Genomic DNA, 57,671 nt, shown 5'->3' on the forward strand with positions numbered 1-57,671 from the left:
AAATGAAGTGAACCCGAATAGTGGTACATGAAAAAAACACCTCCTGAATTCGCATACTAAGTATGCAAATTCATTGGAGGTGTTTTTCGTTTGAAGACAAGAGTTCATTACCCAGAAGAAGTAAAGTGGAAAGTGATTGAAATGAAAAAGGATGGATATTCCAATCGGACAATTATGGAGAAGCTTGGAATTAAAAATGTTTCCCAAATTAAGACGTGGATGAAGTGGTATCGTACCGATCAAACGTACCGTTTTCAACAACCTGTAGGAAAACAATATTCTTATGGAAAAGGACCAAAAGAGCTCAGTGAATTAGAACAGCTACGTTTAGAAAATAAACATCTAAAAACAAAATTACTTGTATGGGGAAAGTATCTGGAAATCGAAAGGGGCTGAAACCAGAAACTGTAGTTACTTTATGGAGAAATGTACAAACAAAAATAACGGTAAAAGACTTGTGTAACGTATTAGAATTACCCCGTTCTACATTTTATCGTTGGTTACAACGAACGGAAGATCTGAAAGATGATATAGAAGAAAAAGTAAAGGACGTCTGTCTTAGGCATAAATTCCGGTATGGATATCGAAGAGTGACCGCTACTCTTCGAAAAATGGGACTGTGTGTCAATCATAAAAAAGTATTACGAATCATGAGACAAAATCATATTCTTTCCAAAGTGCGTCGAAAGAAAAAGAAATATATCAATGGTGCGGAACCAATGGTAGCCCCTCATCGATTGGAGCGCCAATTCGATGCATCCAAACCAAATGAAAAGTGGTTTACGGATGTGACGTATCTCTTATTTGGAGAGCGTACCTTGTATGTATCAACGATCATGGATGCCTTTAATCGTGAAATTATTAGTTGTGTCATCAGCGAATCACAAACACTGACATTAGCGATGAAAACATTGAAACAAGCAATGAGAGGGCGAAAAGTAAAAGATGTCCTTCTTCACTCGGATCAAGGAAGTATTTATACAGCAAAAGAATTTCAAGCGTATGCCAAAGAAAACGGCATGATCACCAGCATGTCCCGGAGAGGAAATTGCCATGATAATGCCGTCATGGAAAGCTTCTTTGGTCATTTAAAAAGTGAAGCTTTCTATTCACAAAAGATAACAAAAGTATCCAACACAACTGTGCGAAAGATTGTGCTAGAATACATTCATTACTACAATTGTGTGCGAATTCAAGAAAAATTAAACCACCTATCCCCTAAAGAATTTAGGGAACAAGTGGTTTAGGTGTTTTGATTGGTGTCCCGTTTTCGGGGTTCACTTCAACGAATTCAAGAAAAATTAAACCACCTATCCCCTAAAGAATTTAGGGAACAAGTGGTTTAGGTGTTTTGATTGGTGTCCCGTTTTCGGGGTTCACTTCACTGAAATCGCGGTTTTTTAGTTAATTAGAGTTTCTTTCTATATTAATTGTGATGCTAGTCCTACGGGGCTTTGGTGTTTGTTCAGGCGTCACTTCTGTTTCGGCTAATTTTTTACATTCCATATAAAGTTTAGAAGAAGAATCGTACACGTAGAATAATTTTTCATTCGAGTCCAGTTCTTTATAGAAGACTAATCTATTTTCGTCCATTTGATAATCATATTTTAAATTAGCTACTGACTTAAATGTTTCTTCAGAAATAGGCTGAATATCATATTCGTATTTTGTATTTCTAGCGGTAGTGATTTTATGGAGTATAAAGAAATATAGTAGGCTAAATACAAAAGCCAAAAGTGGTATATCCAAAAAGAAAGCTAAATACTGTTTGTTTATAATATATTCACATGAAATTGAGAAGATTAATAATATGCTAGTTAATATATGAAAAATGAATACTTTTAAATGCCAGTTTGTTTTAATTATACTTTTAAATGGTTTTATAGGTATTAAGGTAATAATGAAATATATAAATAATAAGAACCATATAATAGCATTCAAAATGAATAAGATAGAGTGCCGATATTCGTGTAAAGCCGGATAGAGGAGAAAGCTATAAATAATATATACAAGAGTTCCTATAAGTATGCCTATTGTATAAGACCAAAACTTCAGTTTTAATTGATTAGATTTATCTTTAAAGCGTCCGTCAAGTGCGTTCGTTGTTGCTACATTAATAAATTGATTAATGATGTATATGAAAGCAGCTGTAGTGGCACCTAAAAGTGCTACAATGACGGGGGAAAACTTACTTATGGTTTCAATAGATAATTCGTTAAACATTTCACTTGTTCAGTCCTTTTTTATAATATTTATATAAAATATTATATCAATTTTATTGATTAACAAAAAGAAATTTTTGGTATTTATCAATATTTTTGATTCTAATTTTTAAATTTTAAATGTTATTACATAAACAATGCATGCAAAAAGACTAGGTTATTACGCCTTGTCTTTTTTGTGTTTCAGTGCCGTCATTCCATATGAAAAATAATTTTTATCGATATAGTGTCACGTTTTGTGCGTATAGAGAGGAATAGAAAGAGAGAGAGGTAGTTTCTTTCCTGTCTTAGACATTTATAAATACAACATTTTTTGTAGTTTTGTCAAAACAAACTTAAAAATATTTTTGAAAATTATGGGGGCAGCAACATGAGATTATACAAAAAAGAAAAGAAAACGCATATTCAAATACATCAGGAAGATAAGTTGGAACGAATAAAGCGAATTTATGATGATAAAAAAGTAAAGCAGGTGCTTGCGGTAGAAAAGGCGTGGGATAAGTATGCAATGCTTCGATTGGAAAAAGGAGAAGATGCTTTCTATATCATATTTAATGATTATTTAATAAGGTTTTTGATGCGATCTACTCTTAATAAATTTGAAAATGCATGGAAAAACAAACGGATTTTTCGAGATGATTTCGAAAGCATATTTTGGGAGAAGTTATGGCATGTTTGCCAAGAACATTCATGGAATGATGAGTATTATTTGTATGAAAAAATCAGAAAGTCATTAGAATGTACAGGTTGCAACCTAGTAAAATCGAAATTAACGACGGATAAGAGAAAGGCTAATCATCAAAATGTTGACCTTATGGCGGATTTAGAAAAGATTGATTCGTCGTTTCGTATTGAGGGCGATGTAGAAATTAAACTCCTGATTAAACAGTATTGTAGTGATATTGAAGTGGATTTAATAACAACATATTTAGAAAGTCCACATTTATCATATCGAGATTTAGGGTGTTTATATGGTGTGAATCATCCTGAGAAAGTGAGGCGAACCATTGAGTCTGCAAAGCGGAGGTTAAGAGAAGGGATTGACTGGTGAAATTAGGTATTTGTTTAATGAAGATAAATCGATGATTTTTTGATTGCATGTTATATTAAGATTAGGAGAAATTTTACAGAGAGGGAGTATAGATAATCGTGTCAGTGAGTAAACACCAATTTTTTGAAATGTATGGAACAGGACGAGAAGATGACCGGTGGGATTTTAAAGAAGATTTACATGTGAAATCAAAAGAGAATTTTTATTCGTTTGTAAAAGATGTACTAGCCTTTTCTAATAGTGGTGGTGGATATTTACTTTTAGGGGTAAAGGATAGAACACTTGAATTGGTAGGTATAGAAGAAGAAATAGATGAGGCGAATCTAGGAGAAAAAATTGAATCGACGCTAGGATATTCGATAAGATTTAGTCTATTCTACTTTGAGTATGAACAAAAAGACAAAGCACTAACTCTTGGAATTATGTATATACATGAAAGTGATAAAATAAATGTATCACCGAAAACTTTGAATGGACCGAAAAAGGCAATTGTTCAAGAGAATACAATTTATGTAAGAAGAAATACGAGAAGTGTAAATGCCAATAGAGAAGATTTCGAAAAGATTGGGCATCGAATAAACAATGCTGGCGAGTATGAGTTTAAAGAATCGGATTTAATGATATTAGAACGTAATAAGGAACGTTCGGATTCACTAGCAATAAAACTTGAAAAATATATTAAAGGAGAGTTTGTTTTTACATCAAACGAATTTGGTTATAAGTTGAATGAACTTTATAGACATCAAGTTAAGTATAATAAGTTAGAATTTGCAAGACTTTTAGGATTTGAAAATCATCGTATAGATGATTATTTTGAGGGGAAGCTATTTCCTACTTTAGAACATATTTTAAGGGCGACAACAATATTTAATTTACCATCAGATTACTTCTTTACACCTACATTACATATGGAATATCCAATATGGCAAGAACCGCTTGTTAGCTATTGTATTATTGAAAAAATGAAGTATAAGGATGATTTGTTTCATTGTGAAAAAAATAAGTTCTTTAGTGATGTCTTATGGCAATTAGCAGGGGGGATGAGGACATTTAGTGAATGGCTACATTCGGAAAGAATTCCTATACAGAGTATTACTAATAACAAACCGAAATATAAATATATAGATGATCGTTATCTGTATTCTTGCGTAAATTATATGAATGATATAGAGTTATATAACTTTAAAGTGCATTTAGAAAATCAATATTATAAAGTACTTGAGTACTGTCCTAATAGTGATAGGATGAATGGTGATTTAACCGTTGAGGAACAAATATTGAATACTTTAATTCAAGTGAATACACAGCTTGTTTGTCGAATTATTACTGAAAGTATTAAAGAAATACATATAAATAACGGTGAAATTGAGGTTAAATTACATTTTTTTGAAGATATCATAAATGGAAAAGTTGTAGGACGTAATTATTTACCAAATACTTTTACTTTGGAGTTTATATAAATAGTAAAGTGTAAGTGTAATCATATAGATTTTTAAGTGTAATGCTTTTAAAAATAATATCTTCCTTATTATATAAGTTCTAGATATTATATATGGGAGATGAAAGATTTGAGTAACAGAAAGAAATCAAAGAATAAACGAACGATTTGGGCCTTTATGCCAAGAAATCAACTAGGTCAAGTAATGATATCTGTTATGGCACTGTTAGTTTCTATTAGTGCGGTAGTAATAACAAGTACTACAAATAAACTTATGGAACAACAGATGGAAATTACAAAAGTTGAAAAAAGACCTCTTATTAATTTTAAAGGGAATTACGAAACCGATGAAAATGGCTTTGCAATTAGAGAGAGTTTAGCTATTCATAATGAAGGTGGGCTAATGGAAGAGTTTGATTCAAAGATGCTTACTTTCTTTGATATTGGTGTATGGGATTATAGTAAAGATGACGTAGAAAAGCATATCGTAGTTCCGATAAAAAATTATTACTTTGGATTTACAACAGGGGCTTTGCAAAAGGAAATAGTTACGTATGATAATAAATTCTTCAAAGAGGGAAACAACAAGAAGATAATCGAGGTAACAAGAGAATTTTCGAAACTGAAGGAACCCCTTGAACAAAAACAAGCAAAAAAAAGCAATTACCACTTCGAGATAGGTGGAGGTGAATTTAAAACGTATTGCAAAGTGGAATATAAGGATATTTATGGTGAAAAGCAAGAATTATATTATGATGTTAGTACTTCCGGTGCTAAAAAGATAAGTACAAAACAGGGTAAGAGTATTTTTGAGAAAATTGAATCTAGTACAGGGTTTGATATTGAAGAAGTCAGTGCAAGTAAACTATTAGATTATGTGGAAAAGGAAATGAAGGATTAACTACACAAAAAATAACATTTGTTAGGAAGGCTGATTCTTGGTTTAGTATTGAAGGTATTTTGGATAGATGATACAATTAAATTTAGATAAGCAATAAATTCTACACTTCTAACCAATAAATAGAAGTTTTTAATAATTGTTATGAAATATACAATGCCTTGATATAGTGATGGTTATACAGTATCCATGTCAAAAGCAAAACCTACGAATTCTGAGTTTATCGCAATGGTTGCGGATAAGCTGAGACTTGAACATAAAGCTAGCTGAGAGTAGAAGTAGAAAAGGGTTTTTGTTTTAGTAAAACCGATGCATGCTGGAACTCTATACTCGACAGTAATTTTAAAACTAATAAACTTTTTAATGAAAGACCAATGAATGTTATAATTCGTTGGTTTTTTTATTTTGTTTAGAAAAAGAGATTATTTGATATTATGGAAAATAAAACCTATTTTTAGTAATATTACATGTAAGTGAGTTTTTTTATAAGACAATTAAATAGATATAGATAGGGGGAAGGGGAATGAAAAATAAAATTTCAACTTGGCTAGGAATAGTAGCAGCTATGGGAGTTCTTGCTATTGCAGTTACATTTGGGATGTTAGAACTTGCCGATAATCCAGTAGATAAAGAAGTGAGCGCTCAAATAGATAAAAAAGAAGACCAAACAATAGTAGGTAGAGAGGTAGATGGGGTCTTTGTTGATGTGTATGTTACTGAAAATTCTACTGAAAGAGAAGTCATTACAGCGATGCATCGCATGACTCATCAAAAAGTGGTGGCAGAACGAAAATCGGGCTCTATCCCAATGATTCAAAATAATGCTAAAAAATTAAAAGAAATCATAAATAAGAGTAGCTTTTCGAAGAAAAATGAGCTATTAGCAATTGCTAATAGATGGGCACAAAAAGATTTTAGTAAAATTGTAGAAGATCACAATTATTTCTCGGATGTTCAAGAAGATAACGTTTGTAAAGCAACTAGAGCGATGGATGCGGTAGAAGAGCAACATTATATTTTAACTACATTCGGGGAGGAAAAAGCGAAAGAACTATACGAATCAGGGGATGCTCCGCACGTTCAATAAAAAATAATATAAAGGGCTTCTAGTTTTTTATGATCGTGTTTAAGGACGCAATGGGGGCTTATAAATAAATAGTCTGCTTTCTTTATGATTTGTAACAAAAATAATAAAGGAACGGCTAAATCGCATCGTAGCACATCTGTTAAAGGATTTTAGCAGGGAAGTCATCCGTGATATAATAGAAAATAATAAAAAGCCCTGCAAAACAGGACTGTATTATTCTTCGTCTTTATTTTGTTTTTCTAATTCAACTAGCTTTTGAATTAAAATGTGTTGCGGCATATGCATGAGTTGTTCAAGTGGAACACCTAGTGCTTTTGATAAGCGGACTGCAGTATCTGGAGAAATTTGCAATGGTCTCATAGAAGTACCTCCTTTTTCGTATAGTATAGCATAAGATTGGGGGAGTGAGGATGACTCTTATATTTGCGCATCGTGGTGCGGCTGGAACGTACCCAGAAAATACAATGCTTTCATTTGAAGCGGCTGAGTCTTTTAGAGCGGATGGAATTGAACTTGATGTTCAATTAACGAAAGATGGAAAAGTTGTCGTCATTCATGATGAAACGGTGGACCGGACTACAAATGGAAAAGGTGCGGTTCGGAATTATGTATATGAGGACTTATGTAAGTTAGATGCAAGTTATAAATTTGGTGATAAAGTAGGTTTTTGTAAAATACCACTTTTAGAAGAGGTATTAGAGTGGCTTGAACAAACGAGTTTGCTACTTAATATTGAACTTAAAAATAATAAAATTCCATACAGAGGTTTAGAGGAAGAAGTTATAACGCTTGTACGGAAATTTAGTTTAGAGGATCGCGTTGTATTTTCTTCGTTTAATCACTACAGTATGAAACGGTGCCATATGATGGCTCCTGATATTCAAACTGCAATTTTATATCGCGAAGGTTTGCATAGTCCGTGGGCATACGCGAAAAAAATGGGGGCTACAGCAGTACATCCGAATTATCGTTACCTTCAAGATGCTATTGCTGAACTAACGATGGAAAGTGGTGTAGAGGTTCGCCCTTATACAATTAATGAAGAAACGCTTATGCGTAAATATTTTGATATGAATATATCGGCGATTATTACTGATTACCCTGAAACGGCAAGAACGTTATTGCCGATAAAAAAATGAGACCGCGTGTAACGGTCTCATTTTTTTATTTATAAATAGTGGGGCATTCCTATCTTCTGAAGCGAGCTTGTACTTTATTTCGTTTACGATCTCGGTGTACGACGAAGCCACCAAAAATATAAAACCCGAGCCCGAAGCAGAGAGCGCCGATTAAAAATTGTAACCACAGTATAGAGATTGGTGGAAATAGAATCCCGAATACAGTATCTCTCATTAACTTTATACCAAACACAGCTAATGAAATAGGGATGAGTGCTAATGATAGAGCAAGGTAACGCTGCATATAAACGCTCCTTTTCAGATTATTTTGTTTATTTTAATGATGTTATATGAAAAGGGGGTTTGTCAAGAGGGGGTTGAACGAGTAAGATAAGGGTGTGAAAAAATTTGCAGAGTTACTTCGAGAGGAAGTGTAATATATGAAACAAAAAGTATTAATTGTTGGTGCAGGTGAAGGCGGGAGCGCACTGCTGAATCTGTTATATAGTTCGAATATATTTCAAATTATAGGGATTATTGATATAAATCCGTTGGCAAAAGGATTACAAATTGCTAAGGAATATGGAATTGCAATTGGAGAAAGTGTAACTCCATTTCTTTCTATGCATATCGATGTAATATTTGATATGACAGGTGAAGATGATGTACATAAAGTTTTATTGGAAAAAAAGAAAAAAGACACTCTTCTTATACCAGGTGATATTGCAAAAATTGTTACAGGATTAGCGCATGAGAAGGAAGGGTTAATTGGGCGGTTAGAGGAACAAACGCAACAAGGAGAATTAATTTTAAATTCTACGCATGACGGCATGATCGTAATTGATCAAGAGGGACAAGTTCGTCTTTTTAATAAAAGTGCAGAGCGTATTATCGGATATAAAAAAGAAGAGGCGATAGGAAAATATATTTTAGAAGTTATTCCGACTAGTAAATTACTTCGCATTATACGTACGAAACAAATAGAAGTAAATTATGAACTAACATTAGAGAATGGAAAGAAAATTATTACAACGCGTATACCGATATTAAAAGAGGGCGGAGAGGTACAAGGGGCATTTGCAATTTTTAAAGATATAACAGAAGTTGTAGATTTAGCGGAAGAAGTTACAGACTTAAAAGAAATTCAAACACTATTAGAGGCGATTATTAACTCATCTGAAGAAGCGATTTCGGTTGTGGATGAAAAAGGAAGAGGTTTAGTCATTAACCCGGCATATACGAAATTAACGGGTTTAACAGAAGAAGATATTATTGGGAAGCCTGCTACAACTGATATTGTAGAAGGCGAAAGTATGCATATGAAAGTACTTCGAACGCGTCGTGCGGTGCGCGGAATACATATGAAGATTGGGCAAAAAAAGCGCGATGTAATTGTAAACGTAGCGCCAGTTATTGTGGATGGAATATTGAAAGGAAGCGTCGGCGTTATCCGTGACGTGTCGGAAATTCAAAAGTTAACAAATGAATTGAATAGAGCGAGGCAAATCATTCGCACATTAGAAGCGAAATATTCTTTTGATGATATTGTCGGAAATTCAGATGAAACAACTGCAGCTATCGAACAGGCGAAGCTAGGAGCGAATACACCGGCAACGGTACTGTTACGCGGTGAATCTGGGACTGGTAAAGAATTGTTTGCCCATGCAATCCATAATGGAAGTAATCGAAAATACAATAAGTTCGTCCGTGTAAACTGTGCGGCCATTTCGGAGACGTTGTTAGAAAGTGAATTATTTGGTTATGAGGAAGGGGCGTTTTCTGGAGCGAAAAGAGGCGGGAAACGTGGGTTCTTTGAGGAAGCGAATAACGGTAGTATTTTTTTAGATGAAATAGGGGAGTTATCTGCAAATACACAAGCGAAACTCCTTCGTGTATTGCAGGAAAAAGAAATTGTAAAAGTTGGTGGAACGAAAGCGATACCTATTAATGTTCGAGTAATTGCAGCGACACATGTGAATTTAGAAAAGGCTATTCTAGAAGGGAAGTTTAGGGAGGATTTATATTATCGATTAAATAAAATTCCAATTCAAATTCCATCTCTTCGTCAACGTAAAGGAGATATACCGAAAATTGCGGACAGGTTGATTCAAAAAATTAATCAAGATTATGGTCGTAATGTAGAAGGGCTCACTGATTCAGCTATTTTATATTTACAATCATACGAATGGCCAGGGAATGTGAGAGAACTTGAAAATATTTTAGGACGAGCGATTATTTTTATGAATTATAACGAGATATATATTGATGTACAACATTTACCACCATTACATAACGAAGAGCAGGTGGAGTCAAAGCAATCTCATTTATTACCTGAATTAGAAGAAAAGCCACTTGAACATTTAGTGACAGAGTTTGAAGGGAATATTATTCATGAATATTTGGAGAGATTTGATGGGAATAAAACACAAACTGCAAAAGCGTTAGGAATTTCCGTACGAAATTTATATTATAAGCTAGAAAAGTATGACCATGCAAAAAATAGCATGCAATAAATTGCGTACTGTGCAATTTATTGCATGGTATACAAAAAGCGACAAAATAAGACAGAATCTTTTGTTATTTTCCAAAGTATTGATTTTACTGCATTTTGAATGCGTTTTCATTATTGGTAAGACCACTTTTAAAAGTTGGCACGGTATTTGCTTTATAAATAGATGAGGGACGACGGAAAGGGTTGATTACAAAATATGAAGTTAGAATACTTAATTGATCAAGCAGCGGGACAGCCTAAAAAAACTGTAGCTGTAGCAGTAGCTGAAGATCATGAAGTAATTGAAGCTGTAGCGAAAGCAATTAAATTACAGCTAGCTCAATTTCGTCTATATGGAAATCAAGAGAAAATAATGGGGATGCTACAAGAACATGGTTTACAAACTTCAGAACATGTTGAAGTGATTGCAGCAATGTCTAATGCAGAGGCTGCAGAACTTTCTGTTAAAGCTGTGAGAAATGGTGAGGCAGACGTGCTTATGAAGGGGAACATCCCAACAGCGAATATTTTGAAGGCTGTGTTAAACAAAGAGTGGGGCCTACGTAAAGGTAGCGTACTTTCACATGTAGCAGCATTTGAAGTTCCAAATTATGATCGTCTTATTTTCGTTACAGATGCAGCGATGAACATCGCACCTGATGTAACACAAAAAGCTGCTATTATACAAAATACTGTAGAAGTTGCCCAGGCAATAGGAATCGACTTGCCAAAAGTGGCACCAATTGCAGCAGTAGAAGTTGTGAATCCAGCGATGCAGGCGACAATTGATGCAGCGATGTTAACACAAATGAATCGCCGCGGACAAATTAAAGATTGTATCGTTGATGGACCACTTGCTTTAGATAATGCAGTATCACAAATTGCAGCAGAGCATAAAGGCATAGTAAGTGATGTAGCAGGTAAGGCAGATATTTTACTCGTCCCAACGATTGAAGCTGGAAATGTGCTATATAAATCACTCGTATACTTTGCGGATGCAAAAGTAGGAGCAATGATTGCTGGCGCAAAAGCACCGATTGTTTTAACATCTCGTGCTGATTCAGCAGAAACAAAAGTATATTCATTAGCATTGGCAGTTGCGACTGCTTCAAAATAAACCAAAAAGGGTAAAACATTAGGGGGAAACGACAATGACATTAGAAATCTTCGAATACTTAGAAAAATATGATTATGAGCAAGTGGTATTTTGTCAAGATAAAGAATCTGGTTTAAAAGCAATTATTGCAATTCATGATACAACACTTGGACCGGCTCTTGGTGGAACAAGAATGTGGACATATGATTCTGAAGAAGCGGCGATTGAAGATGCATTGCGTCTTGCAAAAGGGATGACATACAAAAACGCAGCAGCTGGTTTAAACTTAGGTGGTGCGAAAACAGTAATTATCGGTGATCCTCGTAAAGATAAGAGTGAAGCAATGTTCCGTGCACTAGGACGTTATATCCAAGGACTAAACGGACGATACATTACAGCTGAAGATGTTGGTACAACAGTAGATGATATGGATATTATCCACGAAGAAACTGACTTTGTAACAGGTATCTCACCATCATTCGGTTCTTCTGGTAACCCATCTCCAGTAACTGCATACGGTGTTTATCGTGGTATGAAAGCAGCTGCAAAAGAAGCTTTCGGTACTGACAATTTAGAAGGAAAAGTAATTGCTGTTCAAGGCGTTGGTAACGTAGCATATCATCTATGCAAACATTTACACGCTGAAGGAGCAAAATTAATCGTTACAGATATTAATAAAGAAGCTGTACAACGTGCTGTAGAAGAATTCGGTGCATCAGCAGTTGAACCAAATGAAATTTACGGTGTTGAATGCGATATTTACGCACCATGTGCATTAGGCGCAACAGTTAATGATGAAACTATTCCACAACTTAAAGCAAAAGTAATCGCAGGTTCTGCAAATAACCAATTAAAAGAAGATCGTCACGGTGACATCATTCATGAAATGGGTATTGTATACGCACCAGATTATGTAATTAATGCAGGTGGCGTAATTAACGTAGCAGACGAATTATATGGATACAATAGAGAACGTGCACTAAAACGTGTTGAGTCTATTTATGACACGATTGCAAAAGTAATCGAAATTTCAAAACGCGATGGCATAGCAACTTATGTAGCGGCAGATCGTCTAGCTGAAGAGCGCATTGCAAGCTTGAAAAATTCTCGTAGCACTTACTTACGCAACGGTCACGATATTATTAGCCGTCGCTAATCATTCATATATAACTTTTACAAAAGGTGTGGTTACCTCTTATGAGGTTTCCGCTTCCTTTTGAATTTATTAGTGGAGGTAGCAACATTGTCTGTAAATCGAATTCTTGTTATTAACCCAGGTAGTACATCCACAAAAATTGGTGTTTTTGATAATGAAAGACCCGTTCTAGAAGAAACGATTCGTCATGACGTAGAACAGATTGGAAAATATAAGCGAATTATCGACCAATATGAGTTTCGAAAAGAAACGATTTTAGAAGTTCTACATTCTCATGGTATTAACATTTCAAAATTAAACGCTGTTTGTGGACGTGGTGGATTACTTCGTCCAATCGAAGGCGGTACTTATACAGTAAACGATGCGATGTTAGAAGATTTGAAAAATGGCTTTAGCGGTCATCACGCTTCAAACCTTGGAGGCATTTTGGCATATGAAATTGCTTCTGGATTAAATATCCCTGCATTCATTGTGGATCCTGTCGTTGTAGATGAGATGGAGCCGGTTGCTCGTATAAGTGGCATTGCTGGTATGGAACGCAAAAGTATCTTCCATGCATTAAATCAAAAAGCAGTTGCTCGTAAAGTAGCTGAACAGTTAAATCACAAATACGAGGATTTAAATTTATTAGTTACACATATGGGCGGTGGCATTACAGTTGGTGCTCATAAAAAAGGAAGAGTAGTCGATGTGAATAACGGTTTAAACGGAGAAGGACCATTTAGTCCAGAGCGCGCTGGTACAGTACCAGTAGGGCAACTAGTAGAAATGTGTTTCTCTGGTGAGTATTACCGTGATGAAATGATTAAAAAACTTGTCGGACAAGGTGGACTTGTAAGTTTAATCGGTACAAATGATGCGATTAAAGTAGAGAAAATGGTTGAAAAAGGTGATCCTGAAGCAACTCTTATTTATAAGGCAATGGCATATCAAGTTGCAAAAGAGATTGGCGGAGCTAGCGCTGTACTTCACGGGAAAATCGATGCAATCGTATTAACTGGTGGACTGGCATACAGTAAAATTCTTGTCGATGAAATAAAAGAGCGAGTGGACTGGATTGCAGATGTTATCGTACATCCAGGCGAAGATGAGTTAGAAGCGTTAGCAGAAGGAGCACTTCGTGTGTTACGTGAAGAAGAAGCTCCAAAAGAATACGTTGTACGTGAAAAAGAAACGGTAGCTAGGGGTTGAGATAATGGCAAAAGAATATGATTTAGTCATCGTTGGCGGCGGTACTGGTGGATATGTTGCTGCAATTCGTGCATCACAATTAGGATTAAAAACAGCACTAGTCGAAAAAGAAAATCTTGGTGGTACTTGTTTACACAAAGGATGTATTCCTAGTAAAGCTCTTTTACGTAGTGCGGAAGTATATGCAACTGCTAAAAAAAGCGAAGAGTTCGGAGTTATTGCAAGCAATGTAGAACTAAACTTTGCGAAAGTACAAGAGCGTAAAGAGAAGATTGTAACGCAGCTTCATAAAGGCGTTCAACATTTAATGAAACAAGGTAAAATTGATGTGTTTGAAGGTATTGGTCGTATTCTTGGCCCGTCTATTTTCTCTCCTATGCCAGGGACAATTTCAGTTGAACTTGCAAGTGGAGAAGAGAATGAAATGTTAATTCCAAAAAATGTACTTGTTGCAACAGGTTCTCGTCCAAATTCATTACCAGGTTTAGAATTAGATGGAGAATACGTAATGTCTTCGGATCATGCCCTAAAAATGGAAACGCTTCCTAGTTCGATTATTATCGTTGGTGGCGGTGTAATCGGTATTGAGTGGGCATCTATGCTTGCTGACTTCGGTGTAGAAGTTACAGTATTAGAGTATGCAAAAACGATATTACCACTAGAAGATCAAGACGTTTCAAAAGAAATGCAACGTCTATTCAAGAAAAAAGGTATTAAAGTGGTAACTGGTGCAAAAGTATTACCAGAAACATTGGTAAAAGATAATGGAGTAACAATCCAAGCTGAACATAACGGTGAGAATAAAGAATTTAAAGCTGAAAAAATGCTTGTATCTGTTGGAAGACAAGCGAATACGCAAAATATTGGCTTAGAGAACACCGATATCGTTGTGGAAAAAGGATACATTCAAACAAATGAGTTTTATCAAACGAAAGAATCGCATATTTACGCAATTGGAGATGTAATCGGTGGTTTGCAACTTGCTCACGTTGCTTCTCATGAAGGAATTGCTGCAGTAGAACATATTGCAGGGAAAGAAGTTACACCAATTGATTACTCTATGGTATCAAAATGCGTATATAGCAGTCCAGAAGTTGCTTCTGTTGGCTTAACAGAACAAGAAGCGAAAGAAAAAGGCTATAAGTTAAAAGTAGGTAAGTTCTCATTCCGCGCAATCGGAAAAGCACTTGTATACGGAGAATCAGATGGTTTCGTAAAACTTGTAGTTGATGAAGAGACAAATGACATTCTTGGTGTTCATATGATTGGACCACATGTAACAGATATGATTTCTGAAGCTGGTCTTGCAAGAGTACTTGATGCAACACCTTGGGAAGTAGCACATACAATTCATCCGCATCCATCATTATCTGAGGCGATTGGTGAAGCAGCACTTGCTGTAGATGGAAGAGCGTTACACGCATAAAAATGTGGATTTAGGAGGTTATGAAAAATGGCAGAAGTAAAAGAAAAGCGCCATGAAGAGCTTGGCTTAAGTGATGAGCAAGTATTAGAAATGTTCCGTACGATGTTACTTGCACGTAAAATCGACGAACGTATGTGGTTATTAAACCGCGCTGGTAAAATTCCATTCGTAATTTCTTGTCAAGGACAAGAGGCTGCACAAGTTGGAGCGGCGTTCGCTCTTGATAGAGAGAAAGATTATGCATTACCATACTATCGTGATATGGGTGTTGTACTAGCATTTGGTATGACAGCTAAAGAGCTTATGTTGTCTGCTTTCGCGAAAGCTGGAGATCCAAACTCTGGTGGTCGTCAAATGCCTGGTCACTTCGGTCAAAAGAAAAATCGTATTGTTACAGGTTCATCTCCAGTAACAACGCAAGTACCACATGCAGTTGGTATTGCACTAGCTGGAAAAATGGAGAAGAAAGATTTAGTAACGTTCGTTACATTTGGAGAAGGTTCTTCAAACCAAGGTGACTTCCATGAAGGGGCAAACTTTGCTGGTGTACACAAACTACCTGTTATTTTTATGTGTGAAAATAACAAATATGCAATCTCTATTCCGGTTGAAAAACAATTAGCATGTAAAAACGTATCAGATCGTGCAATTGGTTATGGTATGCCTGGATATACAATAGACGGAAACGATCCGCTTGCAGTATATAAAGCTGTAAAAGAAGCAGCAGATCGCGGTCGTCGTGGTGAAGGCCCAACTTTAATTGAAACAGTATCATATCGTTTAACAGCACATTCTAGTGACGATGATGATCGTGTTTATCGTGATAAAGAAGAAGTAGAAGAAGCAAAGAAAAAAGATTCAATTATAACATTCGCGGCTTATTTAAAAGAAGCTGGTGTGTTAACTGAGGAATCGGAAAAACAAATGTTAGACGAAATTATGCATATCGTAAATGAAGCAACAGAATATGCAGAAAATGCTCCGTATGCAGCACCTGAAGATGCATTGAAGCACGTATACGCAGAATAGGGGGGAACGTTTCATGGCTGTAATGTCTTATATTGATGCTATTACATTAGCAATGCGCGAAGAAATGGAACGCGATGAGAAAGTATTCGTTTTAGGAGAAGATGTTGGTAAAAAAGGTGGCGTGTTTAAAGCGACACACGGTTTGTATGATCAATTTGGTGAAGATCGTGCGCTTGATGCACCGCTTGCAGAATCTGCAATTGCTGGGGTAGCAATTGGTGCAGCAATGTATGGTATGCGTCCAATCGCTGAAATGCAGTTTGCTGATTTCATCATGCCAGCAGTAAACCAAATTGTTTCTGAGGCAGCAAAAATTCGTTATCGTTCTAATAATGATTGGACTTGTCCAGTTACAATCCGTGCACCATTTGGCGGGGGGGTTCACGGTGCATTGTATCATTCACAATCTGTAGAAGCGATGTTTGCAAACCAACCAGGTTTAAAAATCGTTATCCCTTCTACACCATATGATGCAAAAGGCTTATTAAAAGCAGCCATTCGTGATGAAGATCCAGTATTATTCTTCGAACATAAACGTGCATATCGTTTAATTAAAGGTGAAGTGCCGGAGGATGACTACGTATTACCAATCGGAAAAGCAGATGTAAAACGTGAAGGTGATGATATTACAGTTATCACGTACGGATTATGTGTTCATTTTGCTCTTCAAGCAGCTGAAAAGTTAGCACAAGATGGCATCTCTGCACACATTCTTGATTTACGTACTGTATATCCATTAGATAAAGAAGCAATCATTGAAGCAGCTTCTAAAACAGGTAAAGTTCTTCTTGTAACAGAAGACAATAAAGAAGGAAGCATTATGAGTGAAGTGGCAGCAATTATTGCTGAAAACTGTCTATTTGATTTAGATGCGCCAATCGCACGTCTTGCAGGTCCAGACGTTCCAGCAATGCCATATGCACCAACAATGGAAAAATTCTTTATGGTAAATCCAGATAAAGTTGAAAAAGCAATGCGTGAACTTGCGGAATTTTAATCGGGGGGACTATACATGGCTGTAGAAAATATTACAATGCCTCAGCTCGGGGAGAGCGTTACAGAGGGCACAATTAGTAAATGGCTCGTTAATGTTGGCGATCACGTAAACAAGTATGATCCGCTTGCAGAAGTAATGACTGATAAAGTAAATGCTGAAGTACCATCTTCTTTCACTGGTATTGTGAAAGAGTTAATCGCTGGTGAAGGTGATACGTTAGCTGTAGGTGAAGTAGTTTGTGTGATTCAAGTAGAAGGCGCAGACGAAGTAGCAGCAACAGCTGTTGAGGAAAAAACGAAAGAAGAACCAAAGGCAGCAGCAATTACGCCTGAAAAAGCACCGAAAGTAAAACAACCAACTGATGGAAAACCACGTTTTTCACCAGCTGTGTTAAAACTTGCGGGTGAGCATAACGTTGATTTAGATTTAGTAGAGGGTACGGGAGCAAACGGCCGTATCACTCGTAAAGATATTTTAAAGCTAGTGGAATCTGGAAATATTCCACAAGCAGGTGCGAAGAAAGAGGAAGCTGTAGCGGTAGTAGTAGAAGCTCGCCCAGTAGCACAAAAAGTAGAAGCTGCGAAACCAGTTTCTGTACCTACAATGCCTGGAGATATTGAAATTCCAGTAACAGGTGTGCGTAAAGCAATCGCAGCAAACATGTTACGCAGTAAACACGAAGCACCACACGCTTGGATGATGATTGAAGTAGATGTGACAAACCTTGTGTCATACCGTAACTCAATTAAAGGTGACTTTAAGAAGCGTGAAGGCTTTAACTTAACGTTCTTTGCTTTCTTCGTAAAAGCAGTGGCACAAGCGTTAAAAGAGTATCCTCAAATTAATTCAATGTGGGCTGGCGATAAAATTGTTCAGAAGAAAGATATTAACCTTTCTATCGCTGTTGCAACAGAGGAAGAATTATTTGTACCAGTAATTAAGCAAGCGGACGAGAAAACAATTAAAGGTATCGCTCGTGAAATTACAGAACTTGCAGGAAAAGTACGCACGAAATCGCTAAAAGCAGACGAAATGCAAGGTGGAACATTTACAATTAATAACACAGGATCATTCGGTTCTGTTCAATCTATGGGTATTATTAATTACCCACAAGCGGCTATTTTACAAGTTGAATCAATTGTAAAACGCCCAGTAATTATGGATAATGGTATGTTCGGTGCTCGTGACATGGTTAACTTATGTTTATCACTTGATCACCGCGTACTTGATGGTTTAATCTGTGGTAAGTTCTTAGGACGTGTTAAAGAAATTTTAGAAAACATGTCAGAAAACAATACATCTGTATATTAATAAAAAGCTCGCTTATGCGAGCTTTTTATCGTCTTATTTCTTCATCTACATCCTACTATATGTATAAATACCTTTCCCAGTAATCTTACAATAAACGATTATGTATTAGGAATTTACGAAAATACATTGCTGATATATGGTATATGGATATAAAATAAGAAAAGAATAATTTTTTTGGCAAATCTTACTGATGAAACTGTAGTATAATATATTGTATTGTATGAAAAAGAGAGTTATTCTATATAAGTGTTTTATAGATAATGTGTAATCAGTCGTCAAAACATGAAGAATGTTGACTCCTGGTTTTTTATTTTGCTGTAACAATGTTTCAGGAGGATGTCATGAAAAGAAGTACCGAGTTTCTAAAAAGTTTAGATGTAAAATTAATTTTAATTTTGTGTGCACTATGTGTGACGAGTATAGCTGCTATATATAGCAGTCAGCAAACGGGACAGTATGGAGCTGCAAACTTTGCTATGAAGCAGGGGATTAACTACATAATTGGGGTTGTATTGTTACTTCTTATTGCTAGCATTGACTTAGATCAGTTGCAAAAATTGTCTTGGCCGCTTTATATTGCTGGGTTTGCTTCACTTATTCTTTTGAAAGTATTACCACCATCAGGTTTTACACCTGAAAAATTAGGTGCAAAAAGATGGTTTGTTTTCCCAGTATTTGGACAAATTCAGCCGTCTGAGTTTTTCAAAATTGCATTGCTTCTTGTAGTAGCGAGTATAGCAGTGAAACATAATGCACAGTATATGGCAAGGACATTCCAAACAGATTTAAAGCTAGTAGGTAAAATTATGCTAGTGTCACTTCCGCCTATGGCGGTTGTATATAGTCAACCGGATACAGGTATGGTGTTCTTATATGCTGCTGCAATTGCATGTATTTTATTTATGTCAGGTATACAAAAGAAATTGATAGCATTATGTACAGTTATTCCGTTGACCATATTATCTGCTTTAATATTTATTTTCTTTAAGTATCAAGATTTTTTCTATAATAATTTAGTTACTTTACTAAAACCTCACCAACAGTCGCGTATTGTAGGTTGGTTAAATCCATTTGAAAATGCAGATCAAGGTTACCAAACGCAACAATCGATTTTAGCTGTAGGTAGTGGAGGAATGGAAGGTAAAGGGTTTGGGGGAGGAAGCGTCTATATCCCAGAGAAGCATACTGACTTTATTTTCGCTACAATTGCCGAAGAAGGTGGGTTTATCGTAGCAGCGTTAGTTGTCTTCTTGTTCCTATTACTACTATATCGAACAATTATTATTGGTTATTCCGCTGATAATTTATTTGGTACATTATTATGCGCTGGATCGATTGGTATATTAACAGTTCAAATATTCCAAAACATCGGTATGATCGTTGGATTAATGCCTGTAAAAGGTATTGCATTACCTTTCTTATCGTATGGGGGAAGTTCCTTATTCTCGAATATGATTATGATGGGGCTCATACTATCGGTACGGAAAACTTATAAAAAATATATGTTTTCAGTTAAGTAAAAAAAGCTGGTTCGTTTTTAAACGAATCAGCTTTTTTACATATATGCTCATAAACGTTGCAAACTAAAACAGGATAGCAGTTTGAGACGGGTAAGGAGTGCAAATTGATGCATATGCATATTTTTGAAGGAGCACGGCATCTTTCTAATAGTGAATGGGTTATTCGGGCTATTATAGCATACATATTTTTAATATTAGTTGCGAAAGCGATGGGGCAAAGGTCTATCGCACAACTTCGTTTTTTAGATGTTGTATTAGTGTTATTGCTTGGTGGGAATATTTCTAACGCATTGTCTGATGAAAAAGTAGGGTTACTGGGCTCGATGATTACAACGTTCATACTTGTTGTACTTCATATTATAAGCTCAGTTTTAATGCTGAAATGGGATAGATGGAGACGCTTTTTAGAGCCTGCACCTATTATTCTTATACACAATGGTTCCATTGATTTTAGCAATTTGAAAAAGGCGAGAATTACCTTGGAATATTTGTTTTCGGAACTTCGTATGCGAAATGTGAGCGATATTCAAACGGTTAAATTAGCATTATGGGAAGCGAGTGGCGTTGTTTCTATATTTCAGTATCCAGAATATGAAGCAGCTTCTCGGCGGGATCTAAAAGTGGCGGGGAGAAGGTCTCCAGTTTCTTTCATTTTAGTGAAAAATGGAAGGATTCAACAGGACGTTCTCGCTTTAATAGAAAAACCAGAAGAGTGGGCAAAAGAGTTTTTAGAGAAGAGTGCGGAAATTGAATCCATTATGTTAGCTACAGTAGATGAATCACATAAAATAAATATTTTGTTAAAAAAATGAAAAATATACGCATTTTGTCGTTTTGTACATATGATACAATAGTGTGGACAACGAAAAAGGAGGCGATACGGTGGGATATGTAGAAGAATTACGAAAAATAGTTGGTCATCGCCCTTTAATTTTAGTTGGTGCTGTTGTACTCGTTATAAATGAAAATGGTTATGTTTTATTGCAGCAGCGGACAGAGCCGTACGGAAAATGGGGGCTACCTGGCGGGCTAATGGAGCTTAGTGAATCACCAGAAGAAACAGCTTATCGTGAAGTATATGAAGAGACAGGAATAAAAGTGAAGAACTTGCGACTAATCAATGTATTTTCTGGAGCGAACTACTTTACAAAATTAGCAAACGGTGATGAATTTCAATCTGTAACAACCGCCTATTATACGGATGAATACGAAGGGGATTTTGTTATGAATAAAGAAGAAGCAGTTCAGCTTAAATTCTTTTCAGTAACAGAACTACCTGACTATATTGTGGGATCGCATAAAAAAATGATTGCTGAATATATGAAGATTATGGAAAAAAAGATATAATAAAAGTGAAAGAAATACAAAAACACAGCTCTGGTTGGTAGTCCAGACGCATGATTTCATGTCAGTAACCTTCCCCTCCGGGATGTCCCGTATTTCTAATTTTTTAAAGGAGGGGCTGTCAATGGAGTTGACAGTATATCATGATGGCCAATTTTTTGTTGGAATTATTACATGCAAAGAACAAGGGAAATTGTATGGAGCGAGGTATATTTTTGGAGCGGAACCGTCAGATGAAGAAGTGCTTATGTTTGTGAATGGTTCACATTTAGAGCATTTTCAGCATTTTGCAAAATGTGGTGTAGAAGTTAAAGAAAAACAGCGTCCTAAAAATATAAAGCGTATCATACGACAAACAGCAAAAGAAACAAATGTTAAACGTTTTACTAAGGCGCAAGAGGCGATTAGTTTATCTTATGAATTGCATAAACAAGAAAAGAAAGTGCAGTCTAAGGAGAAGCGAGAAGCTGAAAAAGAAAGAAGACGTTTAATTAAAGTACAAAAAGCAAAGCAAAAACATCGTGGTCATTAAAGAAAAGGTGTTAGAGCAAGTGCTCTAACACCTTTTCTATACTTAAATACAAGTAAACTTACTTGTATTTCATAAACATTAACTGGTAAGATACAAATAGGTAGTTTTAGAGGAGGGAAAAGAGTGATTAATTTTAACTTTTTTATGAATGATGTTGTCCGCCAAGCGCGTGAAGAGATTGTCTCTGCTGGATATACAGAATTGACGACGCCAGAAGCGGTAGAAGAAGCGTTTAAAAGAAATGGAACAACACTTGTAATGGTAAACTCTGTATGTGGTTGTGCAGGTGGTATCGCTCGTCCTGCTGCTGCGCATTCCGTACATTATGATAAACGTCCTAACCACCTTGTAACGGTGTTTGCAGGTCAAGATAAAGAAGCGACAGCAAGAGCGCGTGAATATTTCGAAGGGTACCCACCTTCTTCTCCATCATTTGCTTTATTAAAAGATGGAAAAATTGTAACGATGGTAGAGCGTCATGAAATTGAAGGTCATGAACCGATGCAAGTTATTGCAAAACTACAATCGTATTTCGAAGAGAATTGTGAAGAACTATAAAAAATAATAAAAAAGGCGGCACGTCCACAATCAAGTGGATGTGCCGCCTTTTTTATTTATTATTTTAATTTCTGAGATATGCATAGTTATGTTATTTTATGCATTATTTTATACACAACAAAAAGCGTTTATATTGTTATTTTATTTATTTTTATTTTATATATTGCATAAAAATAAAAGTGCTGATACAATACAAACATCGAATAAATATTCTATTAAACTTTTAAATATACATTATTAGGGGGAAGAAAGATGAAGAAGTTATTATCAATATCGTTTGCACTTATTTTAATTGTAAGTATATTCAGCGCTTGTAGTAATGGGGAATCGAAAGAAACAAAAGGAAATAAGAAAGTACTCGTAATGGGGACTTCAGCAGATTATAAACCATATGAATACGTGGAAGCTTCAAAAAGTGATGAAATTATTGGTTTTGATGTTGATGTTGCTAAATATATTGGAAAAGAACTTGGGTATGAAGTGAAAGTGAAAGATATGGATTTTGGTGGTTTATTAGCATCTCTTAGTTCAGGAAAAGTTGATTTCGTAATGGCAGGTATGACGCCAACTGCAGAGCGTAAAAATAATGTTGATTTTACAGATATTTATTTTGTTGCGAAAAATATGGTCGTTTCTAAAAAGGATTCTAATATTAAATCTGTAGAGGATTTAAAAGGGAAAAAAGTAGGAGTACAAACAGGATCTATTCAAGAAGAGAAAGCAGCAGAATTTAAAAAACAAGTAGATTTCCAAGTTGAGGGACGTGACCGTATACCAGAAATCGTACAAGAAATTAAAGCTGGTCGTTTTGACGCTGCAATTATAGAAGACACAGTTGCTAAAAATTATTTAGAGAAAATGAAAGATTTAAAAGGAATTGAAATTAAAGAAGCGCCAGAAGAAGTTGGAGCAGCAATTGCCCTTCCGAAAAATAGTGATAAAACAGCTGAATTTAATAAAGTAATTAAAAAAATGCAAGAAAATGGAGAAATGGATAAATTAGTGAAGAAATGGTTTGGCAGCGAAAAATAAGCTGCCTTTCACTTTTCTTTGAGGGGAATGAAAAGGATGAACTTAGATTTTTCGGCGATTACGCCTTCGATACCATATATACTAAAAGGTTTAGAAGTTACTTTGAAAATTGTAGCAGTATCAGCTTTAGCAGGATTTATTTTAGGAACATTATTAGCACTTTGTAAAATTGCTAGAATACGAGCGTTAAATATAGCAGCAGATTTTTATACATCAATTTTTCGTGGTACACCACTTGTATTGCAATTAATGATTATTTATTTCGGCGTCCCGCAAATAATTGGTTATGAAATACCAGCATTCTTAGCAGCTGTACTTGCATTTAGCTTGAATTCAGGTGCATACATGTCAGAAGTGATTCGTGCTGGTATTCAAGCAGTTGATAAAGGACAAACAGAAGCAGCGATGGCTTTAGGGATACCGTACGGAAAAATGATGAGAAATATTATTTTCCCTCAAGCATTAAAAAATATATTACCAGCTCTTGTGAACGAATTTGCGACACTTACGAAAGAATCGGCTGTAGTAACAGTAATAGGCGCGACTGATTTAATGCGTCGTGCTTACATCGTAGGCGGTGAGACATTTAAATATCTTGAACCATTACTTTTTGTTGGACTGATTTATTATATGTTAGTCATTATTCTTACATTAGTCGGGAAGGCAATTGAAGGGAGAATGAAGAAAAGTGATTAAAATTGAAAACCTTCATAAATCATTTGGTAAAAACGAAGTATTAAAAGGAATTACAACAACGATTGAAAAAGGGGAAGTAGTTGCAATTATAGGACCTTCTGGATCAGGAAAATCAACATTTTTACGTTGTATGAATATGTTAGAAGCACCAACGGATGGTCACATTTGGATTGGAACGGAAGAAGTAACGAATCCGAAAACGAATGTTATGCATGTTCGTGAAAATGTCGGTATGGTATTTCAGCATTTTCACTTATTTCCTCATATGACTGTATTAGAAAATATTACGTATGCTCCTATCAATGTAAAAGGGGTAACGAAGCAAGAAGCTGAAAAGAAAGCTGAGAAACTTTTAGAAAAGGTTGGATTAGTAGATAAAAAAAATACGTATCCGAATCGTTTGTCGGGAGGACAAAAGCAACGTGTAGCAATTGCAAGAGCGTTAGCGATGGAACCGGAAGTTATGTTATTTGATGAACCGACATCGGCGCTAGATCCAGAGATGGTGAAAGAAGTGTTAGAAGTTATGAAATCGTTAGTTACGACAGGAATGACGATGGCTATCGTTACACATGAAATGGGCTTTGCAAAAGAAGTGGCAGATCGTGTTCTTTTCTTGGACGGAGGAAAGCTTGTAGAAGATAGTGCGCCAGAAGAATTTTTTGCAGCGCCGAAAAGTGAACGTGCGCAACAATTTTTACAAAAAATATTGTAATATGAAAAGGTTATGTGAATAATAAGTAGAAAAGGATGACATTGTGTCATCCTTTTTTTATACTAGCTGTAAATACGTTTATACATATAGGAGCAATGATATGTTCAAAATTGGATACCGTACAGTAAAAACAGCAATAGGGACAGGCGCGGCAGTTTTTATTGCTCAGTTATTAGGATTAGAATTTTATAGTTCAGCAGGTATTTTAGTTATTTTATGTGTACAAAATACGAAGCGCAAATCGCTTCAAGTGTCGTTACATCGTTTTCTAGCGTGTGTATTATCAATGGTATTCGCGTTTTGTATTTTTGAAACGATCGGCTATACACCACTTGCAATTAGCATATTGTTACTTACATTTATTCCGACTGCAGTAATGCTTAAAATTCAAGAAGGTATTGTCACGAGTTCAGTTATTGTTATGCATCTATATTCATTGAAGCAAATTACATGGCTTATAGTTGGAAATGAAATTGCTATATTAACGATAGGGATTAGCGTGGCTCTATTAGTGAATATGTATATGCCGAGTAGTGAAAATAAGCTAAAAGAGTATCAAGATAAAATAGAGAGTAATTTTAAAACGATTTTGTTTGAAATGGTTGTGTATTTACGAAATCGAGAAAGTAGTTGGAGTGGAGCAGAACTCATTGAAACCGAGAATATGTTAAATGAGGCAAGAGATTTATCGTTTAAAAAACTTGAGAATGCATTTATGCGAGAAGATGATTATTACTATCGTTATTTTAATATGCGTATGCAACAATTCGAAATTTTAGAGCGAATGATACCACTAGCAGCTTCTTTATCGTGGACATATGAACAAGCTGACATGATTGCAGATGTTGTTGAAAACATTGGTAATGCTATTAGCCCTGAGAGTACTGGCGTTATTTCCTTAAGGCAGCTTCAAGAAATGAGGGAATTATTTAGAGACATGCCATTGCCAGCTACACGCGAAGAATTTGAGATACGTGCGAAACTTGTTCAACTTGTGTATGAAATGGAACAATATTTACTAATTAAAAGTCGCTTTAAGGGAAAGGATAATATAAAAGAACTTATATAGAAGGTAGGAATTATCTATGCCGTATCTTCTCTCTATCATATTATGTCTTTCTTTATCGCCGCTTTGGCCTCTTGGGGAGAATCCACGTGCCGGAGATCCTTTTATTATTGTAAATAAAGCAACGAATAAATTAGCTTACATTGACGATGGAAAGATTCAAAAGGTTTCTCCAGTAGCGACAGGGAAAACGAATGAATTAACTCCAGAAGGAACTTTTGATGTTGTAATGAAAGCGAAGGATCCATATTACATTGCAAAGGATATTCCAGGTGGATCGCCAAAAAATCCACTTGGATCAAGGTGGATTGGATTTAATGCAAGAGGAACTGATGGAAGTAAATATGGAATACATGGAACAAACCAACCGAGTTCAATTGGAAAGTATATTTCACAAGGATGTATAAGAATGAAGAAAAACGATGTGGAATATTTGTTTGATCGTATTCCAATTGGAACGAAAGTATGGATTGTGAAATCGAAAAAATCATTTCAGCAATTGGCAAAAGAAAAAGGAGCCGTTGCATATGAAAAAGCCAACGAAAAGGTTGGCTTTTTCTATTGTAATAAGTTGTCTTGACATGTGTACATAACCATGCGTTAATGAAAGTATAGAAAGATAAAATTAGATAAAGGGGTTGCTCATATGTACTTGAATCCAAAACTTTCGTATATGCAGTTTTTTATGGGATTTCTATTTGTTATTACATTCATATTGGCAACTTTTAATATATGTTCTTATCTTGTAGCGATTGTATGTATGGCATTACTTAATCTCACTTTTGTTATTGGAGCATTTCAGCAGAAACAATATACAAGTTTTGTAATAGCACTTGTAATGTCATTTTCCTTTAGTATTATAGCGATTGTGTTTTATATAAAATAAACCATCTCGATGTCGAGATGGTTTATTTTTTCATGTGTAAAAAGTAAAAAAAGGACGAACACATCGCCCTTTTTACCAAAACATACTCGCGCCAGCAAGTAATGTTGTTACAAGCATAGAAATTAGCATCACATAAACCATAATTTTTTGAGCTTTTTTATGCATCGTTATACCTCCTTGCAAATCAGTACAATTTCATTGTAACGAGAAATGAAATTATGGACAAGGGGAGAGTGAGGACAAAATTCGGGAGGGGATTGCAAAATATAACAGGAAATTTGAGTGTGTATAGAGAATATAGTTAAAGGATATATTGTTAATTTTTAGTTGGGCAAGCTGAAGAATGGAGATACGATGATGAAAATATACGAAACAGATCGTTTATACTTAAGGGAAATAGATGAGTCGTATGCTGAAACAGTTCTTCAATATTACGACAGAAATCGTGAATTTTTAAAAGCTTGGGAAGAGTATAGACCGGATGATTTTTTTACGCTAGATTATCAAAAGAAAAAGTTGCAAAAGGATAGAAAAGAGTTCGAAGACGGGAAAATCATCAGACTATGGATTTTTAAAAAGGGTGATGATACAAAAATAATTGGGTGTATTTCATTTAATTTAATCGTTCGTGGCATTTATCAATCTTGTGTACTCGGTTATAAATTAGATAAAGCAGAGTTAAACAAAGGGTATACGACAGAAGCACTTAGAAAAGCAATTCAAGTTGCTTTTGAGGAATTTCAGTTACATCGTATAGAAGCTCCGATTATGCCTCGTAATTTAGCATCTATACAAGTGGTGACGAAGATAGGTTTTCAATATGAAGGCGTGTCTAGGAAGATGTTAATGGTAAATGGCGTGTGGGAGGATCATATGCGCTGGGTATTGTTAAATGAGTAATAGAAAGCAGATGGTTATCTAGACATGTAAACCATCTGTTTTTTGTCTTGTATTTCGAAACTTTTGCGAAATTCTGTTATAATTAGTAGTGTTACATACATAATGGTAGTGCAGGAGGCGCAGTCTTATGATTAATCAAGAACGTTTAGTAAATGAATTTATGGAATTAGTACAAGTAGATTCTGAAACGAAATTTGAAGCAGAAATCTGCAAAGTATTAACGAAGAAATTTACAGATTTAGGTGTAGAAGTATTTGAAGATGACACAATGGCTGTAACTGGTCATGGTGCAGGCAACTTAATTTGTACTTTACCAGCAACAAAAGATGGTGTTGATACAATTTACTTTACTTCTCATATGGATACAGTAGTTCCTGGTAATGGAATTAAGCCTTCTATTAAAGATGGATATATCGTATCAGATGGTACAACAATTTTAGGTGCGGATGATAAAGCTGGATTAGCATCCATGTTCGAAGCAATCCGTGTTTTAAAAGAGAAAAATATCCCTCACGGTAAAATTGAATTTATTATTACAGTCGGAGAAGAATCAGGTCTTGTTGGTGCAAAAGCTTTAGATCGTGAGCATATTACAGCGAAATATGGCTACGCATTAGATAGCGATGGAAAAGTTGGTGAAATCGTTGTTGCAGCTCCAACACAAGCGAAAGTGAACGCAATTATTCGCGGGAAAACAGCTCACGCTGGTGTAGCGCCGGAGAAAGGTGTATCTGCAATTACTATCGCAGCGAAAGCAATTGCGAAGATGCCACTTGGTCGCATTGACTCTGAAACGACTGCAAATATTGGACGTTTTGAAGGTGGTACACAAACGAATATCGTTTGCGATCATGTACAAATCTTTGCAGAAGCTCGTTCGTTAATCAATGAGAAAATGGAAGCACAAGTTGCGAAAATGAAAGAAGCATTTGAAACAACTGCAAAAGAAATGGGCGGTCATGCAGACGTTGAAGTAAACGTTATGTACCCAGGATTTAAATTTGCTGATGGGGATCACGTTGTAGAAGTTGCAAAACGTGCAGCTGAAAAAATTGGTCGTACACCTTCTCTTCACCAAAGTGGTGGCGGAAGTGATGCAAACGTAATTGCAGGACACGGTATCCCAACAGTTAACTTGGCAGTTGGTTATGAAGAAATTCATACAACAAACGAGAAGATTCCTGTTGAAGAGTTAGCAAAAACAGCAGAATTAGTTGTTGCAATTATTGAAGAAGTAGCGAAGTAATGGAATAGAAAAAGCGTGTAAATCAATTGTGATTTACACGCTTTTTATTTTGACTCGATTGCTTTGACAAGACGTATAAGCCAATATAAGAAAAACTATGGAAGTATATACGTTGTTGCTATATGTACTAGACGAGGGAATAATCCTAACGTATTCATATTGAAAATCGGAAGTAGTAAATAATTAATTGCAATGATTAATATAACTACAAGGAACATATAGTTAATTTCATCATAATCAGCCTCTTTCACATGTGTATCCTCTTTATATCGATTATAAAAAAGAACAAGTAATTATTATAACTATTGTGCAAAATTTGATATAATAAAAGAACGAACGTTCTGATCAGGGGGTGAGTACTATGCGAGAAATGTATCCGAAAAATGGTCGTGTTATTTTACATGTAGATATGAATTGCTTTTTCGCATCTGTTGAAATTGCTCATGATCCATCATTACAAGGAAAGCCATTAGCGGTTGCTGGAAATGAAAAAGAGAGAAAAGGAATTATAATAACATGTAGTTATGAGGCGAGAGAATACGGAATACGTACGACGATGCCCCTTTGGGAAGCGAAAAGATTATGCCCGCAATTAGTTGTAAGGCGTCCTAATTTCACATTATATCGCGAAGCTTCATTTCAAATGTTTCAAGTCCTTTCCCGTTTTACAGAAAAGATACAACCAGTCTCAATAGATGAAGGATATTTAGATATTACAGATTGCTATGCACTTGGTTCGCCTCTTGAAATAGCAAAGATGATGCAACAAGCACTATTAACAGAGTTACAGCTTCCGTGTAGTATCGGAATCGCTCCAAATCTTTTCCTAGCAAAAACAGCTTCTGATATGAAAAAACCTCTCGGTATTACCGTGCTTCGAAAACGTGATATTCCAGAAATGATTTGGCCACTTCCAGTTGAAGCAATGCATGGGATTGGAGAAAAAACAGCTGAAAAATTAAATGAAATTCATATACATACAATTGAACAGTTAGCGAAGGGAGACGAGCATATCATTCGCGCTAAAATTGGCAAGCACGGTATTGATTTACAAAAGCGTGCAAAAGGTACGGATGATAGGGAAGTGGATCCGAGTCAAATGGGCCAACATAAAAGTGTCGGTAACTCGATGACTTTTTCAAAGGATATGGATGAAGAGAAAGAATTACTTGATATGTTAGAACGGTTATCAAAATCAGTGAGTAAAAGATTACAAAAGCGAACCCTTGTCAGCTATAATATTCAAATTATGATTAAATACCATGATAGGCGAACAGTAACACGGAGTAAGCAATTGAAAAATGCGATTTGGGAAGAACGTGATATTTTTCAAGCAGCATCCCGTTTATGGAAGCAACATTGGGATGGTGATTCCGTTCGTTTACTAGGTGTTACAGCTACTGAAATAGAGTGGAAGACAGAATCGGTGAAACAATTAGATTTGTTTTCATTTGAAGAGGATGCGAAAAAAGAACCACTACTTGCTGTCATTGATCAAATTAATGATAAGTATGGAACACCGATTTTACAACGAGGTAGTCAACTACTACGTAAGCAAGAGAAGTCGTTTCAACAAAAGTTAGAAAATAAGTTTATGTAGAAGGTGTCATGAAGTAGTAAAATCATGACACCTTTCATTTTTAACTTGCTTCTAAATCTAATGAAGTTTTCCAACCAGCTGCAGTAACGCCAGATTCTAATAGCATTCTACTTACTATTTTTTCAATTAAGATAGCCGCATTTGTCTTGCAATGTAATGTAGCCTGTATACACACCTTTCGATTAGAATCTACGTCTTCGCTATACAACTCTTTTAAACCGAGCCCTTCTGTACTTACCATATGCATAAGTAAAAAACGAATATGTGCTTCATTTTCTTCTGAACAAGTAAGGGAAAGTAAGTAGTTTGTTTGTTCTGGTGATTCTTTTTTTGATTTTTTATTCATAAAAAGAGCAATTGGGCGAAGGAGTATATTTGCTAGTAACACGCCGGCTGTACCTAATATAGCTGCAACGAGGAAACCGGCGCCTGTAAGAGTACCGACAGCAGCTGCACACCATAAAGTAGCTGCCGTATTTAGCCCTCTAATACTAAAACCATCGCGGATAATAACGCCACCCCCTAAAAAGCCAATGCCACTAACGACTTGAGCAGCAATGCGGGATGGGCTAGCATCATGATCAAGCATGACGGATAATAAAACAAATATACAGGCACCAAGTGATACGAGAGCATTTGTCCGTAACCCAGCCATTCTGTGTCTCCATTGTCTTTCCATTCCAATGCAAGCTCCTACAATAATTGCTATAACTAATCTGAATACAATGTCGTACCATACCATCATGGTCACCTCCATATATAAATATGTGTTATGTCTTTTAGAATGAGCGGGGAATATCCACTCATTCTTATTTTTACAACCAGCTACGAAACTTTTTAATATAAAGCTTTTTTAGGAATTGTGTTAAAAAAGCGTAGCCTAATAGTATTCCTACTAACCAAGGAAAGTAGTTAAGTGGCAATGCTTGTAAACCAACGGCTGCACCAAGTGGTGAGAATGGAATATAAATCCCGATTGCCATAATAAGAGCGGTTAATAAAACGACTGGTGTTGATGCAGTGCTTTGAATAAATGGAATCTTTTGTGTTCTTATCATGTGAACAATTAAAGTTTGTGTTAACAATCCAACGACAAACCAACCGGACTGGAATAATGATTGCTCGCTCGGTGTATTTGCACCAAATACATTCCACATGACTACGTATGTGATAATATCAAATACGGAACTAATTGGGCCGATACAAATAATGAAGTTTCGTAAGTTTGCAGTATCCCATTTTCGTGGTTTTTCTAGAAACTCTTTATCCATTTTGTCCCATGGAATAGAAAGTTGTGAAATATCATAAAGTAAGTTTTGAATTAAAAGATGAATGGCAAGCATCGGTAAAAAAGGAATGAAAGCACTTGCTACTAACACGCTAAACACATTACCGAAGTTAGAGCTAGCTGTCATCTTAATATATTTTAAAATATTTCCGAATGTAGTACGTCCTTCTAAAATACCTGCTTCTAATATAGTTAAACTTTTTTCGAGTAGAATAATATCGGAAGCTTCTTTCGCAATATCAGTAGCAGTATTAACAGATATTCCGACATCAGCTTCACGTAATGCTACAGCATCGTTAATGCCGTCTCCCATGTAACCTACAGTGTGTCCATTTCCTTGTAATGCGTGTATAATACGAAATTTTTGCATTGGATTAAGCTTCGCAAATACAGTCGTTTCTTCAGCAAGTTTTGCTAATGCTTTATCTGGTAAAGAATCAATCTCGTAACCGAGGATTGGTTCGCCGATATCTAATCCAACTTCTTTACAAACCTTTCTTGTAACAATTTCGTTATCGCCAGTTAAAATTTTCACTTGTACACCATGTTTTTGTAATGCTTGAATTGCAGCTGCTGCAGATGGTTTCGGTGGATCTAAAAAGCCGATATATCCACTGAGAATCATATCTGTTTCGTCTTTTACTGCGTACTCTTTATTATTTATTCTTCTCTCTTTTTTATAAGCCACAGCAATAACCCGCATACCTTCACTATTTAATGTCTCACTTAGTTTTTTGACATTTGAACGTATTTCCTCGGTGAGTGGAACGACTTTTTCATCCACTTCGGTGTAATTACAAATTGATAAAATTTCTTCTACGGCACCTTTACAAACCATTGTATGTTCACCTGAAATATCTTTTACGATGACTGACATACGCCGGCGGGCGAAATCGAATGGAATTTCATCTAGCTTTTGAAAAGCTGATGGATTAAATTTATTGTTTTCCTCTGTATGCTTAATAACAGCTTTATCTATTAAATTTTTCAATCCAGTTTGATAGAAACTATTTAAATAGGCAAATTGTAAGACGCGATTGCATTCATTTCCCTTGGGATCTAAGTGACGAACAAGGACAACTTTATCTTCTGTTAAAGTTCCGGTTTTATCTGTACAAAGAATGTTCATAGCACCTAAGTTTTGAATAGAATTTAGCTGTTTTACAATTACTTTTTGTTTAGACATGTTAACGGCACCTTTAGCTAAATTAGCAGTTACAATCATTGGTAACATTTCAGGTGTAAGACCAACAGCGACGGCAATAGCGAAGAAGAAAGCTTCTTGCCAATCTCCTTTTGTGAATCCATTAATGAGAAGGACAATAGGCGCCATAATAAGCATGAATGTAATTAAGAGCCAGCTTACTTTGTTTACACCTTTATCAAAGCTTGTTTCTACACGCTTTCCAATTACCTTATTTGCTAAAGAGCCGAAATACGTATCGGTACTTGTTGAGATGACAACAGCTTTTGCGCTACCACTTACAATATTTGTTCCCATGAAGCAAAGGTTTTCCATATCGAGTGGATTGTAATTTTTTTTCATGTTTTTCGGTAAGATATGCTTATTTTCTGTATGGTAGCAGTGTTCGTATTTTTCTACAGGAAGTGCTTCCCCTGTCAAAGAAGATTGATTAACAAATAAATCTTTAGCGGATACAACACGCACATCAGCTGGAACGATATCACCAGATGAAAGGGAAATAATATCGCCAGGTACAAGTTCCTCAATTGGAATTTCTGTTGTGTAATTTCGGTTTAAATTCTTTACATTTTTTGTTTCATGTACAAATCCATTTATTCTAAATACGCTCGCAGTTGTTCGAACCATAGCTTTTAACTTATCGGCAGCTTTTTGAGAACGAAATTCTTGGGAAAACCGAATCGTTGCACTAAGTAGGACCATTACAGATACGACAATCGTTCCTTGCATATCATCTGTGAAAAAGGAGAGTGCTCCAAGAGCTAATAAAACGAAAATAAATGGATTTTTAAATGCCAATAGAAATTGAATGTACCACGGCGCCATTTTATTATGAGCTATTTCGTTCGGACCATATAAAGAAAGTCTACGAGACGCTTCTTGTTTAGATAATCCATCTTGTGTTGTTTCTAAAAGTTTTAACGCAGAGCTTACATCTTGTGTTGCAACCTCCACTAATAATTCGTTATTTGTTTTCATGCTATCTTGCTCATAAGCATGCTTTGTTTCTTGTCTTTGTAAATTAAACATCGGTAGTTCCTCCTCTGTCATGAAGGAGGAAACAATCTGTTACCTAACTATTTGAAATGGTGAGGAACAGTTTCTTTCCTACCTACATGATGAAATATGAATGTAAAACGTATGGGTATCTGGGCCGAATCATCAATTGCCAACTGTTCCTCACCTCCGTACAATTTAGTAGTTTCTGAATATGCTATGTTTGTTTCATAGTAAGGTGCATATAGACGTAAAAAGACCTTTACTCAAAACGAGTAAAGGTCTGAATTCGCAGTTAAAAGAGTCCACAACAAAGACTGTTAGTAGACATAAATAAAAACAGTTTTTGTGTATGACAAAATACATGCACCTCTCCCTCGTTGAGTTTTAGCACTGTATAGCATAGGTACTGAAACCAGCTACGTTAAAAAAGGCCTTCATTCCGACCTTTCCTGTTGACCCATTGGCGTCTCTCGACATTTTTGGGCAGCAGCGTTTCTCTATACAGGAGCCTCACCTAACAGAGACCATATTCAATTACATGTTGAATGTTAGCACTGTAAAATCGTAGTGTCAATATCTTTTTTATCTGTGTTTTTAAAATATTAAACGGATTTATAATAGATATGTGGGATGAAATGCATGATATTGATTATGAATAATATGGAAAATAAATATTTTTATAAAAGGGGAATTTGTAAGGGTACCACAAAATTTTATTATAAATATTGAGAATCAAAAATGGTTGTTTAATGAGCAGGAAGATTTATGTTCACACGGAGAAATATATCCCGCATTAACGGGCAGTAAGACTCCCACCTCAAAATTCGGCTAGAGCAAAGGAGTTAGGTGGGAGAGATCAAACTGCCCGTAAAAGCCCGATTGGTTCAACTAATAATCAGTGGGGACGGTGCCCCCCACTGATTAAAGTTTCACTTTATTTAAATGTGGATGGAACGATTATTACGCGGAGAGGTATGGATGAGGAATGGGGAATAAGTGAATCAGCTTTAGCTTTGTTACGAACTTTAGATAAAGAATATATTTGTGATATTGAAAATGAAGAGGGGGTTATTTTGCACGGATGTGGCACTATGCTAATGTTAGGATGCCCAATTTCAATTCATTGGACTATAAACCATATAGGTAAAAATGTGATTTTAAAGGACTTTGTCAAAGTTATTTCTACTGATCAAAAGGCTATATACTATGAAGGGTTTCATATAGAATTGAATGAAAATGAATATAGAAAACAAATTGTTTCTTTTGCACTACAAGCAAAAGAATTATTTAATAAATCAAGTGAAAAGATAATTTTAAATGAGCTTGAGCGAAGTATGTATACCGACTTTTGGACGGAATATGATCATTTGTTAAATAAGTATAAATAAAAAAGCACTGTAACCAGTGCTTTTTTATTATAGATTACGAGATTGTAGGGTTTTCAAAAATAACAATCTCTGAACTGTTTGTAGTTGAAACGCGTTGGGCGTAATATGTTAAAGCTGAAGAAATATATGCTGGTAACGTATCATTTGTATGTGATGTTGTATATTCATGGATTAATTCCTTTAAAGTTGTCCATTCTAATTGTGCTGGGTGATCAGACACGAAAGAACTTACCCAGCGATCAAATGAAGATGAAAAATCAGTTTGTAAACGAAATACTTCTTTCATAATAAAACGCTCCCTTAAAATGTAGTATAATTATTTTACCACAAAACACGAACGATTGGTAAATTTTTTAAGTAAAACGTTCGTGTTATATAGTTGTCTAGATGATTGGTTATGTAAATTCGATTTGCCATTTGAAATAACATTCCGTAAGATGAGAGATAGAGTATATTTAGAGCTGGAGGAAAGAAAGTGGAATTTGTATTTTTAGGAACTGGTGCAGGTGTTCCTTCAAAAGGAAGGAACGTTTCAGCAATTGCTTTACAATTGTTAGAAGAACGAGGACAGACTTGGTTATTTGATTGTGGCGAGGCCACGCAACATCAAATATTACATACATCGGTACGTCCGCGCCGCATTGAAAAAATATTTATTACGCATTTACATGGCGATCATATTTTTGGATTGCCTGGTTTATTAGGTAGCCGTTCATTTCAAGGAGGAACTACGCCTTTAACGGTGTATGGACCGAAAGGAATTAAACAATTTATTGAAGTGGCATTATCGGTAAGTACGACACATGTGAAATATCCACTTGAAGTTGTGGAGATAACAGAAGAAGGTACCGTATTTGAAGATAATGAATTTTATGTAGAAACGAAAAGATTGTCACACGGTATAGAATGTTTTGGATATCGTATTGTAGAGAAAGATATACAAGGTGCTCTTTTAGTTGATAAATTGCTTGAGATGGGTGTGAAACCAGGTCCAATCTTTAAACGTTTAAAAGATGGAGAAGTAGTTGAATTAGAGGATGGCACGATATTAAATGGAAATGAGTTTATCGGCCCACCTCAAAAAGGAAGAATTATTACTATCTTAGGTGATACGCGATATTGCGAAGCGAGTAGGGAGCTTGCGCAAGATGCAGATGTACTTGTCCATGAAGCGACTTTCGCAGCAGAAGATGAGCAACAAGCGCATGATTATTTTCATTCCACATCTAAGCAAGCTGCGAGCATTGCACTTCAGGCAAATGCGAAGCGATTAATCTTAACTCACATTAGTTCTCGCTATCAAGGAGATACATATAAGGAATTATTGAAAGAGGCAAGAGAGTTGTTTTCTAATACAGAAATAGCGACAGATTTGAAATCATTCCCAGTAGAAAAATGATAATTTTGTAAAAAATGGTAACGATGGGTTACCATTTTTTTATGTCTAAAAAAATTTAAAAATAAAACTGTTATTATTTTATGCTTATACTTGGATGATACAGAAAATTAGAATGGTTTGAATATATACGATAAAAATACGAAATAATGATTATTTAGAAAAACTGTTATATAAGTCAGATGACATACAAGTGATACAAATAGCAGGAATGGACTTTTATTCAGAACTTTTAAAATTCAACAAAAGTAAGCGTTTTATAAAAAACAAGCTATAATGAGGGCAGATTATAATTTATGATAAGTCACATGCTTTTTAGTTATTATCGTAACAAGTGAAGTTGACTAAACCATGAGAGAGTAACATGAGAATTATAATAGGAAAGATATCACTTGTTTATGCTATGCTTGCAATGGCTTCTGTGTTAAACTTTGGATTGCTACCAGACTTTATTGTGGATTATCTTATATCATTTTTTTAATGAAAATAATACTAAGATTCTTATGTATTATGATAACTGGTATTATTTCAGGTTATATTGGATTACTTTTATTCAAAAATTATCCAATTCATACAGCAGAACAAATTCGTGGTACAACTGGAAAAGCGACAGATGTAGCAGCTTAATAGAATAGTAGAATAAATTTTTTTCATAGAGGTTTAGGGGGAGTTATGATGAAGTATCGCTCAGTATTTGATATTATCGGTCCAGTTATGATTGGACCATCAAGTTCACATACAGCAGGCGCGGCAAGAATGGGGCAAGTTGCTCGCCAGCTGTTTCGTCATGAACCAGAAAGAGTAAGCATTTCGTTATATGGATCATTTGCAAAGACGTATCGAGGGCATGGTACCGATGTAGCACTAATCGGTGGAATATTGGGATTTGAAACAGATGACTTACGTATTCCAGAGGCGCTAGAAATAGCAAAAGAGCGCGGAATTGAAGTGGAATTCATTGAAGAAGATGCCAATGCACCTCACCCAAATACAGCAAGAATTCGTTTGTATAAAGGTGAAGAAGAAATTGAAGTTGTTGCTTGCTCAATTGGTGGCGGTAAAATTGAAGTTGTAGAATTAAACGGATTCGATCTTCAATTATCAGGCACAAGTCCAGCACTACTTATTGTAAATAACGATCGCTTTGGTGCTATTGCAGCGGTGGCTTCAATCCTTGCTACACACGAGATTAACATTAGTACAATGAGTGTTTCTCGTAAAGAAAAAGGAAGAAGAGCGCTTATGGTTATTGAAACAGATGAATTATTAGCAGATGAAGTGATTGAAGAAATAAAAGCGCAACAAAATATTTGTCAAGTAACTATTATGGATTAATTGCAGGGGGGACACACCATGTTTCGGAACGCAGCGGAACTAGTGGCGCAAGCTAAAGAACAAAATGTAAAAATCGCAGAAATTATGATTCAATGTGAAATGGAAACAAGACGTATTTCACGTGAAGAAGTAATTGCTGGTATGGAAAAGAACTTAGTCGTGATGGAACAAGCAGTAGAACGTGGTATTCGCGGCGTGAAATCACCAACTGGTTTAACTGGTGGAGATGCTGTAAAAGTTCAAGCGTATATGAAGAGTGGAAAAGGCTTATCTGGAGATACGATTTTGGATGCAGTAAGCAAAGCTGTTGCAACAAATGAAGTAAACGCAGCGATGGGAATTATTTGTGCAACACCAACAGCAGGGTCTGCTGGAACAGTGCCAGGTGTACTATTTGCACTAAGAGAAAAATTGCAGCCTACACGTGAAGAAATGATTGAGTTCTTATTTACAGCAGGAGCTTTCGGTATGGTTGTTGCGAATAATGCTTGTATTTCTGGTGCGGCAGGAGGATGCCAAGCTGAAGTTGGTTCAGCAAGTGGAATGGCGGCTGCAGCTGCAGTTGAGATGGCTGGTGGAACACAAGATCAAGCAGCTACAGCGATGGCAATTTCATTAAAGAACATGCTTGGTTTAGTGTGCGATCCTGTTGCAGGACTTGTAGAAGTGCCTTGTGTAAAACGTAATGCAGCAGGAGCTGCGAATGCGATGATTTCAGCAGATTTAGCATTAGCTGGTGTAACGAGTACAATTCCATGTGATGAAGTAATTGAGGCAATGTTTAGAATTGGACAAACGATGCCAGTAGCACTTCGTGAAACAGCAGAAGGTGGACTTGCAGCAACGCCGACTGGTCGTCGCCTGCAAGAAGAGATTTTTGGGAAGAACAATAACTAAGTGTAAAAATAGAAAAAGGAGCTCAAGTTTATTTGAGCTCCTTTTTCTATTTTTCTTTTGTTAGTTGTTCTAATGTTTTTCCAAGATTATGTGATCGTTCCGTTGCCTGTGTAATACAAGAAATAAGTGCTTGTTGAAATTCATGTTCTTGTAATACTTCAATACCTGCTTCGGTAGTTCCACCAGGAGAAGTAATTTCCTTTCGCAAAATAGAAGGGTGCTTGTCACTTGCTTTTAGCATTTCAGCAGCACCAATCATCGTTTGAAGAATAAGTGATTTTGCAACATCTTCTTTTAAACCAATTTTTTTTGCAGCTTCTTCCATAGCTTCCACTACGTAATAAATATAAGCAGGTCCACTTCCGGATAATGCAGTGACAGCATGCATATCATCTTCCTCTACAACAGAGACGAGACCGATCGTTTCAAATAAAGATGTTGCAGTGCGAATATGTTCCGCTGTTGCATGTTTTGAAGGGGAGATAGCGGTAGCTGATTTTAGAATGGCTGCGGATGTATTTGGCATTGCACGAATAATTGGAACGTCTTTTTGAAGTAGTTTTCTAATTGAGTGAGTAGAAACACCTGCTAGTAATGAAATAATAAGCACGTTATTATTTATGTATTCTTTAAAAGGGGTAAGCGCCTCTGCAACATCCTTTGGTTTCATTGCTAGAAAAAGAATATTTGCATCAGTAAGTAATTCTTTTTTATTATGAGTACCTTTGACACCGTATTTTTTATGTAGCTCTTGTAATCTCGTCTCGTTAGAACGATTACTTACAGTAATTTGTTCACCTTTAACAACATTTGCATGTAACAAGCCACCAATAATAGCTTCAGCAATAGAGCCTGCACCGAGAAAGGAAATGTTTTGAATAGACATGATGTTCCTCCTTTAATTTTGGTTAGAAATTCTTATAAATGTACATACATTCGTTTTCTTATAGGAAACACCTCTTTTTATCTGAAAATAATGACAAATATATATAGAAGTTGTAAACTGAAGAAGTATTCATTTTTGAACCGGAAAGAGACAGGGGGGCTAAGCATGACGGCGATTCACCGAATGGAGATTCCTGTACCATTTGCAGTGGAAACTGTGAATGTGTTTTTAGTTGAGGGGGAGACATTAACATTAATTGATACAGGGACGAATACAGAAGAGGCAAGGAATGCGTTAGAAAGTCAATTAGGTGCATTAGGATATACGATAGAAGATATTGAAACAGTAGTCATTACGCATCATCATGCAGATCATTGTGGACTTTTAAATATATTTTCTGAGAAGACGAATATTATTGGACATCCTTGGAATGAGCCTTGGATCACACAAAATCCAGAATTTTTAAAGCGGTATCATGAATTTTTTAGAGAGACGGCCTTACAGTTTGGTGTGCCAGCAGCATTTTTGAAAGACGAGTCGTTATTGACGACGAGGACACTTAAATATTCTTGTAATAGATCGTTAACGCATACTGTGAGAGAAGGAGATCGTATTAATTCTTTGCCTGGATTTACAGTGCTTGAAACACCAGGCCATGCTTCTACTCATATTTCTTTATATAGAGAATCTGATGGAATATTAATTGGTGGAGATGCTCTCATTAGTCATATTTCTTCGAATCCAATACTAGAACCACCATATGAAGGGCAAACAGAACGGGCACGCCCATTACTACAATATAATCAAACATTACAGCGTTTAAGCGAAATGAATATTTCACGCATTTTATCAGGGCATGGGGAAGATGTTCTAAATGTGAAACAACTTATTGAAACGAGATTACAAAAGCAAGAAACACGTGCTTTTAAAGTGCTTGAGTTATTAAAGGAAAAACCAATGACAGCATTTGAAGTATGTGTAAAACTATTTCCGGTATTATATAAAGAACAATTACCACTTACTATTTCAGAAACGGTTGGACAATTGGACTATTTAGCATATAATCAACAAGTGATGATTGATGAGTCATCGCAACAATTGATTTATTATGCAAAGTAGGTGACAGCAATGACAGGACGTTTACAAAATAAAGTAATCGTCATTACAGGTGCTTCTAGTGGGATTGGTGAGCAAGTTGCAATGCAAGTTGCAGCACAGGGAGCGACTCCAGTATTAATGGCTCGAACAGAAGAGAAACTACAAGCGTTAGTAGACAAAATTAAAGAAACTTATAATACGCCTTGCTATTATTATGTATTAGATGTAAGTGAAGAGATGGAAGTACAGTCTGTTTTTTCAAAGGTATTACAAGAAGTGGGACGTATTGATATATTAGTAAACAATGCGGGATTTGGTATTTTTAAAACGTTTGAAGATGCGTCAATGGGTGAAGTAAAAGATATGTTCCAAGTAAATGTATTTGGATTAGTAGCATGTACGAAAGCGGTACTACCTTATATGGTAAACAAGAATGAAGGACATATTATTAATATTGCTTCACTTGCTGGAAAAATTGCAACTCCGAAATCGAGTGCTTATGCATCAACGAAACATGCCGTATTAGGATTTACGAATAGTTTACGCATGGAATTAGCGAATACAGATATTTATGTTACAGCAATTAATCCAGGTCCGATAGATACAAACTTTTTTGAAATAGCGGATCAATCTGGTACATATGTAAAGAATATGGGACGTTACATGTTAAAACCAACATACGTAGCAGAACAAATCGTAAAGTCGATGCACACGAAAAAACGTGAAGTAAACTTACCGAAGTGGATGGGAATTGGCCCGAAACTTTATGCTTTATTCCCAGGTTTATTTGAACGTGTAGCAGGTAAATCATTAAGTAAAAAATAGGAGATTTCCATATGGAAATCTCCTATTTTTTATTGTTTTCCAGTTACATAATCATAAACAATATCCTCAATTTCCTCGTATAAATCAATTTCAATATTTGAATGAGTCACCGTTTGAATATGTTTCACTAGCATTTCCTGATCTTCTTTTGATATTGGACTGCATTGATATTGTTGAAAACTTTTTATAATCATTTTCTCAATTAATTTTTCGTTCATATTTTTCCCCGCCTGTATGTACGTATGTATTGTTTTATTGTACTTGAAGTGAAATAAAAAAACTACTATGCACTATTTTTGTATAAAAATTCGGTTGAGTATATTATTTTTCTAATAAAATTAAGTTTTTTTAGATTTAAAAATTTATAAATATTTAATTGACTCTATAAATATACAATATTATAATCATACTTAATTTAAAGAATCGATATGAGGAGGAACTTATGAAAGTCGCAATTATTGGAGCCACTGGATATGGGGGCATTGAGTTAATTCGTTTATTAGAACAACATCCATATTTTTCGATAGCATCTCTCCATTCTTTTTCACAAGTTGGTGAGTGTATAACAAATGTATATCCGCATCTTCGAAATGTCCTTTTTCATACGTTACAAGAAATTGATGTGGAGACGATAGGAAAAGAAGCAGAAATCGTATTTCTAGCAACCCCAGCAGGAGTATCGGCGGAGTTAACTCCCAAGTTATTAGCAGAAGGTTTAAAAGTAATTGACCTATCTGGAGACTTTCGTATGATAGATCCTTCGTCATATGAACTGTGGTATAAAAGGCCAGCAGCGAAAGAAGAAATTCTTAGAAAAGCAGTGTATGGGTTAAGTGAATGGAAAAGGACTGGGATTCAAAAGGCAAATTTAATTGCAAACCCAGGATGTTTTGCTACAGCCACATTGCTAGCGATAGCGCCGTTAGTACGTAGCGGCATGATTGAAGAAGATTCGATTATTATTGATGCGAAATCAGGGGTATCAGGAGCAGGTAAAACACCAACAACAATGACTCACTTTCCTGAGCTATATGATAACTTGCACATTTATAAAGTGAATGAGCATCAGCACGTTCCAGAGATTGAGCAAATGCTTACAGAATGGAATAGTGGATCACAGCCAATTACATTTAGCACACATTTAATACCGATATCTCGAGGAATCATGATTACACTTTATGCAAAAGTAAAACAAAAGATGGAAATAAAGCAACTTCAAAAATTGTATGAAGAAACGTATGAACAATCGCCTTTCATCCGAATTTGTACGCAAGGGAAATTTCCAAGTCCAAAAGAAGTGAGAGGCTCAAATTATTGTGATATTGGCATAGCTTACGATGAAAGAGCTGAAAGAGTTACGGTCGTTTCTGTTATAGACAATATGATGAAAGGCGCGGCTGGGCAAGCGATTCAAAATGCAAACATAATAGCGGGACTAGAAGAGACAACAGGTTTACAACATATGCCGCTTTATGTATAAGGGGGCCATGATGATTAAAGTAGCGTCTATTACAAAATTAGAAAATGGTTCAATTGTAACGCCGAAAGGCTTTTCGGCAATTGGTACTGCAAATGGTTTAAAAAAGGAGAAAAAGGATTTAGGTGCCATCGTTTGTGATGTACCAGCATCATGTGCCGCTGTGTATACAACGAATCAAATACAAGCAGCTCCTTTACAAGTAACGAAGGATAGTATAACGGCAGAAGGGAAGTTACAAGCAATTATCGTTAATAGTGGAAATGCAAATGCTTGTACTGGAATGAAAGGATTACAAGACGCATACGAGATGCGCGCATTAGGGGCGGAACATTTTGGGATGAAAGAAAATTACGTTGCAGTAGCTTCAACAGGTGTAATTGGTGTTCCACTGCCGATGGATATAATCCGAAAGGGAGTTGCAACTCTTATACCGACGAAGGAAGAAAGTGAAGCATATTGTTTTTCTGAAGCAATTTTAACGACGGATCTTATAATGAAAGAAACTTGCTATGAAATGATTATTGATGGGAAGAAAGTGGCGATTGCGGGTGTTGCAAAAGGTTCAGGGATGATTCATCCGAATATGGCAACGATGCTTAGTTTTATTACGACAGATGCTCATATAGAGCATGACGTATTGCAAACAGCGTTATCCGAAATTACGAATCATACATTTAATCAAATTACGGTAGATGGAGATACTTCTACGAATGATATGGTCATCGTTATGGCAAGTGGATTATCAGAAACAAGGCCGATAAATATGGAACATACAGATTGGGAAACTTTCGTATGTGCTTTACAGCAAGTATGTGAAGATTTAGCGAAAAAAATTGCGCAAGATGGTGAAGGAGCTACGAAGTTAATAGAAGTAAATGTGCTAGGAGCTCAAACGAATGAAGAGGCAAAAAAAATTGCAAAGCAAATAGTCGGTTCGAGTCTTGTGAAAACAGCAATACATGGTGAAGACCCAAACTGGGGGCGAATTATTAGCAGTATTGGACAAAGTGAAGTAGCTATTCATCCGAACACAATTGACATTACTCTTCAATCTATATCGGTATTAAAAAATAGTGAGCCTCAAATATTTTCTGAAGAAGAAATGAAAGAGAGATTACAAGAAGATGAAATAGTCATTAATGTGTACTTACACTTAGGTGAAGAGACAGGATCAGCTTGGGGCTGTGACTTAAGCTATGAATATGTGAAAATAAATGCTTGTTATCGTACATAAGGAGAGAGAAGATGAGCGATTATATTGTAGTGAAATGCGGCGGTAGTATGTTGAATCAATTAAATGCTGTGTTTTTTGATTGTATAAAGAAATTGCAACAGAAGTATAAAGTGGTGATTATTCATGGTGGTGGGCCAGAAATTGATGCCAAATTAAAAGATTGTAACATCAACGTAGAAAAAAGAGATGGATTACGCGTAACACCAAAAGAAGTTATGGATGTTGTTCAAATGGTGCTATGCGGAAGTACGAATAAAAAACTCGTAATGAATTTACAAAAGCATAATTTACTTGCTGTAGGTTGTTCAGGGTGTGACGGTAATTTACTTCAAGTTCAACCTGTCAGCGAGGAGATAGGATATGTGGGAGAAGTAAGTTATGTAGAAACAGCCTTATTAAAAGGATTAATAAATATGGGGTATATTCCTGTTATTGCTCCAATCGGGGTAAATGGTAATGAAATTTATAACATAAATGCGGACAATGCTGCAGCTGGGATTGCGGCCGCGTTAGGGGCAAAAGAGCTGATTTTTATTACGGATGTAGATGGAATATTACATGAAGGGAATTTGGTAAAGGAAACGGATGAATCTGAAATTGCAACTTTTATAGAAACAGGTGTTATTACAGGTGGGATGATTCCGAAAGTACAGGCGGCACTAGCATCATTAAAAATGGGAGTGCAAAAGATAAGTATTGTGAATGGTACAAAAGATTTTACTGAGGTTACGGGAGAGTGTATTGGAACGACGGTAACGAAAGGTGTGAGTATTGCATGACGAGTCATCTTTTTCAAACGTATGGCAGAAGAACTATTGAGTTTGTAAAGGGAACTGGAACGAAAGTTATTGATAATAAAGGTAAGCAATATTTAGATTTTACATCAGGAATTGGCGTATGTAATTTAGGACATTGTCACCCTACTGTTCTCAAAGGTGTACAAGAGCAACTTGATGATATATGGCATATATCTAACCTGTTTACAAACAGCTTACAAGAAGAAGTTGCGTCATTATTAACAGAAAATAGAGCATTAGATTATGTGTTTTTCTGTAATAGTGGGGCAGAGGCAAATGAAGCGGCTTTAAAGTTAGCACGTAAGCATACTGGAAAATCTCTCGTCGTAACATGCCAGCAGTCTTTTCACGGTAGAACATTTGGAACGATGAGTGCAACAGGCCAAGATAAGGTAAAAGAAGGATTTGGTCCGTTACTTCCATCTTTTTTACATATCCCTTTTAACGATATTAAAGCATTAGAGGAAGTAATGAATGAAGAAGTTGCGGCGGTAATGGTAGAAGTAGTTCAAGGAGAGGGAGGAGTAATACCTGCTGATCTATCTTTTTTGAAAGAGATTGAAACATTATGTAATAAGTTCGGTTCCTTATTTATTATAGACGAAGTACAAACGGGGATAGGAAGAACTGGAACACTATTCGCTTATGAACAAGTGCGAATAGAGCCTGATATCGTTACCGTTGCAAAAGCACTTGGGAATGGGATTCCTGTCGGAGCAATGATTGGCCGGAAAGAGCTCGGAACGTCGTTTACTGCAGGATCACACGGTTCAACTTTTGGCGGGAATTACATCGCGATGGCTGCAGCGAAAGAAGTATTGCAAGTAAGTAAAAGACCATTGTTTTTAAAAGAAGTACAAGAAAAAGGCGAGTATGTATTAGAGAAGTTGCAAGAGGAATTACAGCATGTCGAATGTATTCAAAATATACGTGGTAAGGGGCTTATGATTGGGATTGAGTGTAAGCATGAAGTTGCAAGTTTTATAGAACAACTAGAAAACGAAGGACTTCTCGTATTACAAGCAGGCCCTAATGTTATAAGACTATTACCGCCACTCATTGTCACGAATGAAGAGTTAGAACAGGCAGTATATATAATAAAAAAAGTAGTTTGTACAAAAAACGTATCAATCATATAAGGGGGAAGTTTCATGTCAACTGTACAAGTACCGAAATTAAATACGAAAGATCTTTTAACACTAGAAGAATTAACGAAAGAAGAAATTATTTCTTTAATTGAGTTCGCTATATATTTAAAAAAGAATAAGCAAGAGCCTTTATTACAAGGCAAAATATTAGGGCTTATTTTTGATAAGCATTCAACTCGTACTCGTGTATCTTTTGAAGCGGGAATGGTACAACTCGGGGGACATGGTATGTTTTTAAGTGGGAAAGAGATGCAAATGGGAAGAGGAGAAACCGTTTCAGATACTGCGAAAGTATTATCGCAGTATATTGACGGGATCATGATACGTACATTCTCACACGCGGATGTAGAAGAGCTTGCAAAAGAATCTAGTATTCCTGTTATTAACGGTTTAACGGATGATCATCATCCTTGTCAAGCATTGGCAGACCTAATGACAATATATGAAGAAACAAATACATTTAAAGGAATAAAATTGGCTTACGTAGGTGACGGAAATAATGTATGTCATTCATTGTTGCTAGCGAGTGCAAAAGTCGGAATGCATATGACTGTTGCAACGCCTGTAGGATATGAACCGAATGAAGAGATTGTAAAAAAAGCGTTAGCGATTGCCAAGGAAACAGGAGCTGAAATTGAAGTTTTGCATGATCCTGAATTAGCGGTGAATGAAGCAGATTTCATTTATACTGACGTTTGGATGAGCATGGGGCAAGAGGGCGAAGAAGAGAAATATTCTTTATTTCAACCTTACCAAATCAATAACGAACTTGTTAAGCATGCGAAACAAACATATCGTTTCTTACACTGTTTACCTGCCCATCGTGAAGAAGAAGTAACAGGAGAAATTATAGATGGACCACAGTCTATCGTCTTCGAGCAAGCTGGTAATCGATTGCATGCTCAAAAAGCGTTATTAGTGAGTTTATTTAAAAATGTAGAAGAGCCTTCCTAAAAGGGAGGTTTTTTTATATTAAAATGTCGGATGTATATTTGGTTAACCATTTCGATATCATTTATAATAAAAGAGAAAACTAAATTTGTTTTTCAGAGTGTGTAAGGACATACTACATATAAAAATATAGTTAAAGAGATGATGAGGGTGAAAACAACTAAGAAAACATATTCGTTTTTTCAGCGGATGTGGAGAATATTAAAGTTTCAATATTATAAGTTGCTTCGATCGCCAGAAGGCGCAAAGAAAGTATCGTTAGGGTTTGCTATAGGATTCGGCTTAGAAATGTTAGTCATTTATACGGCATCGCTCGTATATGTAATATTTTATCCAATCGTCAGGTTAGCAAAGGGATCTTTTCCTGCGGCAGTTATTGGCAATATTATTGGGAAAATATCGTTTCTCCCAGTATTTTTATTTCCGCTTGCGTATACGCTAGGAAAAATGATTTATCCATTCCATGTACAGAAAATTCATCATGAACCATTTACGATATCGGACTTGTTTTCAAGTCACATTTTTACGATATTAAAGAGCTTATTACAAAGTGAAGTGTATGTATTAATTGGAATGACGATTTTAGGAGTTGTGTTTGGTCTCATTTCGTATTTCGTTGTGCATTATTTATACGAAAAGAACCGTAAGTTACGCTTGAAGAAAAGGAAGAAACGAGTGAGAGAACCACTTGTACAATTATAAACAATGTCACATTCATTTTCTCCTTTGAATATGTTTAAGAAAAAGGAGGAGAGGATAATGTATTATTATTACGTACCTCAAGTATATCCATATGTAAATTATTATCCGGTTTATGATACGAGTAGACAATACGAATTATATCGGCAACAACAATTACAGCAATTATCACAAATACCACAAATACCACAACAACAGCCTACACAGGAAAAAAAAACATATTTAACAACATGGCCATATTCCAATGTATACTATGGTAACTATTACGAATCATAAAGCTGCTTCTATTTAGAAGCAGCTTTATACGTTTGTTTTCAAAATTAAATTTTGAATGGTTTGAAGAGAATGAATGAGCTTTTCGCGCTCTTCCTCAGATAATGTTTGGAAATTTTCTTTTAGTTTGTCTAAAATGAATTGCTGATACTGATTTACTAATAATTTCCCTTCAGCTGTTAGGGAAATTAAAATGACCCGTCGATCTTTTTCGCTATAATGACGCTCTATTAGTTCTTCTTGAATAAGTTTGTTTAATAGAGGTGTCATGTTAGGCCGTGAAATCGCTAGCCGCTTGCCGATTTCGGAAACTGCTAATGTGCCGTTTTCATGCAAAAGCAGTAATACTTGTGTATGTGATGGCGGCATATGTCTTTGAGAAGAAAATTCTCCAGGAAGCATAAATTTGCGATAAAAAAGAGGCACTAGCGAAAGAAGATGATCAACAATACGTTCCCACTCGCGTGATTCCATATAAAGGCCCCCTTCCACTATCATTGTAACAAAAAAGACATGTTATAAAAATAGAATTGTTTCATGGTCGCTTTAATATTTGTAGGATAACACTTGCTTTGTAAATGTATTGGCAATAATCGCATAGCCGTTATCATTTGGGTGTACTTGGTCAAATAATAACTCTTTTTTATCATTCGATATTAATTTACGAATTGGTAAAACGATAGATGGTTGATTTGCTTTGGAAATGGAATAAACAGATTCATTCCAGCCATCTAAAAACATATCTGCATAACTTGCGATGGAGTCATCGAGTTGTAACGGGTTATAGAGTTCTGAGAGAATGAGTAAAGCATCCGGATTTTGATCTCGAACTGTCTTTACAATACTTTTTATATCCGCTTCAAAATGGGCTTTTTCTTTATTTAACATTTTTATACCATCTATAACACCAACATCACGATTTAAACGAAATAAATTATTTCCTCCAATATTAATTGTAATTATATTTGCTGCTCTAATTTTTTCCTTTACATCTTCTGATTGAACTTTTTTAGCGAGACGATCTGTTGTAAGACCGTTTACCCCAAGGTTTTCTACTGTAATTGGTTTATGAATTTGTGCTTCTATTTGCTTAGAAGCTAATTCAGCAAATCCACCTTGTGTCGATCCATATCCTTTAGCGAGTGAATCACCTAATACAAGATGATAAAAAGATTCATTTGTTTGCTTATCAATCCAATTTGGGGCAGATGTTTTTTCTGTTTTTTCTTCAGATTCATTTTGTTTTGTCTCGTCGTTCTTTTCAAAATAAGAATAAGAAATGATCAGAAGGAGGAGACAAACAATTGTTAAGATGACTTTTTTCATAAATTCATCCTCCTTGTAATTGGTAATTGTATCATATTCAGCAGTATTAGCAATGTAAGGGCATATTATATGTTTATGAAAAGTTTATAATAACTTTACAGAAAATTTGTTGAAGTTTGTCAAAAAATATTGACGATAGGAAAGAACTTTATATATGATAATGTCAGATAAGGTGAAACTTTAATTAGTGGGAGCTTTATTTCCGATTAATTAATGGTCTTCATCAATCGGGCGTTTAAGGGGACTACTCGTTAGCGCAGGGTGAAATGAAAATTGTGTCTCTAATAGAAGAAAAAAGGTATGTGGTTAGAGACAGATAGGGATTCATTTCATTATTTTTGGTAATTGTATAAGGGGGATTTTTTGTGAAAAAGTCAAAAAAAATGCTAGCTGGAGCAACTCTTGCGATTGGTGTTATAGCGCCGCAAGTAATGCCAGCAACAGCTCATGCAGATGAGAACACTGGGGAGAGTACAGTTAACTTACGAATTCTAGAAACATCAGATATTCACGTTAACTTAATGAATTACGATTATTATCAAACGAAAACAGATAATAAAGTAGGACTTGTACAAACGGCAACACTCGTTAATAAAGCACGTGAAGAAGTGAAAAACTCTGTCCTATTTGATGATGGGGATGCATTACAAGGGACACCGCTTGGGGATTACGTAGCGAATAAAATAAAAGATCCGAAGAATCGTGTGGATCCTAGTTATACACATCCATTATATCGTGTAATGAATTTAATGAAGTATGACGTCATCTCTCTTGGGAATCATGAATTTAACTATGGTTTAGATTATTTAAACAAAGTGATTGAAAAAACGGATTTCCCGGTTATTAACTCGAATGTATATAAAGTTGACCATGATGATAAGGAAGAGAACGATGAAAATTATTTTAAACCATATCATATTTTAAAGAAAGAAGTAGTGGATGAAGCAGGCCAAAAACAAATAGTGAAAATTGGTGTAATGGGATTTGTTCCACCACAAATCATGAACTGGGATAAAGCGAACTTAGAAGGAAAAGTAAAAGCGAAAGACATCGTCGCAACAGCAAGAATAATGGTGAAAAAAATGCAAAATGAGGGTGCGGATATTATCGTTGCATTGGCTCATTCAGGCGTCGATAAGAGCGAATATAAAGAAGTGAATAAAATGGAAAATGCATCATATCATTTAGCAACACAAGTTCCTGGCGTAGATGCAGTATTAATGGGACATTCACATACTGAAGTGGAGGATGTATTTAATGGTGTTCCAGTTGTAATGCCTGGTGTTTTTGGTAGTAACTTAGGTATTATTGATATGCAATTGAAAAAGGTAAACGGAACATGGGAAGTACAAAAAGATCAATCTAAGCCACAACTTCGCCCGATTGCTAATAGTAAAGGTACCCCATTAGTAGAATCTGATCAAAAATTAGTTAATGAAATTAAAGATGAGCATCAAGCGACAATCGACTATGTAAATACACCTGTAGGTGAAACGAAAGCACCAATTAATAGTTATTTTTCATTAGTACAAGATGATCCTTCCGTACAAATTGTGACAAATGCACAAAAATGGTATGTAGAACAAGAACTTAAAAAACCAGAGTACGAAAAGATTAAAGATATTCCGGTTTTATCTGCAGGCGCACCATTTAAAGCAGGTGGCCGAAACGGTGCGACATATTATACTGATATTCCAGCTGGAACGTTAGCAATTAAAAACGTTGCAGATTTATACGTGTATCCAAATACGTTATATGCTGTAAAAGTAAATGGGGCACAAGTGAAAGAATGGCTTGAAATGTCTGCAGGTCAGTTTAATCAAATTGATCCAAAGAAAACAGAAGAACAGCCGTTAGTAAATATAGGCTATCCTACATATAACTTCGATATTTTAGATGGCTTAAAATACGAAATTGATGTAACACAACCGGCGAAATACGATAAAGATGGAAAAGTTGTAAATGCAAATGCTAATCGTATTGTAAATATGACATATGAAGGTAAGCTAGTAGCTGACAAGCAAGAGTTCATCGTCGCTACAAATAACTATCGTGGAAGTAGCCAAACGTTCCCAGGTGTAAGTAAAGGGGAAGTTGTATACCAATCACAAGATGAAACACGTCAAATCATTGTGAAGTATATGCAAAAAATAAAAGATATTGATCCAGCAGCTGATCAAAATTGGACATTTAAACCGATTGTTGCAGATAAATTAAATACAACATTTGATTCTTCACCAAATGCACAAAAGTATATAAAGAAAGATGGAAAGATTTCATATGTTGGACCATCTGAAAATGAATTTGCGAAATATGCAATTGATATAACGAAGAAAAATGATGATAAAGAAACTGGTGAAGGAAATCCAACGACACCGCCAACAGGTGGTGGAGAAAATCCGACGACACCGCCAACAGGTAATGGAGAAAACCCAACACCACCAACAGAAGAAGGTAATAATGGTAATGAACCAAAGCAAGATGGAAATAATACCGGATCTGGACAAACTACAACAGATGATCAAAATACAAAAGAAACAACAACAACTGTAAGTGAAAATAAAGAAGCTGAAAAACATGAACGTGATTTACCGAAAACAGGTGCAAGTATTGCTTCTACAATTGGAGCTGGTCTTGCGTTTGTTGGAGCGGGATTACTTATGTTATTTAGAAGAAAGAAAGCGAATAGATAGTCGAGAAATATAAAAAGGATTACCGATTTGGTAATCCTTTTTGTTATATTATGAAACTGGTACTGCTTTTTCTTTTTTCCATGAAAGACCGAATCCAGTAAAGCCGACGATAATGGTTACGACTGGACACGCTAAACAGAAGATTGCGTATGGCAAGTAATCGAATGTTGGAACGCTAAGAACGTTTGTTAAGAATACGCCACTGACACCCCATGGTACGAGTGGATTAATTACTGTACCAGCATCTTCTAATACTCGTGATAAATTACGACGCTCTAAACCGACTTCATCGTATTTATTAGCGAATGCTTGTCCTGTTAAAACGATGGATAAGTACTGCTCACCAAGTAAGAAGTTTACACCAATTGCAGTTGAAGCAGTAGAAATAATTAAGCGTGTACTAGTTTTTACGAAGCTAGAGATAATGTTCATCAGCTGGGCTATAATACCCATTCCTTGTAATAATCCTCCCATACAAAGAGCTAGGAAAATAAGAGCGATTGACATCATCATACTTTGCAGACCACCGCGAGATAATAAGCTATCAATATCTTTAATACCAGTTTTAGAAACGTATCCGTCTTGCATAATTTTCATTAAATCCGCTAAAGAAGTGCTAGGTTTAAAAATAAAGAGAATAATAATCCCTACCACAATTCCTGCAAGTAATGTTGGAACTGCGGGTACCTTTTTAAATGCGAATAGGAACAGTAATAAAATGGGAATCAGCGTAACGATAGAAATCGTTGCACTTTTTTCTAGTGTGTTAATAAATGCTGAGAAATCAACGTTTCCACCAGATCCGCTTCCTAAAATGAAAAATGCGATAAAAGCAATAATGAAAGCTGGTACTGTTGTCCAAAGCATGTTACGAATATGTTCAAATAAATCTACACCCGTTACAGCAGGCGCTAAGTTTGTTGTATCAGATAAAGGAGACATTTTATCTCCAAAGAATGCACCAGAAATAATTGCACCAGCAATAAGAGCTGGATCGTATCCAAGGGCAGTACCCATTCCCATAAAGGCAAGTCCTACAGTTGCAGCAGTTGTAAATGCACTACCGATACTCGTTCCAACAATTGCACAAACAACAAAAACAGTTGGAACGAAAATTTTTGGAGATACAAGTTGGAAGCCGTATACCATTAAAGTCGGAATAGTTCCAGCTGCGATCCAAACGCTAATTAATACGCCTACAAGTAAGAAAATAAATATAGATGGAATACCAGCTGAAATACTACTAATCATCCCTTTCTCCATAGTAGACCAAGAGATTTTCTTCAGGAATCCAAATGCTAATAAAAGAACGATACCAAATAAAATTGGGATGTGTGGTGAAACTTCTAATTGAATAACACTAAAACCAATACAGAAAAAGATAAAAATTGTTAAAAGAACAGACTCAATTTTTGAAACCATTGTTTTCCCCTCCTAAGTAATGTGAAATAGCTCTTTTTTATATAAAATTCGCCAATATTGTATATTTCCTTCTGAATTTTAGAATTTTTTGACAAATTACCGGTAATTGTTGGTTCTTCTATATGATGCGGAAATGATTGGATAAAAAAACGTCCCTGCATATAATTATGCAGGGACGAAGAAATCGCGGTACCACCCTAGCTTGTGAAATGAATGTATCACAAAATAAAGGGTCATATGATATGCGCTTATAAAATAAAAAACGCCCCTGCAATATATGCAGGGACGAAAAATTCGCGGTACCACCCTAAATTGTGAAACAGTGTCGTTTCACCACTCTTTAGACATAACGGTCTATAACCGTCTTTCACTACTCCTCACGTTTCGTAAAAGAAGCTCCAGGGGGTAATTCATAATTCGCTCTGTACTGGTTCGCACCGACCACCAGCTCTCTGAAATCAGAAATCGAAATACTACTAAATCCTATCATCGCCGATTCATATGATGTTAGTTAAATTTTTATCACATTTTCATCTTAAATGTCAATAAAAATATTAAATGTTTTTTTAGGGAAATAAAGGAGAATTGTTTTAAAGCTCTAATTTTGTACGTTATAATGAATTTGAAAGGGGAGGAAAGAGTGAAGAAAAAAATAATTCTTTTTACCACCTTACTAGTCGTTGGCGGAAGTGCTGGAATTTACACAGCTTTTGCGGCTGAATCAGAGCAGTTGAAACAAAAACAAATACAACAGTCAGAAGTGAAGAAAGTAAAAGAAATAGAAGAGAAGAAATCAATGGAAAAAGCAGCAGAGAAACTAGGAGTTTCTACTGAGGGGAAAACAAAAGAAGAGGTTACGAAAGAAGTAAATACCGCTAGGTTTGAGAAGCGTCATGATTTATTAATTGAGCACGCTAAACAACTTGGAATTGATACAGAGGGAAAAAAAGATGAAGAAATTATTTTAGAAATTGGAAAGATACAGCATGGAAAGTAGAACAACTTATCGTATGATAAGTTGTTCTTTTTTAAGAACTATTTGATTTTAAAATAATTGACAGTCATTCGGATTTAATGTTAACTATATTTATAAACAAGTTAACATTAGGAGTGACAGTTGTGACAATAAATAGTAGAACGATTGAAAAATCATCTTATACATATGAAGAATTAGCAGAGAAAAATAAAGCTTACGTATGGCACCCATTTACACAAATGAAAGATTATTTAGAAGAAGATCCTGTCATTATTGAACGTGGAGAGGGAAGAAAGCTATACGATGTAAATGGTAATGAATATTGGGATGGTGTTTCATCTATATGGTTAAATGTTCACGGACATCAAGTACCGGAATTAGATGAAGCAATTCGTGAGCAATTAAATAAAATTGCTCATTCTACTATGTTAGGACTTGCTAACGTTCCATCTATTTTATTAGCAGAAAAAATTATTGAGGTTGTACCAGATGGATTGAAGAAGGTATTCTATTCTGATTCAGGTTCTACCGCTGTTGAAATTGCAATTAAGATGGCTTTCCAATATTGGCAGCATAAAGGGAAACCAAAGAAACAAAGATTCGTTACATTAAAAGAAGCATATCACGGTGATACAATTGGAGCTGTTTCAGTAGGGGCAATAGACTTGTTTCACCAAGTGTATAGTTCGCTCTTATTTGATGCGATTAAAATGCCGTATCCATATACATATCGTTCTCCTTACGGAAATAATAAGGAGGAAATTGTAAAAAGCCATTTAGCAGAAATGGAAGAATTGTTGAAAGAAAAGCATGAAGAAGTAGCTGCCATCATTGTAGAGCCATTAATGCAAGGTGCTGGTGGAATGATTACAATGCCAAAAGGATATTTAAAAGGACTGCGCGATTTATGTACAAAGTACAATGTATTATTTATTACAGATGAGGTAGCGACTGGATTTGGGCGTACAGGGAAAATGTTTGCGTGTGAACATGAAAATGTGACGCCAGACATTTTAACTGCTGGTAAAGGTTTAACAGGTGGATATTTACCAATTGCAGTTACCGTAACGACAGATGAAATATATAATGCCTTCTTAGGAGAATATGAAGAACAAAAAACATTTTTCCATGGACATAGCTATACAGGCAATCCGTTAGGGTGTGCCGTAGCAATCGCGAATCTAGAACTATATGAAAAAACAAATTTAATAGAAGAAGTGGCACGTAAAACGGATTATGTGGCAGCGCAATTAGAAAAGCTCTTTGCGTATAAACATGTAGGTGATATTCGTCAGTGCGGATTAATGGTTGGTATCGAGCTTGTGAAGAATAAGGAAACGAAAGAAGCTTTTGACTGGACAGAAAGAGTCGGTGTTCAAGTATGTAAACGCTCAAGAGAGCTAGGTATGATTTTACGACCGCTAGGTAACACGATTGTATTTATGCCGCCACTTGCTTCTACTTTTGAAGAGATTGATGATATGTTACGCATCTTATATAAGGCAATCTCGGATGTTACGGAGGGAGAATAATGAGTGGTTTTTTCATAACAGCAACTGATACTGAAGTTGGAAAAACAGTAGTTGCAGGTGCTATAGCAGGTGTATTTAGAGAATTAGGATATAACGTAGGGGTATATAAACCGTTGCAAAGTGGGCATGTTGCATCAAACCCTGAGGGAGATGCGGCAAGGTTAAAAGTATTATCAGGTGTACCGACACAAGAAAATGAAATTTGCCCTTATTCTATTGAAGAACCACTTGCTCCGAGACTTGCCATGAAAAGAGCTGGAAGAGTAGTAAAGTTAAAAGAAATTACTGATTACTATAATGAACTATTAAAAGAGTTTAATAGCTTATTTGTAGAAGGAGCAGGTGGGCTTGCTGTCCCATATACAGAAGATGCTTTAGTAATTGATTTTGCAAAAGAATTACAGTTGCCTCTTATTGTAGTAGCTCGTCCTACATTAGGAACAGTAAATCATACAGTGTTAACGATTGCTTACGCAAAGGCGCATGGCTTAACCGTAGCGGGTGTCATTTTATCAGGTTGCAAAGAATGTGAAATGGAAAGAGTGCAAGAAAATAAAGAGATGATTGAAGAGTTGAGCGGGGTACCAGTTTTAGGATTATTACCATTCTTTGAAGGTGAGTTTACGAAAGAAGAAGTATTGGAATCTGCAAAAGAATATATTATGATTTCAAAATTAGAGGAGTTTATCCAAAATGAATCAAACGTGGCGGGCGCACCTTCAATCTAAATTACAACAATTACATAAGCAAGGGCAGTATCGAAATTTATATGTAACAGAGCAGGCAGAAGAGACTTGGCTTATTCGAGATAAAAAAAGGATGTTAAATTTAGCGTCAAATAATTATTTAGGGTTAGCTGGAGATGAAAGGTTAAAAGAAGCTGCTATTGCCTGTACAAAAAGATATGGAACTGGAGCGACTGCCTCTCGTCTCGTTGTAGGAAATCATCCATTATATGAAGAGGTTGAGAGAAGCATATGTGACTGGAAAGGTACTGAAAGAGCTTTAATTGTAAATAGTGGGTATACGGCAAATATAGGTGCCATATCTTCTTTAGCCTCTCGGCACGATATTGTTTTTAGTGATAAGTTAAATCACGCAAGTATTGTTGATGGAATCATATTAAGCGGGGCAGAGCATAAAAGGTATCGTCATAATGATTTGGATCATTTAGAGAAGCTTTTGAAAATGGCTTCGCCTGAAAAGAGGAAATTAATC

59 protein-coding genes, 1 pseudogene, 1 riboswitch and 1 other annotated feature (1 of these 62 cut by a window edge) are annotated in these 57,671 nt (G+C 35.8%); of the genes and pseudogenes, 47 read left to right on the forward strand and 13 right to left on the reverse strand.

Annotation, left to right across the window (positions count from 1 at the left end; translation table 11 throughout):
* Positions 1 to 90: 90 nt before the first annotated feature.
* Positions 91 to 1,247, forward strand: a protein-coding gene (locus tag ASE54_RS05600) for an IS3-like element ISBt2 family transposase (protein WP_085960238.1) whose coding sequence is annotated in 2 segments (ribosomal slippage) — positions 91 to 343 and positions 343 to 1,247 — 1,158 coding nt in all. Because the reading frame shifts where the segments join, the coding sequence is not laid out codon by codon here.
* Between the two features lie 157 nt (positions 1,248 to 1,404).
* On the opposite strand, the gene ASE54_RS05605 is transcribed toward ASE54_RS05600, so the two are convergent.
* Positions 1,405 to 2,223, reverse strand: a complete 819-nt coding sequence (locus tag ASE54_RS05605) for a hypothetical protein (RefSeq protein ID WP_000481461.1) — start codon at positions 2,221 to 2,223, stop codon at positions 1,405 to 1,407.
* Between the two features lie 369 nt (positions 2,224 to 2,592).
* On the opposite strand from ASE54_RS05605, the gene ASE54_RS05610 reads away from it, so the two are divergent.
* The 5 genes and pseudogenes from ASE54_RS05610 (at position 2,593) to ASE54_RS05625 (ending at position 6,696) form a co-directional block, all read left to right on the forward strand.
* A complete protein-coding gene (locus tag ASE54_RS05610) occupies positions 2,593 to 3,273 on the forward strand; it encodes a hypothetical protein (protein WP_001242112.1) in 681 nt (226 codons plus the stop codon).
* 98 nt (positions 3,274 to 3,371) lie between these two features.
* Entirely contained in the window at positions 3,372 to 4,733 is a 1,362-nt protein-coding gene (locus tag ASE54_RS05615; RefSeq protein WP_000116558.1) for an ATP-binding protein, read from the forward strand.
* A 108-nt stretch (positions 4,734 to 4,841) separates the two neighbouring features.
* A complete protein-coding gene (locus ASE54_RS05620; RefSeq protein ID WP_000071086.1) occupies positions 4,842 to 5,612 on the forward strand; it encodes a hypothetical protein in 771 nt (256 codons plus the stop codon).
* Positions 5,613 to 5,783: 171 nt separating this feature from the next.
* A pseudogene (locus tag ASE54_RS35630) lies at positions 5,784 to 5,879 on the forward strand (sporulation initiation factor Spo0A C-terminal domain-containing protein); the annotation flags it as partial.
* Positions 5,880 to 6,132: 253 nt separating this feature from the next.
* A complete protein-coding gene (locus tag ASE54_RS05625; RefSeq protein ID WP_000791083.1) occupies positions 6,133 to 6,696 on the forward strand; it encodes a PRK06770 family protein in 564 nt (187 codons plus the stop codon).
* 213 nt (positions 6,697 to 6,909) lie between these two features.
* Here ASE54_RS05625 and ASE54_RS33695 read toward each other — a convergent pair whose 3' ends face one another.
* Positions 6,910 to 7,056: a YycC family protein gene (locus tag ASE54_RS33695; RefSeq protein ID WP_001247671.1), complete on the reverse strand. Its 147-nt coding sequence runs from the start codon at positions 7,054 to 7,056 to the stop codon at positions 6,910 to 6,912.
* A gap of 50 nt (positions 7,057 to 7,106) precedes the next feature.
* Between ASE54_RS33695 and ASE54_RS05630 the strand changes: the two genes are divergently transcribed.
* Positions 7,107 to 7,835 (forward strand): glycerophosphodiester phosphodiesterase, encoded by a 729-nt coding sequence (locus ASE54_RS05630; RefSeq protein WP_000172594.1) that lies wholly within the window; start codon positions 7,107 to 7,109, stop codon positions 7,833 to 7,835.
* Between the two features lie 49 nt (positions 7,836 to 7,884).
* On the opposite strand, the gene ASE54_RS05635 is transcribed toward ASE54_RS05630, so the two are convergent.
* The gene (locus ASE54_RS05635; protein ID WP_001190195.1) at positions 7,885 to 8,118 is read right to left on the reverse strand and encodes a DUF2627 domain-containing protein; all 234 of its coding nucleotides are present in this window, start codon (positions 8,116 to 8,118) and stop codon (positions 7,885 to 7,887) included.
* Between the two features lie 136 nt (positions 8,119 to 8,254).
* On the opposite strand from ASE54_RS05635, the gene ASE54_RS05640 reads away from it, so the two are divergent.
* The 19 genes from ASE54_RS05640 (at position 8,255) to ASE54_RS05730 (ending at position 26,860) form a co-directional block, all read left to right on the forward strand.
* Entirely contained in the window at positions 8,255 to 10,327 is a 2,073-nt protein-coding gene (locus ASE54_RS05640) for a sigma-54-dependent Fis family transcriptional regulator (RefSeq protein ID WP_000810981.1), read from the forward strand.
* A gap of 195 nt (positions 10,328 to 10,522) precedes the next feature.
* On the forward strand, positions 10,523 to 11,422 hold the full coding sequence (yqiS, locus tag ASE54_RS05645) for a phosphate butyryltransferase (protein WP_000764673.1): 900 nt from the start codon (positions 10,523 to 10,525) through the stop codon (positions 11,420 to 11,422).
* Between the two features lie 34 nt (positions 11,423 to 11,456).
* Positions 11,457 to 12,557: a leucine dehydrogenase gene (locus tag ASE54_RS05650; RefSeq protein ID WP_000171355.1), complete on the forward strand. Its 1,101-nt coding sequence runs from the start codon at positions 11,457 to 11,459 to the stop codon at positions 12,555 to 12,557.
* 87 nt (positions 12,558 to 12,644) lie between these two features.
* Entirely contained in the window at positions 12,645 to 13,748 is a 1,104-nt protein-coding gene (gene buk, locus ASE54_RS05655) for a butyrate kinase (RefSeq protein WP_000115782.1), read from the forward strand.
* Positions 13,749 to 13,752: 4 nt separating this feature from the next.
* Positions 13,753 to 15,174 carry a dihydrolipoyl dehydrogenase gene (gene lpdA, locus ASE54_RS05660; RefSeq protein ID WP_001051295.1) on the forward strand — a complete coding sequence of 474 codons (1,422 nt, stop codon included), beginning with the start codon at positions 13,753 to 13,755 and terminating at the stop codon, positions 15,172 to 15,174.
* A gap of 27 nt (positions 15,175 to 15,201) precedes the next feature.
* Complete coding sequence (bfmBAA, locus tag ASE54_RS05665) at positions 15,202 to 16,203, forward strand: 3-methyl-2-oxobutanoate dehydrogenase subunit alpha (RefSeq protein ID WP_000852551.1); 1,002 nt, start codon at positions 15,202 to 15,204, stop codon at positions 16,201 to 16,203.
* A gap of 13 nt (positions 16,204 to 16,216) precedes the next feature.
* Positions 16,217 to 17,200, forward strand: a complete 984-nt coding sequence (gene bfmBAB, locus ASE54_RS05670; RefSeq protein WP_000290071.1) for a 3-methyl-2-oxobutanoate dehydrogenase subunit beta — start codon at positions 16,217 to 16,219, stop codon at positions 17,198 to 17,200.
* A gap of 15 nt (positions 17,201 to 17,215) precedes the next feature.
* Positions 17,216 to 18,511 carry a dihydrolipoamide acetyltransferase family protein gene (locus ASE54_RS05675; RefSeq protein ID WP_000257647.1) on the forward strand — a complete coding sequence of 432 codons (1,296 nt, stop codon included), beginning with the start codon at positions 17,216 to 17,218 and terminating at the stop codon, positions 18,509 to 18,511.
* A gap of 341 nt (positions 18,512 to 18,852) precedes the next feature.
* Positions 18,853 to 20,031: an FtsW/RodA/SpoVE family cell cycle protein gene (locus ASE54_RS05680; protein ID WP_000831177.1), complete on the forward strand. Its 1,179-nt coding sequence runs from the start codon at positions 18,853 to 18,855 to the stop codon at positions 20,029 to 20,031.
* Positions 20,032 to 20,138: 107 nt separating this feature from the next.
* Positions 20,139 to 20,843, forward strand: a complete 705-nt coding sequence (locus tag ASE54_RS05685; RefSeq protein ID WP_000550957.1) for a YetF domain-containing protein — start codon at positions 20,139 to 20,141, stop codon at positions 20,841 to 20,843.
* Between the two features lie 70 nt (positions 20,844 to 20,913).
* Positions 20,914 to 21,378: an NUDIX hydrolase gene (locus ASE54_RS05690; RefSeq protein WP_000542551.1), complete on the forward strand. Its 465-nt coding sequence runs from the start codon at positions 20,914 to 20,916 to the stop codon at positions 21,376 to 21,378.
* Between the two features lie 121 nt (positions 21,379 to 21,499).
* Positions 21,500 to 21,907, forward strand: coding sequence for a YjdF family protein (locus tag ASE54_RS05695; protein WP_000424201.1), 408 nt, complete (start codon positions 21,500 to 21,502; stop codon positions 21,905 to 21,907).
* A gap of 144 nt (positions 21,908 to 22,051) precedes the next feature.
* Positions 22,052 to 22,465 (forward strand): BrxA/BrxB family bacilliredoxin, encoded by a 414-nt coding sequence (locus ASE54_RS05700; RefSeq protein WP_001979317.1) that lies wholly within the window; start codon positions 22,052 to 22,054, stop codon positions 22,463 to 22,465.
* Positions 22,466 to 22,717: 252 nt separating this feature from the next.
* Entirely contained in the window at positions 22,718 to 23,497 is a 780-nt protein-coding gene (locus ASE54_RS05705; RefSeq protein WP_000735462.1) for a transporter substrate-binding domain-containing protein, read from the forward strand.
* Positions 23,498 to 23,533: 36 nt separating this feature from the next.
* Complete coding sequence (locus ASE54_RS05710; protein WP_001046915.1) at positions 23,534 to 24,193, forward strand: amino acid ABC transporter permease; 660 nt, start codon at positions 23,534 to 23,536, stop codon at positions 24,191 to 24,193.
* Complete coding sequence (locus tag ASE54_RS05715; RefSeq protein WP_000590203.1) at positions 24,186 to 24,908, forward strand: amino acid ABC transporter ATP-binding protein; 723 nt, start codon at positions 24,186 to 24,188, stop codon at positions 24,906 to 24,908. Before ASE54_RS05710 ends, ASE54_RS05715 begins: the two co-directional genes overlap by 8 nt.
* A 100-nt stretch (positions 24,909 to 25,008) precedes the next feature.
* A complete protein-coding gene (locus tag ASE54_RS05720) occupies positions 25,009 to 25,977 on the forward strand; it encodes an aromatic acid exporter family protein (protein ID WP_000472671.1) in 969 nt (322 codons plus the stop codon).
* 16 nt (positions 25,978 to 25,993) lie between these two features.
* Positions 25,994 to 26,554: a L,D-transpeptidase gene (locus tag ASE54_RS05725; protein WP_001146572.1), complete on the forward strand. Its 561-nt coding sequence runs from the start codon at positions 25,994 to 25,996 to the stop codon at positions 26,552 to 26,554.
* Positions 26,555 to 26,620: 66 nt separating this feature from the next.
* On the forward strand, positions 26,621 to 26,860 hold the full coding sequence (locus tag ASE54_RS05730) for a DUF3894 domain-containing protein (protein ID WP_000281166.1): 240 nt from the start codon (positions 26,621 to 26,623) through the stop codon (positions 26,858 to 26,860).
* Between the two features lie 72 nt (positions 26,861 to 26,932).
* On the opposite strand, the gene prli42 is transcribed toward ASE54_RS05730, so the two are convergent.
* Positions 26,933 to 27,025, reverse strand: coding sequence for a stressosome-associated protein Prli42 (prli42, locus tag ASE54_RS33715; RefSeq protein WP_000549037.1), 93 nt, complete (start codon positions 27,023 to 27,025; stop codon positions 26,933 to 26,935).
* A 189-nt stretch (positions 27,026 to 27,214) separates the two neighbouring features.
* Here prli42 and ASE54_RS05735 point away from each other — a divergent pair, with 189 nt between their 5' ends.
* Together ASE54_RS05735 and ASE54_RS05740 are read left to right on the forward strand one after the other, a co-directional pair.
* On the forward strand, positions 27,215 to 27,760 hold the full coding sequence (locus ASE54_RS05735; protein WP_014894891.1) for a GNAT family protein: 546 nt from the start codon (positions 27,215 to 27,217) through the stop codon (positions 27,758 to 27,760).
* Positions 27,761 to 27,887: 127 nt separating this feature from the next.
* Positions 27,888 to 29,006, forward strand: coding sequence for a tripeptidase T (locus tag ASE54_RS05740; protein ID WP_000609802.1), 1,119 nt, complete (start codon positions 27,888 to 27,890; stop codon positions 29,004 to 29,006).
* A gap of 95 nt (positions 29,007 to 29,101) precedes the next feature.
* Here the strand turns inward: ASE54_RS05740 and ASE54_RS36225 are convergent, their stop codons facing one another.
* Positions 29,102 to 29,257, reverse strand: coding sequence for a hypothetical protein (locus tag ASE54_RS36225; RefSeq protein WP_000656487.1), 156 nt, complete (start codon positions 29,255 to 29,257; stop codon positions 29,102 to 29,104).
* 110 nt (positions 29,258 to 29,367) lie between these two features.
* On the opposite strand from ASE54_RS36225, the gene ASE54_RS05745 reads away from it, so the two are divergent.
* Entirely contained in the window at positions 29,368 to 30,606 is a 1,239-nt protein-coding gene (locus ASE54_RS05745; RefSeq protein WP_001208861.1) for a DNA polymerase IV, read from the forward strand.
* 40 nt (positions 30,607 to 30,646) lie between these two features.
* Here the strand turns inward: ASE54_RS05745 and ASE54_RS05750 are convergent, their stop codons facing one another.
* Both ASE54_RS05750 and mgtA read right to left on the reverse strand, forming a co-directional pair.
* A complete protein-coding gene (locus tag ASE54_RS05750; RefSeq protein ID WP_000262346.1) occupies positions 30,647 to 31,348 on the reverse strand; it encodes an MgtC/SapB family protein in 702 nt (233 codons plus the stop codon).
* A 73-nt stretch (positions 31,349 to 31,421) separates the two neighbouring features.
* Positions 31,422 to 34,127, reverse strand: a complete 2,706-nt coding sequence (gene mgtA / locus ASE54_RS05755; protein WP_000482694.1) for a magnesium-translocating P-type ATPase — start codon at positions 34,125 to 34,127, stop codon at positions 31,422 to 31,424.
* Positions 34,128 to 34,458: 331 nt separating this feature from the next.
* Positions 34,459 to 34,626: riboswitch (M-box (ykoK) riboswitch) on the reverse strand.
* Between the two features lie 349 nt (positions 34,627 to 34,975).
* Between mgtA and ASE54_RS05760 the strand changes: the two genes are divergently transcribed.
* The gene (locus tag ASE54_RS05760) at positions 34,976 to 35,485 is read left to right on the forward strand and encodes a hypothetical protein (protein ID WP_043333516.1); all 510 of its coding nucleotides are present in this window, start codon (positions 34,976 to 34,978) and stop codon (positions 35,483 to 35,485) included.
* 34 nt (positions 35,486 to 35,519) lie between these two features.
* Here the strand turns inward: ASE54_RS05760 and ASE54_RS05765 are convergent, their stop codons facing one another.
* Positions 35,520 to 35,771: a DUF3932 family protein gene (locus ASE54_RS05765; protein WP_000665709.1), complete on the reverse strand. Its 252-nt coding sequence runs from the start codon at positions 35,769 to 35,771 to the stop codon at positions 35,520 to 35,522.
* Between the two features lie 189 nt (positions 35,772 to 35,960).
* On the opposite strand from ASE54_RS05765, the gene rnz reads away from it, so the two are divergent.
* From rnz to sdaAA, 3 genes are all read left to right on the forward strand, one after another.
* On the forward strand, positions 35,961 to 36,884 hold the full coding sequence (gene rnz, locus ASE54_RS05770) for a ribonuclease Z (protein ID WP_000397454.1): 924 nt from the start codon (positions 35,961 to 35,963) through the stop codon (positions 36,882 to 36,884).
* 672 nt (positions 36,885 to 37,556) lie between these two features.
* Positions 37,557 to 38,216 carry an L-serine ammonia-lyase, iron-sulfur-dependent subunit beta gene (gene sdaAB, locus ASE54_RS05775; protein ID WP_000877451.1) on the forward strand — a complete coding sequence of 220 codons (660 nt, stop codon included), beginning with the start codon at positions 37,557 to 37,559 and terminating at the stop codon, positions 38,214 to 38,216.
* 18 nt (positions 38,217 to 38,234) lie between these two features.
* Positions 38,235 to 39,113, forward strand: a complete 879-nt coding sequence (gene sdaAA, locus ASE54_RS05780; RefSeq protein WP_000489454.1) for an L-serine ammonia-lyase, iron-sulfur-dependent, subunit alpha — start codon at positions 38,235 to 38,237, stop codon at positions 39,111 to 39,113.
* 46 nt (positions 39,114 to 39,159) lie between these two features.
* Here the strand turns inward: sdaAA and proI are convergent, their stop codons facing one another.
* Positions 39,160 to 39,999, reverse strand: coding sequence for a pyrroline-5-carboxylate reductase ProI (gene proI, locus ASE54_RS05785; RefSeq protein ID WP_000027254.1), 840 nt, complete (start codon positions 39,997 to 39,999; stop codon positions 39,160 to 39,162).
* Between the two features lie 165 nt (positions 40,000 to 40,164).
* Here proI and ASE54_RS05790 point away from each other — a divergent pair, with 165 nt between their 5' ends.
* Entirely contained in the window at positions 40,165 to 41,118 is a 954-nt protein-coding gene (locus ASE54_RS05790; protein WP_000125124.1) for an MBL fold metallo-hydrolase, read from the forward strand.
* A 9-nt stretch (positions 41,119 to 41,127) separates the two neighbouring features.
* Positions 41,128 to 41,922 carry an SDR family oxidoreductase gene (locus ASE54_RS05795; RefSeq protein ID WP_000147795.1) on the forward strand — a complete coding sequence of 265 codons (795 nt, stop codon included), beginning with the start codon at positions 41,128 to 41,130 and terminating at the stop codon, positions 41,920 to 41,922.
* A 29-nt stretch (positions 41,923 to 41,951) separates the two neighbouring features.
* On the opposite strand, the gene ASE54_RS05800 is transcribed toward ASE54_RS05795, so the two are convergent.
* Positions 41,952 to 42,140, reverse strand: a complete 189-nt coding sequence (locus ASE54_RS05800) for a YqzH family protein (protein WP_001003222.1) — start codon at positions 42,138 to 42,140, stop codon at positions 41,952 to 41,954.
* A 224-nt stretch (positions 42,141 to 42,364) separates the two neighbouring features.
* On the opposite strand from ASE54_RS05800, the gene argC reads away from it, so the two are divergent.
* The 7 genes from argC to ASE54_RS05835 all read left to right on the forward strand — a co-directional run bounded on the left by argC (position 42,365) and on the right by ASE54_RS05835 (position 48,507).
* Positions 42,365 to 43,402 carry an N-acetyl-gamma-glutamyl-phosphate reductase gene (gene argC, locus ASE54_RS05805; protein ID WP_000861239.1) on the forward strand — a complete coding sequence of 346 codons (1,038 nt, stop codon included), beginning with the start codon at positions 42,365 to 42,367 and terminating at the stop codon, positions 43,400 to 43,402.
* Positions 43,403 to 43,412: 10 nt separating this feature from the next.
* Entirely contained in the window at positions 43,413 to 44,636 is a 1,224-nt protein-coding gene (gene argJ, locus ASE54_RS05810; RefSeq protein ID WP_000598383.1) for a bifunctional glutamate N-acetyltransferase/amino-acid acetyltransferase ArgJ, read from the forward strand.
* Positions 44,637 to 44,647: 11 nt separating this feature from the next.
* Complete coding sequence (argB, locus tag ASE54_RS05815; RefSeq protein WP_001286790.1) at positions 44,648 to 45,415, forward strand: acetylglutamate kinase; 768 nt, start codon at positions 44,648 to 44,650, stop codon at positions 45,413 to 45,415.
* Complete coding sequence (locus tag ASE54_RS05820; protein WP_000200545.1) at positions 45,412 to 46,572, forward strand: acetylornithine transaminase; 1,161 nt, start codon at positions 45,412 to 45,414, stop codon at positions 46,570 to 46,572. The genes argB and ASE54_RS05820 overlap by 4 nt, the downstream gene beginning before the upstream one ends.
* Positions 46,573 to 46,584: 12 nt before the next feature.
* A complete protein-coding gene (gene argF / locus ASE54_RS05825; protein WP_000108861.1) occupies positions 46,585 to 47,535 on the forward strand; it encodes an ornithine carbamoyltransferase in 951 nt (316 codons plus the stop codon).
* 138 nt (positions 47,536 to 47,673) lie between these two features.
* Positions 47,674 to 48,234: a DUF2062 domain-containing protein gene (locus ASE54_RS05830; protein WP_003309896.1), complete on the forward strand. Its 561-nt coding sequence runs from the start codon at positions 47,674 to 47,676 to the stop codon at positions 48,232 to 48,234.
* Between the two features lie 57 nt (positions 48,235 to 48,291).
* Complete coding sequence (locus ASE54_RS05835; RefSeq protein WP_014895331.1) at positions 48,292 to 48,507, forward strand: hypothetical protein; 216 nt, start codon at positions 48,292 to 48,294, stop codon at positions 48,505 to 48,507.
* A 24-nt stretch (positions 48,508 to 48,531) separates the two neighbouring features.
* On the opposite strand, the gene ASE54_RS05840 is transcribed toward ASE54_RS05835, so the two are convergent.
* Positions 48,532 to 48,978 carry a MarR family transcriptional regulator gene (locus ASE54_RS05840; protein ID WP_000445819.1) on the reverse strand — a complete coding sequence of 149 codons (447 nt, stop codon included), beginning with the start codon at positions 48,976 to 48,978 and terminating at the stop codon, positions 48,532 to 48,534.
* 72 nt (positions 48,979 to 49,050) lie between these two features.
* Positions 49,051 to 49,830, reverse strand: a complete 780-nt coding sequence (locus ASE54_RS05845) for a GDSL-type esterase/lipase family protein (RefSeq protein WP_000755850.1) — start codon at positions 49,828 to 49,830, stop codon at positions 49,051 to 49,053.
* Between the two features lie 365 nt (positions 49,831 to 50,195).
* Here ASE54_RS05845 and cpdB point away from each other — a divergent pair, with 365 nt between their 5' ends.
* A complete protein-coding gene (gene cpdB / locus ASE54_RS05850; RefSeq protein ID WP_000748646.1) occupies positions 50,196 to 52,523 on the forward strand; it encodes a bifunctional 2',3'-cyclic-nucleotide 2'-phosphodiesterase/3'-nucleotidase in 2,328 nt (775 codons plus the stop codon).
* 48 nt (positions 52,524 to 52,571) lie between these two features.
* Here cpdB and nhaC read toward each other — a convergent pair whose 3' ends face one another.
* A complete protein-coding gene (nhaC, locus tag ASE54_RS05855) occupies positions 52,572 to 53,945 on the reverse strand; it encodes a Na+/H+ antiporter NhaC (protein WP_000253733.1) in 1,374 nt (457 codons plus the stop codon).
* 278 nt (positions 53,946 to 54,223) lie between these two features.
* Positions 54,224 to 54,444, reverse strand: a binding site (T-box leader).
* A gap of 141 nt (positions 54,445 to 54,585) precedes the next feature.
* Between nhaC and ASE54_RS05865 the strand changes: the two genes are divergently transcribed.
* From ASE54_RS05865 to bioF, 4 genes are all read left to right on the forward strand, one after another.
* Positions 54,586 to 54,942 carry a hypothetical protein gene (locus ASE54_RS05865; RefSeq protein WP_000726908.1) on the forward strand — a complete coding sequence of 119 codons (357 nt, stop codon included), beginning with the start codon at positions 54,586 to 54,588 and terminating at the stop codon, positions 54,940 to 54,942.
* A gap of 77 nt (positions 54,943 to 55,019) precedes the next feature.
* Positions 55,020 to 56,453 (forward strand): adenosylmethionine--8-amino-7-oxononanoate transaminase, encoded by a 1,434-nt coding sequence (gene bioA, locus ASE54_RS05870; protein ID WP_003255568.1) that lies wholly within the window; start codon positions 55,020 to 55,022, stop codon positions 56,451 to 56,453.
* A complete protein-coding gene (gene bioD, locus ASE54_RS05875) occupies positions 56,453 to 57,181 on the forward strand; it encodes a dethiobiotin synthase (protein WP_000012478.1) in 729 nt (242 codons plus the stop codon). Before bioA ends, bioD begins: the two co-directional genes overlap by 1 nt.
* A protein-coding gene (bioF, locus tag ASE54_RS05880; RefSeq protein WP_001077300.1) for an 8-amino-7-oxononanoate synthase crosses the window boundary here: on the forward strand, positions 57,147 to 57,671 show its 5' end (the start). 663 nt of this gene lie beyond the right edge of the window; only the first 525 of its 1,188 coding nucleotides appear in the window; it begins with the start codon at positions 57,147 to 57,149; its stop codon lies beyond the right edge, outside the window. Before bioD ends, bioF begins: the two co-directional genes overlap by 35 nt.

Source organism: Bacillus sp. Root131 (genome assembly GCF_001429475.1).
GTDB classification, from domain to species: domain Bacteria; phylum Bacillota; class Bacilli; order Bacillales; family Bacillaceae_G; genus Bacillus_A; species Bacillus_A thuringiensis_S.

What these genes read in the sequence shown, in the direction of transcription:
- ASE54_RS05605 (WP_000481461.1), bottom strand. Translation starts at nt 2,223, where the DNA reads ATGTTTAACGAATTATCTATTGAAACCATAAGTAAGTTTTCCCCCGTC.
- ASE54_RS05610 (WP_001242112.1), top strand. Translation starts at nt 2,593, where the DNA reads ATGAGATTATACAAAAAAGAAAAGAAAACGCATATTCAAATACATCAG.
- ASE54_RS05625 (WP_000791083.1), top strand. Translation starts at nt 6,133, where the DNA reads ATGAAAAATAAAATTTCAACTTGGCTAGGAATAGTAGCAGCTATGGGA.
- ASE54_RS33695 (WP_001247671.1), bottom strand. Translation starts at nt 7,056, where the DNA reads ATGAGACCATTGCAAATTTCTCCAGATACTGCAGTCCGCTTATCAAAA.
- ASE54_RS05630 (WP_000172594.1), top strand. Translation starts at nt 7,107, where the DNA reads ATGACTCTTATATTTGCGCATCGTGGTGCGGCTGGAACGTACCCAGAA.
- ASE54_RS05635 (WP_001190195.1), bottom strand. Translation starts at nt 8,118, where the DNA reads ATGCAGCGTTACCTTGCTCTATCATTAGCACTCATCCCTATTTCATTA.
- ASE54_RS05640 (WP_000810981.1), top strand. Translation starts at nt 8,255, where the DNA reads ATGAAACAAAAAGTATTAATTGTTGGTGCAGGTGAAGGCGGGAGCGCA.
- yqiS (WP_000764673.1), top strand. Translation starts at nt 10,523, where the DNA reads ATGAAGTTAGAATACTTAATTGATCAAGCAGCGGGACAGCCTAAAAAA.
- ASE54_RS05650 (WP_000171355.1), top strand. Translation starts at nt 11,457, where the DNA reads ATGACATTAGAAATCTTCGAATACTTAGAAAAATATGATTATGAGCAA.
- lpdA (WP_001051295.1), top strand. Translation starts at nt 13,753, where the DNA reads ATGGCAAAAGAATATGATTTAGTCATCGTTGGCGGCGGTACTGGTGGA.
- bfmBAA (WP_000852551.1), top strand. Translation starts at nt 15,202, where the DNA reads ATGGCAGAAGTAAAAGAAAAGCGCCATGAAGAGCTTGGCTTAAGTGAT.
- bfmBAB (WP_000290071.1), top strand. Translation starts at nt 16,217, where the DNA reads ATGGCTGTAATGTCTTATATTGATGCTATTACATTAGCAATGCGCGAA.
- ASE54_RS05675 (WP_000257647.1), top strand. Translation starts at nt 17,216, where the DNA reads ATGGCTGTAGAAAATATTACAATGCCTCAGCTCGGGGAGAGCGTTACA.
- ASE54_RS05680 (WP_000831177.1), top strand. Translation starts at nt 18,853, where the DNA reads ATGAAAAGAAGTACCGAGTTTCTAAAAAGTTTAGATGTAAAATTAATT.
- ASE54_RS05685 (WP_000550957.1), top strand. Translation starts at nt 20,139, where the DNA reads ATGCATATGCATATTTTTGAAGGAGCACGGCATCTTTCTAATAGTGAA.
- ASE54_RS05695 (WP_000424201.1), top strand. Translation starts at nt 21,500, where the DNA reads ATGGAGTTGACAGTATATCATGATGGCCAATTTTTTGTTGGAATTATT.
- ASE54_RS05700 (WP_001979317.1), top strand. Translation starts at nt 22,052, where the DNA reads ATGAATGATGTTGTCCGCCAAGCGCGTGAAGAGATTGTCTCTGCTGGA.
- ASE54_RS05705 (WP_000735462.1), top strand. Translation starts at nt 22,718, where the DNA reads ATGAAGAAGTTATTATCAATATCGTTTGCACTTATTTTAATTGTAAGT.
- ASE54_RS05710 (WP_001046915.1), top strand. Translation starts at nt 23,534, where the DNA reads ATGAACTTAGATTTTTCGGCGATTACGCCTTCGATACCATATATACTA.
- ASE54_RS05720 (WP_000472671.1), top strand. Translation starts at nt 25,009, where the DNA reads ATGTTCAAAATTGGATACCGTACAGTAAAAACAGCAATAGGGACAGGC.
- ASE54_RS05725 (WP_001146572.1), top strand. Translation starts at nt 25,994, where the DNA reads ATGCCGTATCTTCTCTCTATCATATTATGTCTTTCTTTATCGCCGCTT.
- ASE54_RS05730 (WP_000281166.1), top strand. Translation starts at nt 26,621, where the DNA reads ATGTACTTGAATCCAAAACTTTCGTATATGCAGTTTTTTATGGGATTT.
- prli42 (WP_000549037.1), bottom strand. Translation starts at nt 27,025, where the DNA reads ATGCATAAAAAAGCTCAAAAAATTATGGTTTATGTGATGCTAATTTCT.
- ASE54_RS05735 (WP_014894891.1), top strand. Translation starts at nt 27,215, where the DNA reads ATGATGAAAATATACGAAACAGATCGTTTATACTTAAGGGAAATAGAT.
- ASE54_RS05740 (WP_000609802.1), top strand. Translation starts at nt 27,888, where the DNA reads ATGATTAATCAAGAACGTTTAGTAAATGAATTTATGGAATTAGTACAA.
- ASE54_RS05745 (WP_001208861.1), top strand. Translation starts at nt 29,368, where the DNA reads ATGCGAGAAATGTATCCGAAAAATGGTCGTGTTATTTTACATGTAGAT.
- ASE54_RS05750 (WP_000262346.1), bottom strand. Translation starts at nt 31,348, where the DNA reads ATGGTATGGTACGACATTGTATTCAGATTAGTTATAGCAATTATTGTA.
- mgtA (WP_000482694.1), bottom strand. Translation starts at nt 34,127, where the DNA reads ATGTTTAATTTACAAAGACAAGAAACAAAGCATGCTTATGAGCAAGAT.
- ASE54_RS05765 (WP_000665709.1), bottom strand. Translation starts at nt 35,771, where the DNA reads ATGAAAGAAGTATTTCGTTTACAAACTGATTTTTCATCTTCATTTGAT.
- sdaAB (WP_000877451.1), top strand. Translation starts at nt 37,557, where the DNA reads ATGAAGTATCGCTCAGTATTTGATATTATCGGTCCAGTTATGATTGGA.
- sdaAA (WP_000489454.1), top strand. Translation starts at nt 38,235, where the DNA reads ATGTTTCGGAACGCAGCGGAACTAGTGGCGCAAGCTAAAGAACAAAAT.
- proI (WP_000027254.1), bottom strand. Translation starts at nt 39,999, where the DNA reads ATGTCTATTCAAAACATTTCCTTTCTCGGTGCAGGCTCTATTGCTGAA.
- ASE54_RS05790 (WP_000125124.1), top strand. Translation starts at nt 40,165, where the DNA reads ATGACGGCGATTCACCGAATGGAGATTCCTGTACCATTTGCAGTGGAA.
- ASE54_RS05795 (WP_000147795.1), top strand. Translation starts at nt 41,128, where the DNA reads ATGACAGGACGTTTACAAAATAAAGTAATCGTCATTACAGGTGCTTCT.
- ASE54_RS05800 (WP_001003222.1), bottom strand. Translation starts at nt 42,140, where the DNA reads ATGAACGAAAAATTAATTGAGAAAATGATTATAAAAAGTTTTCAACAA.
- argC (WP_000861239.1), top strand. Translation starts at nt 42,365, where the DNA reads ATGAAAGTCGCAATTATTGGAGCCACTGGATATGGGGGCATTGAGTTA.
- argJ (WP_000598383.1), top strand. Translation starts at nt 43,413, where the DNA reads ATGATTAAAGTAGCGTCTATTACAAAATTAGAAAATGGTTCAATTGTA.
- argB (WP_001286790.1), top strand. Translation starts at nt 44,648, where the DNA reads ATGAGCGATTATATTGTAGTGAAATGCGGCGGTAGTATGTTGAATCAA.
- ASE54_RS05820 (WP_000200545.1), top strand. Translation starts at nt 45,412, where the DNA reads ATGACGAGTCATCTTTTTCAAACGTATGGCAGAAGAACTATTGAGTTT.
- argF (WP_000108861.1), top strand. Translation starts at nt 46,585, where the DNA reads ATGTCAACTGTACAAGTACCGAAATTAAATACGAAAGATCTTTTAACA.
- ASE54_RS05830 (WP_003309896.1), top strand. Translation starts at nt 47,674, where the DNA reads ATGATGAGGGTGAAAACAACTAAGAAAACATATTCGTTTTTTCAGCGG.
- ASE54_RS05835 (WP_014895331.1), top strand. Translation starts at nt 48,292, where the DNA reads ATGTATTATTATTACGTACCTCAAGTATATCCATATGTAAATTATTAT.
- ASE54_RS05840 (WP_000445819.1), bottom strand. Translation starts at nt 48,978, where the DNA reads ATGGAATCACGCGAGTGGGAACGTATTGTTGATCATCTTCTTTCGCTA.
- ASE54_RS05845 (WP_000755850.1), bottom strand. Translation starts at nt 49,830, where the DNA reads ATGAAAAAAGTCATCTTAACAATTGTTTGTCTCCTCCTTCTGATCATT.
- nhaC (WP_000253733.1), bottom strand. Translation starts at nt 53,945, where the DNA reads ATGGTTTCAAAAATTGAGTCTGTTCTTTTAACAATTTTTATCTTTTTC.
- bioA (WP_003255568.1), top strand. Translation starts at nt 55,020, where the DNA reads ATGTTAACTATATTTATAAACAAGTTAACATTAGGAGTGACAGTTGTG.
- bioD (WP_000012478.1), top strand. Translation starts at nt 56,453, where the DNA reads ATGAGTGGTTTTTTCATAACAGCAACTGATACTGAAGTTGGAAAAACA.